At 70.2% G+C, this 46,900-nt stretch carries 39 protein-coding genes and 1 pseudogene; 3 read left to right on the top strand and 37 right to left on the bottom strand.

From position 1 onward, the window contains the following. From AB0O24_RS14580 to AB0O24_RS14705, 26 genes and pseudogenes are all read right to left on the bottom strand, one after another. Positions 1 to 2,739, bottom strand: a pseudogene (locus tag AB0O24_RS14580) (hypothetical protein); the annotation flags it as partial. A gap of 150 nt (positions 2,740 to 2,889) precedes the next feature. Further along, entirely contained in the window at positions 2,890 to 3,477 is a 588-nt protein-coding gene (locus AB0O24_RS14585; RefSeq protein WP_363375837.1) for a Trp biosynthesis-associated membrane protein, read from the bottom strand. Further along, on the bottom strand, positions 3,477 to 3,815 hold the full coding sequence (gene hisI / locus AB0O24_RS14590; protein WP_363375840.1) for a phosphoribosyl-AMP cyclohydrolase: 339 nt from the start codon (positions 3,813 to 3,815) through the stop codon (positions 3,477 to 3,479). Before hisI ends, AB0O24_RS14585 begins: the two co-directional genes overlap by 1 nt. After that, positions 3,812 to 4,576 carry an imidazole glycerol phosphate synthase subunit HisF gene (gene hisF / locus AB0O24_RS14595; protein WP_275799580.1) on the bottom strand — a complete coding sequence of 255 codons (765 nt, stop codon included), beginning with the start codon at positions 4,574 to 4,576 and terminating at the stop codon, positions 3,812 to 3,814. Before hisF ends, hisI begins: the two co-directional genes overlap by 4 nt. Further along, on the bottom strand, positions 4,576 to 5,418 hold the full coding sequence (gene hisG, locus AB0O24_RS14600; protein ID WP_307386472.1) for an ATP phosphoribosyltransferase: 843 nt from the start codon (positions 5,416 to 5,418) through the stop codon (positions 4,576 to 4,578). Before hisG ends, hisF begins: the two co-directional genes overlap by 1 nt. Positions 5,419 to 5,464: 46 nt before the next feature. Continuing rightward, the gene (locus AB0O24_RS14605) at positions 5,465 to 5,728 is read right to left on the bottom strand and encodes a phosphoribosyl-ATP diphosphatase (RefSeq protein WP_043361677.1); all 264 of its coding nucleotides are present in this window, start codon (positions 5,726 to 5,728) and stop codon (positions 5,465 to 5,467) included. Between the two features lie 292 nt (positions 5,729 to 6,020). Further along, the gene (gene rpe, locus AB0O24_RS14610; RefSeq protein ID WP_275799574.1) at positions 6,021 to 6,692 is read right to left on the bottom strand and encodes a ribulose-phosphate 3-epimerase; all 672 of its coding nucleotides are present in this window, start codon (positions 6,690 to 6,692) and stop codon (positions 6,021 to 6,023) included. 36 nt (positions 6,693 to 6,728) lie between these two features. After that, on the bottom strand, positions 6,729 to 8,102 hold the full coding sequence (locus AB0O24_RS14615) for a transcription antitermination factor NusB (RefSeq protein ID WP_275799572.1): 1,374 nt from the start codon (positions 8,100 to 8,102) through the stop codon (positions 6,729 to 6,731). Beyond that, positions 8,099 to 9,016, bottom strand: a complete 918-nt coding sequence (gene fmt / locus AB0O24_RS14620; protein WP_275799570.1) for a methionyl-tRNA formyltransferase — start codon at positions 9,014 to 9,016, stop codon at positions 8,099 to 8,101. Before fmt ends, AB0O24_RS14615 begins: the two co-directional genes overlap by 4 nt. A 47-nt stretch (positions 9,017 to 9,063) precedes the next feature. Beyond that, a complete protein-coding gene (locus tag AB0O24_RS14625) occupies positions 9,064 to 11,046 on the bottom strand; it encodes a primosomal protein N' (protein ID WP_275799568.1) in 1,983 nt (660 codons plus the stop codon). Positions 11,047 to 11,142: 96 nt separating this feature from the next. Beyond that, positions 11,143 to 12,336 (bottom strand): methionine adenosyltransferase, encoded by a 1,194-nt coding sequence (metK, locus tag AB0O24_RS14630; protein ID WP_363375844.1) that lies wholly within the window; start codon positions 12,334 to 12,336, stop codon positions 11,143 to 11,145. 129 nt (positions 12,337 to 12,465) lie between these two features. Beyond that, a complete protein-coding gene (rpoZ, locus tag AB0O24_RS14635; protein ID WP_013586629.1) occupies positions 12,466 to 12,720 on the bottom strand; it encodes a DNA-directed RNA polymerase subunit omega in 255 nt (84 codons plus the stop codon). 208 nt (positions 12,721 to 12,928) lie between these two features. Beyond that, entirely contained in the window at positions 12,929 to 13,834 is a 906-nt protein-coding gene (gene gmk, locus AB0O24_RS14640) for a guanylate kinase (RefSeq protein WP_275801078.1), read from the bottom strand. After that, a complete protein-coding gene (gene pyrF / locus AB0O24_RS14645; RefSeq protein ID WP_275801079.1) occupies positions 13,827 to 14,687 on the bottom strand; it encodes an orotidine-5'-phosphate decarboxylase in 861 nt (286 codons plus the stop codon). Before pyrF ends, gmk begins: the two co-directional genes overlap by 8 nt. Continuing rightward, positions 14,684 to 17,971: a carbamoyl-phosphate synthase large subunit gene (gene carB, locus AB0O24_RS14650; RefSeq protein WP_363375847.1), complete on the bottom strand. Its 3,288-nt coding sequence runs from the start codon at positions 17,969 to 17,971 to the stop codon at positions 14,684 to 14,686. The genes pyrF and carB overlap by 4 nt, the downstream gene beginning before the upstream one ends. Continuing rightward, a complete protein-coding gene (carA, locus tag AB0O24_RS14655) occupies positions 17,964 to 19,148 on the bottom strand; it encodes a glutamine-hydrolyzing carbamoyl-phosphate synthase small subunit (protein ID WP_363375849.1) in 1,185 nt (394 codons plus the stop codon). Before carA ends, carB begins: the two co-directional genes overlap by 8 nt. Then, entirely contained in the window at positions 19,145 to 19,648 is a 504-nt protein-coding gene (locus AB0O24_RS14660; protein ID WP_363375851.1) for a hypothetical protein, read from the bottom strand. Before AB0O24_RS14660 ends, carA begins: the two co-directional genes overlap by 4 nt. Continuing rightward, positions 19,645 to 20,967 carry a dihydroorotase gene (locus tag AB0O24_RS14665; protein WP_363375854.1) on the bottom strand — a complete coding sequence of 441 codons (1,323 nt, stop codon included), beginning with the start codon at positions 20,965 to 20,967 and terminating at the stop codon, positions 19,645 to 19,647. The genes AB0O24_RS14660 and AB0O24_RS14665 overlap by 4 nt, the downstream gene beginning before the upstream one ends. Then, on the bottom strand, positions 20,964 to 21,932 hold the full coding sequence (locus AB0O24_RS14670) for an aspartate carbamoyltransferase catalytic subunit (protein WP_363375856.1): 969 nt from the start codon (positions 21,930 to 21,932) through the stop codon (positions 20,964 to 20,966). The genes AB0O24_RS14665 and AB0O24_RS14670 overlap by 4 nt, the downstream gene beginning before the upstream one ends. Then, positions 21,929 to 22,459 (bottom strand): bifunctional pyr operon transcriptional regulator/uracil phosphoribosyltransferase PyrR, encoded by a 531-nt coding sequence (gene pyrR, locus AB0O24_RS14675; protein ID WP_363375859.1) that lies wholly within the window; start codon positions 22,457 to 22,459, stop codon positions 21,929 to 21,931. Before pyrR ends, AB0O24_RS14670 begins: the two co-directional genes overlap by 4 nt. A 268-nt stretch (positions 22,460 to 22,727) precedes the next feature. Continuing rightward, entirely contained in the window at positions 22,728 to 24,305 is a 1,578-nt protein-coding gene (locus AB0O24_RS14680) for an MBL fold metallo-hydrolase (protein ID WP_363375860.1), read from the bottom strand. A gap of 173 nt (positions 24,306 to 24,478) precedes the next feature. Next, entirely contained in the window at positions 24,479 to 27,430 is a 2,952-nt protein-coding gene (locus AB0O24_RS14685) for a DEAD/DEAH box helicase (RefSeq protein WP_363375863.1), read from the bottom strand. Positions 27,431 to 27,725: 295 nt separating this feature from the next. Beyond that, positions 27,726 to 28,136, bottom strand: coding sequence for a transcription antitermination factor NusB (nusB, locus tag AB0O24_RS14690; protein ID WP_058595714.1), 411 nt, complete (start codon positions 28,134 to 28,136; stop codon positions 27,726 to 27,728). Positions 28,137 to 28,138: 2 nt separating this feature from the next. Next, positions 28,139 to 28,699, bottom strand: a complete 561-nt coding sequence (gene efp / locus AB0O24_RS14695) for an elongation factor P (RefSeq protein ID WP_013586614.1) — start codon at positions 28,697 to 28,699, stop codon at positions 28,139 to 28,141. Positions 28,700 to 28,837: 138 nt separating this feature from the next. Further along, complete coding sequence (aroQ, locus tag AB0O24_RS14700; protein WP_363375865.1) at positions 28,838 to 29,296, bottom strand: type II 3-dehydroquinate dehydratase; 459 nt, start codon at positions 29,294 to 29,296, stop codon at positions 28,838 to 28,840. Between the two features lie 13 nt (positions 29,297 to 29,309). Beyond that, positions 29,310 to 31,121, bottom strand: a complete 1,812-nt coding sequence (locus AB0O24_RS14705; protein WP_363375868.1) for a TIM barrel protein — start codon at positions 31,119 to 31,121, stop codon at positions 29,310 to 29,312. Between the two features lie 50 nt (positions 31,122 to 31,171). Here AB0O24_RS14705 and AB0O24_RS14710 point away from each other — a divergent pair, with 50 nt between their 5' ends. The 3 genes from AB0O24_RS14710 (at position 31,172) to AB0O24_RS14720 (ending at position 34,399) form a co-directional block, all read left to right on the top strand. After that, the gene (locus tag AB0O24_RS14710; RefSeq protein ID WP_363375870.1) at positions 31,172 to 31,804 is read left to right on the top strand and encodes a TetR/AcrR family transcriptional regulator; all 633 of its coding nucleotides are present in this window, start codon (positions 31,172 to 31,174) and stop codon (positions 31,802 to 31,804) included. Positions 31,805 to 32,173: 369 nt separating this feature from the next. Beyond that, on the top strand, positions 32,174 to 33,067 hold the full coding sequence (locus tag AB0O24_RS14715) for a shikimate dehydrogenase (RefSeq protein WP_307386437.1): 894 nt from the start codon (positions 32,174 to 32,176) through the stop codon (positions 33,065 to 33,067). 12 nt (positions 33,068 to 33,079) lie between these two features. Then, the gene (locus AB0O24_RS14720) at positions 33,080 to 34,399 is read left to right on the top strand and encodes an MFS transporter (RefSeq protein ID WP_363375872.1); all 1,320 of its coding nucleotides are present in this window, start codon (positions 33,080 to 33,082) and stop codon (positions 34,397 to 34,399) included. A 242-nt stretch (positions 34,400 to 34,641) separates the two neighbouring features. Here AB0O24_RS14720 and aroB read toward each other — a convergent pair whose 3' ends face one another. The 11 genes from aroB to AB0O24_RS14775 form a co-directional block, all read right to left on the bottom strand. Beyond that, positions 34,642 to 35,718 carry a 3-dehydroquinate synthase gene (aroB, locus tag AB0O24_RS14725; RefSeq protein ID WP_275800514.1) on the bottom strand — a complete coding sequence of 359 codons (1,077 nt, stop codon included), beginning with the start codon at positions 35,716 to 35,718 and terminating at the stop codon, positions 34,642 to 34,644. Continuing rightward, a complete protein-coding gene (locus tag AB0O24_RS14730; protein WP_363375875.1) occupies positions 35,715 to 36,281 on the bottom strand; it encodes a shikimate kinase in 567 nt (188 codons plus the stop codon). Before AB0O24_RS14730 ends, aroB begins: the two co-directional genes overlap by 4 nt. Continuing rightward, positions 36,268 to 37,494, bottom strand: coding sequence for a chorismate synthase (gene aroC, locus AB0O24_RS14735; RefSeq protein ID WP_275800512.1), 1,227 nt, complete (start codon positions 37,492 to 37,494; stop codon positions 36,268 to 36,270). Before aroC ends, AB0O24_RS14730 begins: the two co-directional genes overlap by 14 nt. A gap of 4 nt (positions 37,495 to 37,498) precedes the next feature. Further along, positions 37,499 to 38,335 carry a shikimate dehydrogenase gene (locus AB0O24_RS14740; protein ID WP_275800510.1) on the bottom strand — a complete coding sequence of 279 codons (837 nt, stop codon included), beginning with the start codon at positions 38,333 to 38,335 and terminating at the stop codon, positions 37,499 to 37,501. Further along, positions 38,329 to 40,002: an endolytic transglycosylase MltG gene (gene mltG, locus AB0O24_RS14745; RefSeq protein WP_275800509.1), complete on the bottom strand. Its 1,674-nt coding sequence runs from the start codon at positions 40,000 to 40,002 to the stop codon at positions 38,329 to 38,331. The genes AB0O24_RS14740 and mltG overlap by 7 nt, the downstream gene beginning before the upstream one ends. A 1-nt stretch (position 40,003) precedes the next feature. Beyond that, a complete protein-coding gene (gene ruvX / locus AB0O24_RS14750; protein ID WP_275800506.1) occupies positions 40,004 to 40,477 on the bottom strand; it encodes a Holliday junction resolvase RuvX in 474 nt (157 codons plus the stop codon). Further along, positions 40,474 to 43,143 carry an alanine--tRNA ligase gene (gene alaS / locus AB0O24_RS14755; RefSeq protein WP_275800503.1) on the bottom strand — a complete coding sequence of 890 codons (2,670 nt, stop codon included), beginning with the start codon at positions 43,141 to 43,143 and terminating at the stop codon, positions 40,474 to 40,476. Before alaS ends, ruvX begins: the two co-directional genes overlap by 4 nt. 61 nt (positions 43,144 to 43,204) lie before the next feature. Next, positions 43,205 to 43,477, bottom strand: a complete 273-nt coding sequence (locus tag AB0O24_RS14760) for an ATPase (protein WP_275800501.1) — start codon at positions 43,475 to 43,477, stop codon at positions 43,205 to 43,207. 340 nt (positions 43,478 to 43,817) lie between these two features. Further along, complete coding sequence (gene rpsD, locus AB0O24_RS14765) at positions 43,818 to 44,447, bottom strand: 30S ribosomal protein S4 (RefSeq protein ID WP_058595701.1); 630 nt, start codon at positions 44,445 to 44,447, stop codon at positions 43,818 to 43,820. 155 nt (positions 44,448 to 44,602) lie between these two features. Further along, on the bottom strand, positions 44,603 to 45,349 hold the full coding sequence (locus AB0O24_RS14770) for a DUF1361 domain-containing protein (protein WP_363375880.1): 747 nt from the start codon (positions 45,347 to 45,349) through the stop codon (positions 44,603 to 44,605). A gap of 36 nt (positions 45,350 to 45,385) precedes the next feature. Further along, the gene (locus tag AB0O24_RS14775) at positions 45,386 to 46,786 is read right to left on the bottom strand and encodes a replication-associated recombination protein A (RefSeq protein ID WP_363375881.1); all 1,401 of its coding nucleotides are present in this window, start codon (positions 46,784 to 46,786) and stop codon (positions 45,386 to 45,388) included. Positions 46,787 to 46,900: the final 114 nt, after the last annotated feature.

Genomic DNA, 46,900 nt, shown 5'->3' on the forward strand with positions numbered 1-46,900 from the left:
CTCGAACGGGAACTCGTATCGATTGTCGGCCCCGTAGTAGGGGGTGAACCCGCTGATGCTGTTGCCTGTGACTTTGATGGCGGGTGCGGCGGCGCTGTTGTTGTCGGAGGTGACGTGGATCTTTCCGCGTTGGACGGTGTTGCCGGCCACGGTGACGGCGAACGCGGAGGCGGAGCCGTCGGGGCGGTCGATGGTTATGGAGCCGTCGCGGACGGTGGTGCCGATCACGGTCACAGGCCCACCGATCTGGGAAGCGGAGACTCCGCCATCGATCGTCGATGAGGTCACGCTCGCGGCTGCGGCTTCCCCGGCCGAGACGCCGTAGCTGGCGTACGTCACCATGGCCCAATCGAAGGCGATGCGTGACTTCTGCCCGACGTAGATGCCGTTCCAGTCGCCGGCTTCGGGGGTGGTGGCATTGCCGTCCCTATTGGTGTCGCCGCCGATGCTGTCATCAGCGAGGGAGGTGAATATCACCTGAGCCGCCGCTGTGCCACTTGCCACCAACGAACCCTCAACTGTGAGCGTCGTGTTCTCCGAGAACTTCACGACCGTCCCCGCCGCGACCGTGAGTGTCGAACCGGGAGCCACCGAGACATCCTTCGAGACGACGTACACCGTCGGGAATGTCGGGGCCCAGGTCGTGTCCGCGACGATGTCGCTCGTCACGCGCACGATCACCGTCGACGGGACGAGCTTCTCGGCGCTGGTCTTGCTCGTCGAAGCGTAGTTCGCCTTCATGCCGGTGACCGTGACGGTGAGTTTGGCTCCCGCGTCTGCCTGCGTGATCGCGTAGGTCTTCGATGTCGCGCCAATGATCGCTGCGCCGTTGCGCTTCCACTGGTAGCTGAAGGAGTCGGGGGCTGGGGCCCATGTTCCCGTCGACGCGGTCACGGTCTTGCCGATCTCGACCGTGCCGGAGATGCGCGGTGCCGGTACGGAGGAGAAGACACCGGGAACCACTTGGGTGGAGCTCACCCGTTTCACGGTCGTGTAACCGGCCTTCGACCCCGTGACCGTGAAGCGCAGCTGGGCGCCGCGGTCCTCCGCGGTCACGAGATAGGCGGTCGACGTCGCGCCCGGGATTGCGACGCCATTACGCGTCCATTGGTACGTCAGCTTGCTCGGCTGCGGACCCCACGTCCCCACGACGCCGAACAGAGTCCCCCCTACGCGGGCCAAGCCCGTCACCGCGGGTGTCGGGGCGCTCGTGAAGGAGGCCGCACCCATCGTCGCCGCGGTGCTCGTTGCGGAGGCAGCGGCGTAACCCGTTTTGCGTCCTGTCACGGTGACGGTGATCGCGGAGCTCACGTCGGCTGCAACGACCTTGTATGTCGACGCTGTCGCGCCGGCGATCGGCGTACCGCCACGGTTCCACTGGAACGCATACGAGTCGGGCGTGGGTGCCCACGACCCCGTGGAAGCGGTGAGCACGGAATCGACAGTCGGTGTGCCTGAGAACGTCGGAACAGGAACGGTTGCGAACGTCAACGTCGGCACCGAAGTAGACGAGCTGACGCGGGTCGTCGTCACGTATCCCGGAGCTGACGCCGTCACGCTGACACTCAGCCGGGTCCCGGCATCCGCTGTCCCCACCCGATACGTGGATGCGGTCGCTCCGGCGATCGCCGTTCCGTTGCGCCTCCACTGGTAGGCGAATGTCGCGGGCACGGGTGCCCACGTGCCGGTCACGGCCCGAACGGTCGACCCCACGCTCGCCGTGCCGGTGATCGAGGGGGAGGGAGCGCTGGTGAAGGGAGCCGGAGCCGAGGTCTGCGCGGCGCTGGTCTGGGATGCCGGGGTGTAGCCGGCTTTGCGGGCCGTCACGGTGACCGTGATCTTCTTGCCGCTGTCGGCGGGCGTGATCGTATAGGTCTGGGATGTCGCGCCCGTGATCGCCGCGCCGTCGCGGCTCCACTGGTACGTCAGGGAGTCGGGCACCGGTGCCCACGTGCCCGGCGACGCCGTGAGAGTCGATCCGACGGTCATCTTGCCGCTGTACGTCGGAACGGGAGTCGTCGTGAATGCGCGTGCGGGAATCGCGACAGCCGAACTGGTCCGAGCCGTCGTCGTGTACCCGGGAGCCGACGCCGTCACGGTCAGGGTGATCGATGCTCCCGCATCCGCGGCGACCACGCGGTACGTCGTCGCGGTCGCTCCCGAGATCGCTGCCCCGCCCCGCTTCCACTGATAGGCGAAGGTGCCGGGCGTCGGCGTCCACGTCCCGGTCGCGCCGGTCAGAGTCGAGCCGATTGCGGCCTTCCCGGTGATGGTCGGTGCGGGCGCTGTGCTGAATGAGGCCGTCGTGGCCGTTTTGGCGTCGCTCGTGACCGAGGTGCTGGTGTATCCGGTCTTGATCCCGACGGCCGTGACGGTGATCTTCGTGCCCGCATCTTGGGCGGTCAGTTTGTATGTCGGGGCGGTCGCGCCGGCGATCAGCGTTCCGTTGCGTCGCCACTGGTACGCGAACGAGTCCGGCGTGGGCTTCCACGTTCCCGTGACCGCGGTCAGCTTCGAGCCCACCGTCATCGAGCCGGTGAAGGTGGGCTTCGGTGTCACGGTGAAGGCCGCGGCACTCGTGCGTGCGATCGACGTCGGCGACGGCGTCGGGTCAGCCCAGGCTGCGGGCACGCTCCCCACGCTGAGCGCGACGGCGATGAGCATCGCGGCGGCGGTGCGGAGACTGTTGCGTGCGCCTCGCGTACGCAGGTGGACGTGCGGATAACGGCGCGCGCGCATGCTGACTCCCCCAGATGGCGGGTCCGCGCTCGGGTAGCGCCCCCGCCCGGGGATCAGGCCGCGAAACGCACCGGCCGGGATCCCTAGCGCAAAGCTATCGCGTCCAGCAGAATCACAGCAAGTGCGGAACCAACACTCAGGCCGGGAATGTCAGGCCGTCGGGTCATCCCCGCGCGACAGGTCGTCCCAGGAGTCGATGGCGTCGTGCGGGCGCGAGGCTTCCGCCGCGGAGTCGCCGGTCGTGCGGTACTTCCGGCCCGCGTTCGACCCCCACCGACGCGCGGTCACGAGGGTGAAGACCGCGGCGGCGGCGAGCAGGATCTGGGCCACCAGTGTGACGACGGGCCAGGGGGTCAGCGACAGTCCCGCGACGAGGTCGCCGACGGCATCCACTCCCGAGATCCCCGTGGCGTCGGTCACTGTTGCCGCGGCGGCGGACACGGGTGTCGCGAAGACGATCTGCGCGGCGCCGAGACCTGTCAGCGCGGCGATCGCGAGGCCGATCGCGCCGAAGACGTACCGCACGACGGGGCCTGCGATCGACAACGCGGCACCGAGCGCCAGCGCGGCCAGGCTCAAGGGCGTCAGGACGGGGAGGGCGTCCGAGCCCGGCACGGCGAGGGTCTGCTGCGCGCCGTCGTCGAGGGTGACGTCGATCCAGGTCTGGGTCGATCCGATGACGCCGATCGCCCCGGCGAGGAGCATCGCGACGACGGCGAGCGAGCGGGGACGCCGCATCAGCGCTCCCCCACGACCGGGTGCAGGTCGTCGGCGTCGAAGCAGGTGTGGTCGCCGGTGTGACACGCCGCACCGATCTGGTCGACCTCGATCAGCAGGGTGTCGCCGTCGCAGTCCAGCCTCGCACCTTTGACGATCTGGATGTGACCGGACGTATCGCCCTTGCGCCAGTACTCCTGACGCGAGCGCGACCAGAAGGTCACACGGCCGGTGGTGAGCGTGCGGTTCAGGGCCTCGGCATCCATCCACCCCATCATCAGCACCTCGCGCGAGTCGAACTGCTGGATGACGGCGGGAACCAGGCCGTCGGCGTTGTAGGTGACACGGTCGACGCTCATCGGCGCACCTCGATTCCTTCGGCGGCCATGGCGTCTTTCACCTGTCCGACGGTGAGCTGGCCGGAGTGGAACACGGATGCCGCGAGCACGGCGTCGGCACCGGCTTGCACCGCCGGGGCGAAGTGCTCCAGGGCGCCCGCGCCGCCGGAGGCGATCACCGGGACCGCCGCGATCTGGCGCATGAGACGCACGAGCTCGAGATCGAAGCCCTGCTTCGTGCCGTCGGCGTCGATGGAGTTGACGAGCAGCTCTCCGGCACCGCGCTCGACGGCCTCGCGGGCCCAGTCGAGGGCGTCGAGGGTCGTCTCGGTGCGGCCACCGTGCGTGGTCACGACGAAGCCCGAGGGTGTGGATGCCGCGCGCTTGACGTCGAGCGACAGCACGATGACCTGCGCGCCGAAGCGGTCGGCGATCTCATCGATCAGCGCGGGACGCGCGATCGCGGCGGAGTTGACGCCGATCTTGTCGGCTCCGACGGCGAGAAGCCGGGCCACGTCGTCGGCCGAGCGCACTCCCCCGCCGACCGTCAGCGGGATGAAGACCTGCTCGGCGGTGCGACGGACCACGTCGTAGGTGGTCGAGCGCTCGTCGACCGTCGCGGTGACGTCGAGAAACGTGACCTCGTCGGCGCCCTGGTCGAAGTAGAGCTTCGCGAGCTCGACCGGGTCGCCCATGTCGCGCAGATCGAGGAAGTTCACGCCCTTCACGACGCGGCCTCCCGCGACGTCGAGGCACGGGATGACGCGGCGCGCGAGGGTCATCAGAGCCTCGCGGCGAGGATCTCGGTGACGAGGATCGCGCGCGCCCCGATCGCGTACAGCTCGTCCATGACGCGGTTGACGTCGCGGCGCGGGCTCATCACGCGGACGGCCACCCACTCGGGGTCGCGCAGCGGCGAGATCGTCGGGGACTCCAGACCCGGGGCCACGGCGATGGCCTGGTCGACGAGGTTCGCGGGCAGGTCGTAGTCGACGAGCACGTACTTGCGCGCGGCGAGCACCCCGCGCAAGCGCCGCAGCAGTGTCTCGGTGCCCTCGGCATCGTTCGGTCCGGAGATGAGCACGGCGTCGCTCTCGAGGAGCACCGGCCCGAAGATCTCGAGCCCCGCCTGACGCAGCGTCGTGCCGGTCGAGACGACGTCGGCGACGGCATCCGCCACTCCGAGCTGGACGGCGGATTCGACCGCACCGTCGAGGGGCACGATGTCGACCGCGATACCGCGCTCGTCGAGGAACGCGTCGACGAGGCCCGGGTAGGCGGTCGCGACGCGGAGGCCCTCGAGGTCCTGGACGTCGGTGAAGCGGCCGGGGCGGCCCGCGAAGCGGAAGGTGGAGCCGGCGAAGCCGAGCGATTCGACCTCGCGGGCGCCGGGCATGCGGGCATCGAGCAGCAGGTCGCGACCCGTGATGCCGACGTCGAGCGCGCCGGAGCCGACGTAGGTCGCGATGTCGCGGGGGCGGAGGTAGAAGAACTCGACCTCGTTGACGGGGTCGACGGTGTAGAGGTCTTTCGAGTCGCGTCGTCCGGTGTATCCGGCCTCCGAGAGCATCTCGGCGGCGGTCTCGGCGAGCGACCCCTTGTTCGGCACGGCGATTCGCAGCATGACGGGGGCTTTCGTGGTTCGTGAGCGTGTGGGAGGCGAGAGCGGCTCAGAGATGTCGGTAGACGTCCTCGAGCGTCAGGCCCTTCGCGAGCATGAGCGTCTGCAGGTGGTAGAGCAGCTGCGAGATCTCTTCGGCCGCGGCGGCGTCGGACTCGTACTCGGCGGCCATCCACACCTCGGCGGCCTCTTCGACGATCTTCTTGCCGATGGCGTGCACGCCGGCGTCGAGCTGCGCGACCGTTCCCGACCCCTCGGGTCGCTCGACGGCCTTGGCGCTGAGTTCCGCGAACAGGTCGTCGAAGGTCTTCACGCTTCCAGGGTATCGGGTCGGCGGGGGTGGGGCCGTCCGCGGGCGGTTCGCCGGGGTCGCGGCATCCGTTCGCGTGCCTTCGACGGGCAGAGGCGCGGGTGCGCTCGCGATGGCGCGAGGCTGCCGCGGGCGCGCATAAACGCTGTCTGCGCACAGAAACGCGAGGAGAGCGTGTTTCTGCGTGTGGATTGCGTTTATGGGCGGGTGGCGCGCCTCAGCGGCGGTGGCGCGCGTGAGTGGCGGTGGCGCGCGTCAGTGGGGGCTGGCTCGCCTCACTGGGCGGTGGCGCGCGTCAGTGGCGGTGGCGCGCCGCCGCGGCGCGGAGCGACTCGATCGCCCGGTCGGGGTCGTCGGCGCCGAAGACGGCGGATCCCGCGACGAACGTGTCGGCGCCCGCCTCGGCGGCCTGGGCGATCGTCGACTCGCCGATGCCGCCGTCGACCTGAAGCCACACGCTCGATCCGCGGCGCTTCGCCTCGTCGGCGAGGGCACGCAGCTTCGGCATGGTCTCGGGCATGAACGACTGGCCGCCGAACCCGGGCTCGACGGTCATGACGAGGATCTGGTCGAACTCGTTCAGCGAGTCGAACAGGTTCTCGACGGGAGTGCCGGGCTTCACAGCCACACCCGCCCGCGCGCCGATCGACCGCAGCTGGCGGGCGAGGGCGATCGGGGATGCCGCGGCCTCGAGGTGGAACGTCACCGATGCTGCCCCCAGCTCGGCGTACGCGGGCGCCCACCGATCGGGGTCGTCGATCATGAGGTGCACGTCGAGCGGGACCGGGCTCGTCTCCTGGATGCGCCCCACCATCTGCGGCCCGAACGTGAGGTTCGGCACGAAGTGGTTGTCCATCACGTCGACGTGCACGAAGTCGGCGCCCGCGATGCGCGCGAGCTCGGCCTCCATGTTCACGAAGTCGGCGGCCAGGATGCTCGGATTGATGCGCGGGGCGTCGGTAGGCACCCGACCATTATGTGCGTGCGCCGCCCGGAGATGATGTCAACGCTTGCGGAGGAGCGCGATCGACATCGCGTCCGTTCCGTGCCGGTGAGGCCACAGCTGCGCGCGGAGCGAGCCGTCCGCCTGGTCGGGGAGGTCGATCTCGTGCAGCGCCACCGAACGCACGACGGCCCGGGCGTCGAGTTCTTCAACAGCGTCCCCGAGGGTGCGCTTGACCTCGGCGAGAACGCCCGAGGTCTCGGCGAGGTGGGGCGAGCACGTCACGTACGCCACGACGCCGCCGGGTTTGAGCGCCTCGAACGCGGCCAGGACGAGCTCCTGCTGCAGCGCGGTCAGGTCGGGGACGTCGGACGGGACCTTGCGCCACCGCGCCTCCGGCCGACGTCGGAGCGCACCGATGCCCGTGCACGGCGCGTCGACGAGGATGCGGTCGTACTGCTCGGGACTCCGCGCGGCGCGCTGCCGTCCGTCTTCCTCGCTGACCGGCACGTCGAGGGGAACGGATGCCACGGCCTGCCGCACCAGTCCGGCCCGCGCGGGCGCGATCTCGTTCGCATCGAGCTGCGCCCCGTGCGCGAGGGCCTCCGCCGCGAGCAGGGCGGTCTTCCCGCCGGGGCCCGCGCAGAGGTCGAGCCAGCGTTCGCCGTCCCGCACCGGCAGCGCCCGGCTCAGGGCGAGCGCGGCGAGCTGGGACCCCTCGTCCTGCACGCGGATCCGTCCCTCGCTCGCGCGGATGAGACCCTCGGGGTCTCCCCCGCCGTGCGTCGTGAACGCGGTCGGGGCGAAGCGCGCGGCCGTGGCGTCGTCGGGGGCCTCAGCGAGACCGGGGAGGGCGACCATCGCCACCCGCGGAGCGACATTGTCGGCATCGAGCAGCTCGGCGAGCTCGTCGGCACGACCCTCGGCCGTGAGCGCGCGGCGCAGGGCCCGGACGATCCAGACCGGGTGCGAGGTGGTGACGCCGATGCGCTCGTCGTCGCTGCGCGCGGCCGCGGCGATGCGGTCCATCCACTCGCCCGGGGTATCGCGCGAGACGCGCCGCAGCACGGCGTTGGCGAAGCCGGCGGCGCCCTTCCCTCCCCCGTGACGACGCGCCAGTTCGACCGACTCGTTCACGGCGGCGTGCGAGGCGACACGGGTCGACAGCAGCTGGTGTACGCCGAGGCGCAGGGCGTCGAGCACGGCGGGATCGATGCGTTCGACGCTGCGGTCGGCGGCGAGGGCGATGATCGCGTCGTACGTCCCCCGGCGCCGGAGGGTGCCATAGGTCAGTTCGGTCGCGAGGCCCGCGTCCTTGGCATCCAGGTTCGCCCGCACGATCGCGTGCGGCAGCAACAGGTTGGCGTACGCCTCGTCACCCGAGACCGCCCGGAGAACCTCGTACGCGACGGCGCGCGCTCCCTGCACGCTCATGCGCCCAGCACCGGCTCGCTCGTCCGCAGACCGCGGAACCAGTCGCCCGCCGCCATCGCCCCCTTACCCGCCGGCTGGACGGTGACAAGGCGGAGCGGGCGGGATCCGGTTCCGACGATCACGTTCTTGCCGGATGCCGTGACCCGGCCGGGCGGAAGGGGCGGCTCATCGGTGCTCACGGCGCGCAGCACTTTGAAGCGCGCGCCGTCGAGGGTGGTGTGCGCGCCCGGCTCGGGCGTGACCCCGGCGATCCGATGCAGGAGGACATCGGCATCCTGTGTGAAATCGAGCGCACCATCCTCGAGCGTGAGCTTGGGGGCGAGGGTCGGCTCGCCCTGTTGCGGTGCGCTGACGGCCGTGCCGCCGGCGATGGCGTCGACCACCCGGGCGAGGAGCGGAGCGCCGATTCCGGCGAGGTCGTCGAGCACCTCGGCCGCCGTCGCGTCGCCGGGGATCTCGTAGCGCTCCTCGGCGAAGACATCGCCGGCGTCGAGGGCGGCCACGAGCTGGAACACGCTGGCGCCGGTCACCGTGTCGCCCGCGATGAGAGCGCGCTGCACCGGCGCGGCCCCTCGCCACCGCGGAAGGAGCGAGAAGTGCAGGTTGATCCACCCGTTCGTCGGGGTCGTCAGCAGGGGCTCCCGCACGAGCCCGCCGTACGCGACGATCACTCCCAGGTCCGGCTCGAGCGCGGTGATGCGCTCGGTCGTCTCGGCGTCGAGGCGGTCGGCCTTGATGACGGGGAGGCCGAGGTCGACGGCCGCCTGCGCGACGGGTGACGGTGTCAACACGCGTTTGCGTCCGAGGGGGGCGTCGCCGCGGGTGACGACGGCCGCGATCTCGTGCGGGCCGGATGCCAGGGCTCGCAGTGAGGGAACGGCGACGGCGGGGGTGCCGGCGAAGACGAGGCGCATGGGTCTCCTCAGACTCTCGGGAGCGGACGGACGGGGTCGCACGCCGCTCAGAGGTCGGGCTCGGGGATGTCGAGACGAACTCTGAGCGTACTGCGCTGCTTCGGTCCGCGATCTTTGCGGGAGGTACGAGCGCGGAGGGCGTCGGCGATGACGCCGGCGCGTAACGCCTCGGCCACAGCCTTGCCGTGCGCGTAGTCGAAACGCACCAGCGCGCGAGAGGTCGACACGTCGGGCGATTCGGATGTGTCCACTGGACCCAGGATCGCGAGTGGGTCGAGGTCGGGCACCGTTTCGCGCAGCGACGACAGAAGGGTGTCGACGTTGCGGGCGTGTCCGTCGACGCTCGCGACACGGACGGCGGGAGGCATCCGCAGCGGTACCCGGTCCGCAAGCTCGGCGCGGGCGTACGCGGGCTGCGTCCACGTCGCCAATGCGCGAGCGACCGGGCCGGCCACCCCGACCAGATGGACCGGTGCCCCCGGTGCGGCCAGAGCTGCGGCGTTCGACCACCAGCGGAGGCAGCTCTCGCCGATGCGAAGGGCTTCGTTCTGGAGCATGCGGTCGCCGTCGAGCAGGATGACGGCGCGATAGCCTCCGCGGGCGATCGGTTCGGCTCCGCGGGTGGCGATGACCAGGGCGGGATGGCCGTCGACCTCGGCGACGGGGTGGGCGCCGTCGGCGATGATCACGCGGGTGTTCGGGAACGCGCGCCCCAGTTCGTCGGCGGTGCGCTCGCTGCCGGAGGACGCCATGCGCAGTTTGGTCGAGCGGCAGTGCCCGCACGTCCAGGCATGCGCGCTGCGCCCGCACCACGCGCAGACCGGGACGGCACCGGGCCGAGCGGCTCGCAGGGGCCCTGCACAGTGTTGACAGCGGGCGGGACGACGGCAGTCCGCGCACACCAGGGACGGGGCGTATCCGGGCCGTGCGACCTGCACGAGCACCGGACCGCTCTGCAACGCCTCGCGCGCGGCCGCGAACGCCGACGACGGCACGCGCGCCTGACGCTGCTCCCCCTCACGCGTGGCGCTCAGAACCACGCGCGGGCTGACGCGTCGAGAGGGAGCGATCTCGCGCACGTACCCGACGTCGACAAGACGCTGGACGTCGGTGGTGCGGGTGTGGCCCGCGAAGACGAGGGCCGACCCCTCGAGCTCCTGTCGGACGAGAGCGGCGTCGCGGGCATGGACACCGGGGGCGAGCGGCTCCGACAGCAGGGAGTCGCCGTCGTCCCAGATGGCCACCAGGCCGGTGTCGTGCGCCGGAGCGTAGACGCCGGAACGACGGCCCACGACGATGCACGGCACGGGCGCCAGGGTGCGGAGGTACTGCGCGTAGCGGGCGGGGCCGGACTGATCCGCGTCGTCTCGGACGATGGCATCCGGAGTCACCAGCTCGCTCAGCGCCGCGAGCAGCTGCGCCTGGTCACGGTAGTCGGGTACGACGAGGACGGCACTCTTGCCCCGCGCCAGGGTGTGGACCGCCGCTGCGGCGAGCAGATCGGCCCAGGCGCCGCGCGGGAGCTCGGGGTGCGGGTAGGGCGGTGCGTCGAGAGCGAGGCGCTCGCCGCCGTCGAGGGCGTCGGCGAGGCCGGGGTACGGCTTCATCAGGGCCGCGGACCGCTCGCGCGCGGCGGGGACGACCTCGGGCGTCTGGGGTGGTGGCGCAGCGGCCCAGGCCTTCTCGGCGCGGACCATGCGCTTGGGCACGGCGAGGCGCAGCACGTCGCTCACCGAACCTGCGGCGCGGTCGGCGACGCGCCGGGCGAGCGTATAGAGCCGCTCCGGGAGCACGGGCATCGGTGACACGACGGTTTCGACCGACGACAGCGGGCGCTCCGTGCCGTCGTCCGCGACGACATCGACGACGAAGGCATCCATCATGCGTCCCGCGGAGCGCAACGGCACCTTCACCCGCACTCCCGGGGCGATATCCGCCACGAGGGGGTGTGGCACCGCGTAGTCGAAGAGGCGGTCGAGCTGCGGCACGGGAGACTCGAGCTGCACGCGTGCAACGCGACGTTCACTCACGAGCGCACCCTCTCGGCGCCGCTGACGTCGCTCCCCCGGGATGCGCCGCGCGCCAGGCGGGGCTCCCGCCCCACCTCGCGCCGCCCGCCCGCACGGTCAGAGCCCGGCGGCGGCGCGCAGCTCGTCGACGCGGTCTGTGCGCTCCCAGGTGAAGTCGGGCAGCTCGCGGCCGAAGTGGCCGTACGTCGCCGTCTGCGCGTAGATCGGGCGGAGCAGGTCGAGCTGCTCCACGATCGCCTTCGGACGCAGGTCGAACACATCGCGGATCGCGCGGACGATCACCTCATCGTCCACGTGAGCGGTGCCGAACGACTCCACGTAGAGGCCCACGGGGTTGGCCTTGCCGATCGCGTAGGCGATCTGCACCTCGAGGCGGTCGGCGAGCCCCGCCGCGACGGCGTTCTTCGCGACCCACCGCATGGCGTAGGCGGCCGAACGGTCGACCTTGGACGGGTCTTTGCCGCTGAACGCGCCGCCGCCGTGACGGGAGGCGCCGCCGTAGGTGTCGATGATGATCTTGCGCCCGGTGAGCCCGGCGTCGCCCTTGGGCCCGCCGATGACGAAGGGACCCGCCGGGTTGATGTAGTACTTCACATCGGGCAGCTCGAGCCCCGTCTCGGCGAGCACCGGGTCGATGACCTCGGCCTGGACCTGCGCCCGCAGGTCTTCCTGCGAGATGTCGGGGTGGTGCTGGGTCGAGAGGACGACGGAGTCGACGGTGCGCGGCGTGTGGCCCTCGTAGCCGAGCGTCACCTGGGTCTTGCCGTCGGGGCGAAGGAACGGCAGCGTGCCGTTCTTGCGGACGGATGCCAGGCGCTCGGCGATGCGGTGCGCGGTCCACGCCGCCATCGGCATGAGCTGCGGCGTCTCGTTGGTCGCGAAGCCGAACATGATGCCCTGGTCGCCCGCGCCCTGGAGATCGCGAGGATCGACCGAGCCGCGCTCACGCTGCTCGAAGGCCTTGTTGACGCCCGCGGCGATGTCGGAGGACTGCGCCCCGATCGAAATGGACACGCCGCACGAGTCGCCGTCGAAGCCCGTTTCGCTCGACGTGTAGCCGATGCGGGTGACCACGTCGCGCACGATCGCCGGGATCTCGACGTAAGCGCTCGTCGACACCTCTCCGGCGACGTGGACGAGACCCGTGGTGACGAGCGTCTCGACCGCGACGCGCCCCGTCGGGTCGTCGGTCAGGATCGCATCGAGGATGCTGTCCGAGATCTGGTCGCAGATCTTGTCGGGGTGTCCTTCGGTGACGGACTCGGACGTGAACAGGCGCAGGTCGGTCAAGACGACTCCGTGGGGTGAGCGAGCGGGGTGAGCGAGGGGGAACGGGCACAAGTATGCCCCGGGCGGCGGTGAGCCGCCCGGGGCATCGTCACATCTGTGAACAGATCACGTGTGCGCTGTTGCTGTGGATTACTCCGCAGCGCGCAGACGCAGCTTGTCTTCGTGGATCTCGTGCAGCGCGATGGTGAGCGGCTTGTCTTCGACCGTGGAGTCGACGAGGGGGCCGACGTTGTCGAAGAGGTTTCCCTCGTGCAGGTCGGAGTAGTAGTCGTTGATCTGACGCGCCCGCTTGGATGCGTAGATCACGAGCTGGTACTTCGAGTCAACCTTGTCGAGCAGCGCGTCGATGGGCGGGTCGATGATGCCCTGGTTACGTCCGGCCATGGGGAACCTCCTGGTTCGGCGGGATGGGTGGATGCGGCGCGCGACGCGCCGAAGCATCCTGTCATTCTATCCGACGCCCGCGCAGACCGCGCGAAGCGAGCGCGGTGGCGGCGTTCGGCGCGGCGTTTGGGGCGGGATTATCGGTTTGGGGCGCAGAATTCCGCGCCCCAAGCGAAAAAGCGCGCCCCAAACTGGGGAGCACGTTGCGTCAGCGCCGCGGCGCAGCGAGCGCCACGACCTCGGCGGCCGCGCGGGCGACGTCGTCGTTCACGACGCGGTAGTCGAACTCGTTCTGCGCCGCCAGCTCGACGCGCGCCGTGCGCAGTCGCCGCGCCCGCTCCTCGGCATCCTCGGTCCCTCGTCCGACGAGGCGCTGGACGAGTTCGTCCCAGCTCGGCGGGAGAAGGAAGACGAGCGTCGCGGACGGTTCGGCGGCGCGCACCTGACGCGCCCCCTGCAGATCGATCTCGAGCAGGGCCGTTCCGCCCGCCGCAAGCACGCGCTCGATCGGCTCACGCGGCGTTCCGTAGCGGTGGCGGTTGTGGACGGTCGCCCACTCGAGCAGCGCATCGGTGGCGACCAGACGGTCGAACTCGGCGTCGTCGACGAAGTAGTAGTGCTCGCCCTCGACCTCTCCGGGACGCGGAGCCCGCGTGGTCGCCGAGACGGACAGGTGGATCTCGGGATGGTGGTCTTTGATGTAGGCCGCGACGGTTCCCTTGCCCACGGCGGTGGGACCGGCCAGCACGATCAACCGACTCCGGCCGGCGCGAGGGCCTGGCTCGGGCCACCGGCTGTCGAGGTAGTCCCGGAGCGCGTCGCGCTGACGCGACCCCAGCCCGCCGAGGCGCTTGACCGGAGAGATGCCGAGCGAATCGAGGATCCGGTCGCGCTTGTTCTCGCCGATCGCGGGGATCGCGGTCAGGAACTCTGTCACGCGCATCGCACCCGCAGCCGACGACGGGTCTTCGAGACCGCGGCGTAGCAGCTCCTGCGGGCTGATGACGCGTGTCGACACGTCGCGCTTGAGCGCTGCCCGCTCGCGACGGGCGGCGACCGCACGGCGAGAGGCCGCGGCGCGATCCACCTCGGGCGGACGACGGGACTCAGCCACGGGACACCCCCTGATATAGCGCGGCGCGCTCCTCGATGCGGGCGGCGAGTCGATCAGGTCCCACCGCGATGACGCTGCGGCTCTCGTTCGCGACGACCGCCGACGCGACGTACCCGAACAGCCGGCCCAGGTCGGCCGGCTCAGCGCCCTGTGCGCCGAAGCCGGGGGCGAGGATCGGCATCCCCGCCAGTGCCACGTCGCCCAGGCCGAAGGCCGTCCGGTCGACGGTCGCTCCGACCACGACGCCGATCGAACCGAGGGCACCGGGTGCGCCGATGTTCGCCTCGTTCACGTCGTGCGCGACGCGCGCGGCGACGTGTTCGTGGTCGCCCACGGCGAGGGCGTCGTCGACGATCGCGCTCTGGAGGGCGCGTGCCTCGGGGTTGCTCGTCGCCGTCAGGACGAACGCACCCTTGCCGTGGCGGATCGCCAACGACAGCGTGTCGTGCAGCGAGTCGGCACCCATGTAGGGCGACAGGGTCACGGCATCCGCTTCGAGGGGAGAACCGGGCTCGAGCCACGCGTGGGCGTAGCCCTCCATGGTCGTGCCGATGTCGCCGCGCTTGGCGTCGGCGATGATCAGCAGGCCCGCGTCACGGGCGGCGGCCATCACGTCTTCGAGCGCGGCGAACCCGCGAGAGCCGTAGCGCTCGTAGAACGCCACCTGCGGCTTCACGACCCCGACCCGGCCGCGGGCGGCCTCGACCACCCGCAGGCCGAATTCACGGGCACCGGATGCCGTGGCATCCAGCCCCCACGCCGACAGGAGCGCGGCGTGGGGGTCGATGCCGACGCACAGGGCGCCGTGGGTCGACAGTGCGGCGCTGAGCCGCTGACCGAACGACTCGCTCACAGGCGACCCGCGCGGTCGGTCGCGTACTCCTGGAGACTGCGCACCCCGAAGCCGTCCTTCATGGCACCGAGAGCGCTCACCGCGGCACCGAGCACGGCCATCGTGGTGAACAGCGCCTTGTCGGCGGCGACGGCGGCCGCGCGGATCTCGTATCCGTCGGCGCGGGCCGTACCACCGCTGGGGGTGTTGACGATCATGTCGATCTCCCCCGCGTTGATGAGGTCGACGACATTCTGCTGGTCCGACCCCTGCGTCTCGGAGTACTTCTCCACGACCTGGACCCGGATGCCGTTACGGGCGAGGATCTCGGCCGTGCCCTCGGTGGCCATGAGCGAGAAACCGAGTTCCTGCAGCCGGTGGGCGGGCAGGATCACGGCGCGCTTGTCGGCATCGGCGACCGAGATGAACACGGTCCCCGAGGTCGGCATCCCGCCGTACGCGGCTTCCTGGCTCTTCGCGAACGCGGTCGGGAAATCGCGGTCGATGCCCATGACCTCGCCGGTCGAGCGCATCTCGGGCCCGAGCACGCTGTCGACCGTGCGACCGTCGGCGGTGCGGAACCGCTTGAACGGCAGCACGGCCTCCTTGACGGCGACCGGCGCGTCCAGCGGGACGCGGGAGCCATCCTGCTCGGGCAGCAGCCCCTCGGCGATCAGCTCGGCGATGGTGTTGCCGGCCATGATGCGGCTGGCGGCCTTCGCGAGCGGGATGCCGAGCGCCTTCGACACGAACGGGACCGTGCGGCTCGCGCGGGGGTTCGCCTCGATGACGTAAAGCACGCCCGCCGAGATCGCGAACTGCACGTTGAGCAGGCCGCGGACGCCGACGCCCTTCGCGATCGCGAGCGTCGCCTCGCGGACGCGGTCGACCTCGGTGCGACCGAGTGACACCGGCGGCAGGGTGCAGGACGAGTCACCGGAGTGGATGCCGGCCTCTTCGAGGTGCTCCATGACGCCGCCGATGTACAGGTCGGTGCCGTCGAAGAGGGCGTCGACGTCGAGCTCGATCGCGTCGTCGAGGAAGCGGTCGACAAGGAGCGGCAGGCCGGGGCCGATGATCGCCTGGTCGGCGACGCGCACGAAGTAGTCGCGCAGCGCCTCGGTCGAGTAGACGATCTCCATGCCGCGTCCGCCGAGCACGAAGCTGGGGCGCACGAGCACGGGGTAGCCGATGTCCTCGGCCACCTGCACGGCGCCCTCGACGTCGATCGCCGTGCCGTTGCGCGGGGCGACGAGACCGGCCTCGTCGAGCAGGCGCGAGAACAGCTCTCGCTCCTCGGCGAGGTCGATCGCCTCGGGGCTCGTGCCGAGGATCGTGTAGCCGGCGGCCTCGATACCCTTCGCCAGGCCCAGCGGCGTCTGACCGCCGAGCTGGCAGACGACGCCGAGGATCGTGCCGGACTGCGACTCGGCGTGGAGCACCTCGAGCACGTCCTCGAGCGTCAGCGGCTCGAAGTAGAGGCGGTCGCTGGTGTCGTAGTCGGTCGACACGGTCTCGGGGTTGCAGTTCACCATGACGGTCTCGTACCCGGCGTCCGACAGCGCGAACGAGGCGTGCACGCACGAGTAGTCGAACTCGACGCCCTGACCGATGCGGTTCGGGCCCGAGCCGATGATGACGACCTTCGTGCGGTCGGAGGGGGTGACCTCGGTCTCGGCGTCGTAAGACGAGTAGTGGTACGGCGTCAGGGCCGGGAACTCCCCCGCGCACGTGTCGACGGTCTTGTAGACCGGGCGCACGTCGAGCGCGTAGCGGGTCTCACGCACCTCGGCCTCGTCGAGCCCGCGGATCTGCGCGATCTGCGCGTCGCTGAAACCGTGCTCCTTCGCGATGCGGAGGGTGTCGGCATCCAATTCGTCGGCCTGCGCGATGAACTCGGCGACCTCGTTGATCAGCACCATTTGGTCGATGAACCACGGGTCGATCGCCGTCGCGTCGAACGCCTGCTCGGGCGTCGCGCCCTTGCGCAGCGCCTGCTGCAGCACGACGATGCGGCCGTCGGTCGGGGTCTTCGCGATCTCGAGCAGTTCCTCGACCGAGCGCGACTCCTCGCCCCAGTGGAAGCTCGACCCGCGCTTCTCGAGCGACCGCAGCGCCTTCTGCAGGGCCGTGGTGTAGTTGCGGCCGATCGCCATGGCCTCGCCGACCGACTTCATGGTCGTGGTGAGCGTGGTGTCGGCGGCGGGGAACTTCTCGAAGTTGAAGCGCGGAACCTTCACCACGACGTAGTCGAGCGTGGGCTCGAAGCTCGCCGGGGTCACCTTGGTGATGTCGTTGGGGATCTCATCCAGCCGGTAGCCGATCGCGAGCTTCGCCGCGATCTTGGCGATCGGGAAGCCCGTGGCCTTCGACGCCAGCGCCGACGAGCGCGAGACGCGCGGGTTCATCTCGATGACGATGATGCGACCGGTCTTGGGGTCGACGGCGAACTGGATGTTGCAGCCACCGGTGTCGACGCCCACCGCGCGGATGATGTCGATGCCGATGTCGCGCAGGCGCTGGTACTCGCGGTCGGTCAGGGTGAGCGCGGGCGCCACCGTGATCGAGTCGCCGGTGTGCACGCCGACGGGGTCGACGTTCTCGATCGAGCAGACGACGACCGTGTTGTCGGCGGTGTCGCGCATGAGCTCGAGCTCGTACTCCTTCCACCCGAGGATCGACTCCTCGAGCAGCACCTCGTTGGTCGGCGAGTCGTGCAGGCCCGCGCCGCCGATGCGGCGGAGGTCTTCCTCGTCGTACGCGAAGCCCGAGCCGAGGCCGCCCATGGTGAAGGACGGGCGGACGACCAGCGGGTAGCCGAGCTTCTCGGCGCCGGCGAGGAGCTCGTCCATCGAGTGGCAGATCACGGATGCCGCGACGTCGGCGCCCGCCTCGATCACGAGCTCCTTGAAGATCTGGCGGTCCTCGCCGCGGTTGATCGCGTCGAAGTCGGCGCCGATGAGTTCGACGTCGTACTTCTCGAGGATGCCGCGCTTGTGGAGCTGGATCGCCGCGTTCAGCGCAGTCTGACCACCGAGGGTGGGGAGGACGGCATCCGGCTTCTCTTTCGCGATGATCGACTCGATCACCTCGGGGGTGATCGGCTCGATGTAGGTCGCGTCTGCGAAGTCGGGGTCGGTCATGATCGTCGCCGGGTTGGAGTTCACGAGGATGACGCGCACCCCCTCTTCGCGCAGGACGCGGCAGGCCTGGGTGCCGGAGTAGTCGAACTCGCAGGCCTGACCGATGACGATCGGGCCGGAGCCGATGACGAGGACGGAGGTGATGTCGTCGCGCTTAGGCATTCTTGGTGGTCTCCGTGTTGGTCTGAACGGTGGCGAGAACCATCTCGCGGAAGCGGTCGAACAGGTAGTTGGCGTCGTGCGGACCCGAGGCTGCCTCGGGGTGGTACTGCACGCTGAACGCGGGGATGTCGAGAGCGCGCAGACCCTCCACGACCTGGTCGTTGAGGCCGATGTGGCTCACCTCGACGCGGCCGAAGCCGTTCGGGCTGTCGACGACCTGGTCGAGGGGCGCGTCGACGGCGAAGCCGTGGTTTTGGGACGTGATCTCGACGCGGCCGGTGGTCTTGTCGAGCACGGGCTGGTTGATGCCGCGGTGTCCGAACGGCAGCTTGTACGTGCCGAAGCCGAGGGCGCGACCGAGCAGCTGGTTGCCGAAGCAGATGCCGAAGAACGGCAGGCCGTCGCTCAGGACCTCGCGCAGCAGCTCGACGTGCTGATCGGATGCCGCGGGGTCACCCGGACCGTTCGAGTAGAACGCGGCGACCGGCTCGATCGCGCGGATCTCGTCGATCGTCGCCGACTGTGGGAAGACGTGCACGTCGAAGCCACGGGCGGCGAGATTGTCGATCGTGGACTTCTTCACTCCGAGGTCGAGCACAGCGAGGTTGCCGATGCGCTCGGCCGTGGCCGGGGTCACCTCGACCTCGGTCACCGAGACCTCGGCGGACAGGTTGCGGCCGGCCATCCCGGGGGCCTCGCGGACGCGGCGCAGCTGCTCCTCGGCGTCGAGGCTCGCGGCCTCGCCCGAGAAGACGCCGCCGCGCATGCTGCCCGAGGAGCGGATCCGACGGGTCACGGCGCGGGTGTCGATGCCCGAGATGCCGACGATCCCGTCTTCGACGAGCGCCTCGTCGAGTGAGCGGTTCGCGCGCCAGTTCGACACCATGCGTGAGGGGTCGCGCACGACGTAGCCGGCGACCCAGATGCGTCGCGACTCGGGGTCTTCGTCGTTCACGCCGGTGTTGCCGATGTGCGGGGCGGTCTGCAGCACGATCTGACCCGCGTACGAGGGGTCGGTGATCGTCTCCTGGTAGCCGGTCATGCCCGTGGCGAAGACGACCTCGCCGAGAGTCTCGCCGCGCGCACCGTACGCGCGGCCGGTGTGACGGGTGCCGTCTTCGAGCACGAGGACGGCCGGGTCGCGCGTCAGGCGCGCGGAAGGGATCAGGGCGGTCATGCGTCGCTTCCTGTCGTGGTGATGAGCGGACGGATGGCGTCGGCGAGGGCTTTCGCCGAGGCATCCTGAGGTCGGAGGTAGGTGTCGACGACCGTGTAGGCGTCGATGCGCCAGGCGACGCGGGTCAGGCCGTCGCGCTCGACCACGCGGTCGATGGCGACGGTGGCCTGGCTCGCGTCGATCAGGCGGTCGCGGGTGAGCGCGATGCGAGGCTGGCCCGGGAGGTCGAGGGCGACGCCGGCCGTCGTGACGGTGACGTCGACGCGGGAGCGGAAGCCGAGACCCTTGACCGCGAGACGCTCGAGCGGCTCGTCGTGACGGGTCGTGGCGACGTAGAGCCCCGGGAACACCGCCGTCTCGACGGCGTCCGCGGGCAGCTCCCCCACCGGGGCGGAATAGCGCGCATCGCGCCGCGTTCGTCGCCACCAGGCCCACGCCAGCAGACCCAGCAGGACGACGGCCACGCCGACCATCACGAGCAGAGCACCCTCGCGGCTCACGCGAGAGCCCCCGGCGCGTCGAGCAGCGCGCCGTCGGCAACCGTGGGGATGCCGGAACGCACGGTCCACCGCACCTCTCCCGGCAGCTCCCTGCCGAGGTACGGGGAGTTCTTGCTGCGACCACGAAGGTCGGTCACCGAGAACGCGCGCGAGGGGCGCGGGTCGTACAGGGTGAATGACGCGGGCTGTCCGACGGCGAGGGGTGTGCCGTGGCCATTGAGCCGACCGATGCGCGCCGGGGCCTTCGACATCACCCGGGCGACATCTCCCCAGCCGATCAGGCCCGTGTCGACCATCGCCTGCTGCACGACCCGGAGAGCGCTCTCGAGCCCCACCATCCCGTTGGCGGCGGCGGCCCACTCGCACGCCTTCGCCTCGGCGGGGTGCGGGGCGTGATCGGTCGCGACGATGTCGATCGTGCCGTCGGCGAGACCCTCGCGCACGGCCAGGACGTCTTCTTCGCGGCGCAGCGGCGGGTTGACCTTGTAGCGGGCGTCGTAGTCGCGCACGAGCTCGTCGGTCAGCAGAAGGTGGTGCGGGGTGACCTCCGCGGTGACGTTGACGCCGCGCTTCTTGGCCCAGCGGATGATGTCGACCGAGCCCGCCGTACTCAGGTGGCAGACGTGCAGGCGCGAGCCGACGTGCTCGGCCAGCAGCACGTCGCGGGCGATGATCGACTCCTCGGCGACCGCGGGCCAGCCGGTGAGACCCAGCTCGGCCGAAACGGCGCCCTCGTTCATCTGCGCGCCCTCGGTGAGCCGCGGGTCTTGCGCGTGCTGGGCGATCACGCCGTCGAACGCCTTCACGTACTCGAGCGCTCGCCGCATGATGAGCGGGTCGAAGACGCAGAAACCGTCGTCGCTGAAGACGCGCACCCGGGCGCGCGAGTCGGCCATGGCGCCGAGCTCGGCGAGGCGCTCGCCCTTCTGTCCGACGGTGACGGCACCGATCGGCTGCACGTGCACGTACCCGGCGGCCTCTCCGAGCGCGAACTCCTGCTCGACCACGCCGGCGGTGTCAGCGGTCGGCGAGGTGTTGGGCATCGCGAAGACGGTGGTGAAGCCGCCGGCCGCGGCGGCGCGGGATCCGGTGAGGACGGTCTCGGATGCCTCGAACCCGGGCTCGCGCAGGTGCACGTGCAGGTCGACCAGGCCCGGCAGGGCGATGAGCCCGTCGGCGTCGACGACCGTGGCGCGCGCATGCGACAGGCCGGTGCCCGTCTCGGCGATGACCCCGTCGTGGACGAGGAGGTCGGTGGCATCCTGACCCTCGACGCGAGCGCCGCGAACCAGAAGGGTCTGGGGGGTGGCGTGGCTCATCGAGGGTCCTCTTTCTCGGTGTGGGGCCGTTCGCCCGCGAGCAGCAGGTAAAGCACGGCCATCCGCACGGAGACGCCGTTCGTGACCTGCTCGAGCACCGTCGAGCGAGGCGAATCGGCGGCTTCGGCGGAGATCTCCAGACCCCGGTTCATGGGGCCGGGGTGCATGACAATGCTATCGGGCGGCAGGGCTGCCAGGCGTCGCGCATCGAGGCCGTAGCGGCGTGAATACTCCCGTTCAGTGGGGAAATACGCGGCCGACATGCGCTCGAGCTGGATGCGGAGCATCATCAGCGCGTCGGGTCCCGCCGCGATCGCGTGATCGAGGTCGTAATCGACCTCGATGGGCCAGCCGCTGACGTCCTGCGGAACGAGGGTCGGCGGGGCGACCAGAGTCACGTGCGCCCCGAGCGTGTGCAGCAGCCAGACGTTCGACCGGGCGACGCGCGAGTGCAGCACGTCGCCGACGATCGTGACCCGGATGCCGTCGAGCCCGCGGCCGCGGCTGTCGTCGCCGAACAGACGCTTGCGGATCGTGAAGGCGTCGAGGAGCGCTTGCGTCGGGTGCTCGTGCGTCCCGTCTCCCGCGTTGACGACGCCCGCGGTGATCCAGCCGCTGGTGGCGAGGGTGCGCGGGGCGCCGGAGGCTCCGTGGCGGATGACGACGGCATCCGCCCCCATCGCCTGGAGGGTCTGCGCGGTGTCCTGCAGCGACTCGCCCTTGCTGACGCTCGAGCCCTTCGCCGAGAAGTTGATGACGTCGGCGGAGAGGCGCTTGGCTGCGGCTTCGAACGAGATGCGCGTGCGCGTGGAGTCCTCGAAGAAGAGGTTGACCACGGTCTTGCCGCGCAGCGTCGGGAGCTTCTTGACCTCGCGGCGCTGGGTTTCGGCCATGTCCTCGGCGACGTCGAGGATCTCGATGGCGTCGGCGCGGGAGAGGTGCTGGGTGTCGAGGAGGTGCCTCATGACTCGATCGTCACCTCCTCGACGCCGTCGATCTCGGCGAGGCGCACGTTGACGCGCTCGTCGCGGGAACTGGGAAGGTTCTTCCCCACGAAGTCGGGGCGGATCGGCAGCTCGCGGTGGCCGCGGTCGATGAGCGTCGCGAGGCGCACGGCGGCGGGGCGCCCGATGTCCTGCAGGGCGTCGAGGGCGGCGCGGATGCTGCGACCCGAGAACAGCACGTCGTCGACCAGCACCACGGTCTTGCCGTCGATGCCGCCCGCGGGGATCTCGGTCTTGCGCGGTGCCCGCGTGGGGTTGCGGTGCAGATCGTCGCGGTACATCGTCACGTCGAGCGAGCCGACCGGAACGGGCGCTCCCCCGAAGTCGCTGACCAGCGGGCCGATCCTGTTCGCGAGCGTGACGCCGCGGGTCGGGATGCCGAGGAGGACGAGTCCTTCCGGTCCCTTGTTGGACTCCAGGATCTCGTGCGAGATGCGCGTCAAAGCGCGGGCGATGTCGGCATCGTGCATGACGGTGCGCGTATTCATCCGCTGCTCCCTTCTCCGCCTCACGGGACGGGGTTAAAGGTTGCTGTGGTTCGTCGTCCAGCTTAGCGGGTGGGTGCCCGGGTGTTGCGTGGATCCGGTGCGTGCCGAGTGTTCGGTTCGGCATCCGGATGCAAACGCATAAACGCTGTTCGCGACCATAAACGCGGTGTGCACGTGTTTCTGAGCGCGGAGAGCGTTTATGCGTCGACGGGCCCGCGGCGCCGCCCCATCACCGGAGCGCGACGTGCGGAATACGGATGCCGGGGACTCAGCCCGCGGCGACCTCCGCGGCCTCGGCGGCGCGGCGTTCCCTGCTCGGCGTAGAGCGGATTGGGTGCCCCGTCGTCGTCAGGCACCGACCCGAGGCCAGGTCCCACTTCCAGTCGTGCAGCGAGCACGTCAGCACGCCGTCCTCGATCTTGCCGGTCTTGGTGAGGTCGGCGCGCAGGTGCGGGCAGCGACGCTGCACGGTCCAGCCGTCGATCTCGGCATCCTCGGTCTGGTCGCTCTGCTCGGCGTACCAGTTCTCGACGTACTCGATGCGGTCGCGCGAGAGGCACTTGAGGAAGGTCGTGAGGAACTCGTTGAACTTGCCCGAGCGGCCGACCTCGAACTGCATCGACAGGAAGATCGAGTTCGACCAGTCGATCTCGTGATCGCGGATGTTCGTCGACACGAGGTCGGCGGGGATCGTGTACCAGTAGATGCACTCCTCCCCCGCGTACTCGCGCAGCTTCGCCTTGGGGAAGTCCACGACCATGTCGAGCTCGCCGATGCGGAAGCGCACCATCCCGCCCACGCCGTTGCGGATCGTGCGGGCGCGGCGCAGCAGCGGCTCCCACCACTCCTTCAGAGCCGCGAGCATCTCGGCCGGCGGGATGATCTCGGCACGGGATGCCTCTTCCGCCTGGATCTCGGCCTGACGGCTGTCGCGCTGCTCGGCGAGGTAGTTCCACTTGTCACCGAAGACGCGCTCGATCTCTTCGTCGGTGTACAGCGTCTGGGTGACGGTGACGTCGGAGCCGTGCACCTCGACCTCGGTGCCCGGGAGGAACAGGTAGCCCTTCTGGCCGGGGCGCTGTTCCTTCATGTGCGCGAGGAACTCGCGCTGATCGGTGAAGATCGAATCGTTCTCGAGGCCCGTGCCGTTGTAGCGGAACAGCTCCTCGCGCAGGAACATCGGCGGACCGGCCATGGGGAAGACGTGCTCGGCATCCACCTTCTCGATGTAGTACATCGCGCGCTTGTTCTGCGCGTCGCGCTTGAGCTGCGCGAAGTTCTGCTTGGCATCCTGCGGCAGGTCGTAGACCATGGGCCACCAGATCGCGCCCGAGACCTGGGTGAAGTACGCGTCGGGCTTGCCGAAGTCGAACAGCTTCTCGAGGTCGAGCGGGTGCGAGTCGTTCTGATTGAGGATGGATGCCGTGCCGTCGTCGAGCGAGAGCGACGAGTCGCCGATCGGGCCGTCCGAGGGGGCCCGAAGCGGGGTGACCATGAGCTTCAGGTCACCGAACTGCAGCGGAACACCCGCTTCGGTGCGAACGAGGTTCGTGTAACCGAGGGCGATGAGGTCCTGCTCGAGATCGTCGGTCGGGTACTCGGGAAGGAGCACCTTGACGTCCTTCGGCACGTAACGCTCGAGCATCGCCGGGTCGAAGTGGTCGCGGTGGCGGTGCGAGATGTAGAGGAAGTCCGCCTTGCCGAAGCGCTCCCAGTCGAGAGCGCGGTTGTCGGGGAACGGGAACCACGAGCCGAAGAAGCTCGGACCGATGACGGGGTCGCAGAGGATGCTGCCGCCCGCCGTCTCGATGAACATTCCCGCGTGGCCGAGGCCGGTGATTCTCATGTCGCTCCTGTGTCGTGGACGGAACCTGACGAGTCTACGCGGGGCCGGCTGGAAGGCCGTGGGGAGTCGCGGCGGTTCGAGCGACCAATGGATGCCGCGGACTCGCCGCCGCGGATCGATCGCGGGTCAGCGGTGCGCGCGGCGCCGCATCGCGTCTGTTCGGTGCGCTCGTCTCACGGCCCCAGCAGCCCCCGGATGTCCGACGCGTCGAGGGAAGCGGCGAACGCCTCCCCCTCGTCGATGACCGTGTCGAACAGTGCGGCCTTCCGGCGCTGGAGGGCGAGCACCTTCTCTTCGATCGTGCCGGCCGCGATCAGCCGGTAGACGAACACGCTCTTGTCCTGGCCGATGCGGTGCGCGCGGTCGATCGCCTGCGCCTCGGCCGCGGGGTTCCACCACGGGTCGAGCACGAAAACGTACTCGGCCTCGGTCAAGGTCAGGCCGAAGCCGCCGGCCTTCAGACTGATGAGGAACACGGGCGCCTCCCCCGCGCGGAAGCCCGCGACCACGTCACCGCGCCGGGCGGTGCTCCCGTCGAGGTAAGCGTAGGCGAGGCCCGCGGCATCCAATCTCTCGGCCGCCATGTCGAGGAAGGACGTGAACTGGCTGAAGACGAGCGCGCGGTGCCCCTCCGCGGCGACCTCGACGAGTCGCTCGAGCAGCACGTCGAGCTTCGCCGATCCCAGGTGCGCGTCGCGTTCGTCGACGAGACCGGGGGCGAGCGCGAGCATGCGCAGCAGCGTCAGCGAACGGAACACGATGAAGCGCTGCCGATCGAGGTCGTCGAGCAGCCCGAGCACTTTCTGACGCTCGCGCTGCAGCACGCGGTCGTACACCGCGCGGTGGGCCGGGCCGAGCGGCACGGCGATCTCCTGCTCCTGCTTCGGCGGAAGATCGGACGCCACCACGTCCTTGGTGCGGCGGAGGAGGAACGGCCGCACCCGGCGCCGAAGTCGCTCGAGGGTCTTCTCGCGATGCTCCCCGGCTGCCGCGGCAGAGAGGGCGGTGGGCGCGTCCGACGGCAGCTGCTCGATCGCGCGCGTGTAGTCCTCGCGGAATTGACGGATCGAGGGGAACAACCCCGGTGCCGTCAGCGCGAGGAGGGCCCACAGATCGTCGAGCCCGTTCTCGATCGGAGTGCCGGTGGCCGCGAACACCGCGTCGGTGCGCAGGGCGGCGATCGCGCGATGGATACGCGTCGCCGGATTCTTCACGAACTGCGCCTCGTCGAGCACCACCCCCGACCAGTGCGGCGCGGCGAACTCGTCGGCATCCGTCCGCACGACGCCGTAGGACGCGACGACGATGTCCGCGTCGCCCGAAATCTCGGCGATGGACCTCTCGCGGCGCACCGCGGTCGCCTCGACGACCGCGACCCGCAGGCCGGGGGCGAAACGTGCGGCCTCGTCGCGCCAGGTCGGCAGTACCGACGTCGGCGCGACGACGAGCCACGGTCGCGCGTCGCCGCGGGTGCGGCTGTGGGCGATGACCGCGAGTAGCTGCAGCGTCTTTCCGAGGCCCATGTCGTCGGCCAGGATGCCGCCGAGCCGGTGGGCGTGCAGGAGCGCGAGCCACGACAACCCCTCGCGCTGGTACGGGCGCAACTCCGCTCGGAATCCGGGCGGTGTGGACACTCGCGGTACCTCGGTGACGTCACGGAGCGCTCGCGCCAGCTGCCGCCACTCGACCGCAGCCTCGGACTGGTCGGCGAGGTCTTCGAACTCGGCCCACAGGGCGAGGTGGGTGCGGGGCAGGCGCGGCCCGGTCTCCCACTCGTCGAGCGCCGCGGCCTCCTCGAGCAGCTCTCGAAGCCTCTGCAGAGCCGGGTGCGTGAGCGAGAACCAGGCGCCGTCCGACAGCTTGATGCGCGTGCGCCCCCGTGAGAGGGCGCTGAAGAGCACGCCGAAGGGGATGAGACGGCCGTCGATCGTCACGACGATGCCGAGGTCGAGCCAGTCGCGGTCGAGTGACTCCACCGCGGTGATGCGCAGGGACGGATCCCCCCGCAGCTCGCGGAAGGTCGGCTGCGTGCCCCGAGTGCGCACCCGCACTTCGTCGACCACGTCGAGAGCGGGCAGCACGCGGGAACCGAAGACCGCGGCGTCCGCGTCGCGCAGGAGAGCCTTCGGCATCAGGGGCAGGTCGGACGCCGCCATCCACGCCGTCTCGAACCGCTCGCCGATCTGCGCCTCGGCGCGCGCGTCGCGCTCGACGTTCTCGCTCTGGTCGTCGTACACGGTTCGGAAGCCGCCCGGATACACCCAGTCGAGCCGGTACTGCACGGCGTCGTCGTCGAGGTACGAGACCTCCACGGTCAGCGTCGGGCGCGCCGGCGGCGGGGGCGGCACTCCGGCGCCGACCGAGAGCGGGGCGCGGAGGGCGAGGCGCGGATACATCTCGGCCACGAACTCCGTCGCTTCGGCGGCGACGACGTCGACGACCCTGCCGCCGATCAGCGCGGGGAGCGGCGACGGAAGGTCGACGGCCGCGAGGACGATCGGCACGGGGTCGCGGTCGACCTCGAACGCGAAGACCCCCGATGTGCCCACGGCGCGGGCATGCGCGGCATCCACGGGACGCCCGTCGATCTCGAGATCGGCCGAGACGCGCAGCGCTCCCCCGCCGACCGCGTCGAGCGCCACCCGCGCCGTCGCCGTGCGCGCGAGGCGCACCGTCTGCTGCGCGTGCATCGGGACGATCCGGATGCCGAGCCCCTCGGCCGCGGCCAGGTGCGGCCACAGCAGGGGCGAGTCGACGGCGTCGAGGGCGATCGTGTCGCCGGAGGGAGCGAACGGTCCGGCGGTGCGAAGGGCCTGAGCGAGGGCGTGGAGCTCGGCGAACCACCGCACGTGCGCGGGGTCGAAGCGCGTGGTGGATCGACGCACGGCATCCCACGTGGCATCCGCTCGGATCCACGCCTCGCGCGCGCCTCGCACGAGGGGACGCGCGACGAGCTGCAGATCGTCGCGGCGGCGCGCGAGCATGCGCGGGGTCACCGGCACGACCGCCCGCGCCTCCCACCGCGCGGGGTCGTAGGCCTCGCGCTGGCGCAGCTCGACGCCGAGGGCGAGCGGCTCGTAGGCGGCCGGCTCGCCCCCGGGGAGGAGGTCGCGCCAGGTGGTCACGGGAGCATCCTGCCCGACGCTTCCGACATCGCCGGCCGTGCGAGCGGGCTCGCGGGGGTCCCGGACCACGCATAAACGCGATTCGCGCACAGAAACACGCTGTGCTCGCGTTTCTGTGCGCGAACAGCGTTTATGCGCGACTTGCGGCCGCGCCCGCACGCCGCTGACTCGCGGCCGCGCGCGCACGCCGCTGACTCGCCGCGGTGCGCGCACCCCGCCAACGCGTTCACGCCGAAACGCCGCGACGCGGCCGCCGACGAAACGTCGGGGCCGCGTCGGGACACGTCGCGAGGGCTCAGGACGAACGCGCGATCCGCGCCAGCACGCCGTGCACGAACGAGCCGGAGTCGTCGGTCGAGAACTCCTTGGCCAGCTCCACCGCTTCGTCGATCGCGACGGCCGTCGGCACCTCGTCGTTGTAGAGGATCTCCCACGTGCCGATGCGCAGCAGGGCGCGGTCGACGGCGGGCATGCGCTGCAGCGACCAGTCCTTGGCGAACGTGGTGATCTGCTCGTCGATCGCGTCGCGGTTGTCGATCACGCCGTCGACGATGTCGCGGGCGTACAGCCAGGACGCCTGACGGTCGGGCTCGGAAGAGGCGCGCTTCGCCTCGGCGGCCAGCATGATCGGCAGCTCCTCGCCGCGCACGTCGGCCTGGAAGAGGATGTCGAGGGCGCGCTTGCGCGCCTTTGTGCGGGCGGACAAGGTCAGCTGATGCGGCCGAGGTACTCGCCCGTGCGAGTGTCGACCTTGATCTTCGTGCCGGTCTCGAGGAACAGCGGAACCTGCATCTCGTAGCCGGTCTCGACGGTGGCGGGCTTGGTGCCGGCCGACGAGCGGTCGCCCTGAAGACCCGGCTCGGTGTAGGTGACCTCAAGCACGACGGACGGCGGGAGCTCGATGTAGAGCGGGTTTCCGTTGTTCAGCGCGATCTGCACCTGCTGGTTCTCGAGCAGGAAGTTGGCGGCGTCGCCGACGGTGGCGGCCCCCACGGTGATCTGGTCGTAGTCGGCGACGTCCATGAAGACGAAGCCCTCGCCGTCGTTGTACAGGTACGTGAAGTCGCGGCGGTCGACGTTCTCGATGTCGACCTTGGCGCCGGCGTTGAACGTGCGGTCGACGGTCTTGCCGCTCATGACGTTCTTGAGCTTGGTGCGGACGAACGCGCCACCCTTACCGGGCTTGACGTGCTGGAACTCCACGACGTTCCAGAGCTGACCGTCGATGCTGAGGACGACGCCGTTCTTGATGTCTGCGGTGGATGCCATGAGTGCCGGTGTTCCGTTTCGTGTGAGGGGAGGCGGCGCTCTGGCGCACACCCAGCGGTCCAGTCTACGCGATGCCTTGCTCGGGCGCGGGCGACCGCGCGCGACCAGTCGTCTGCGCGCGGGTCGGCAGCAGCGCGCTCAGCCGTCCGCGCGGCCGCTGATGACGTCGACGAGCAGGTGGACGGCCCGCGCGTACCCCGGGACGCCCTCGCCGATCACGTGCACGGCTGCGACGTCCTCGATGTACGAGAAGTGACGGAAGCTCTCGCGCTCCTTGATGTTCGAGATGTGCACCTCGGCGACGGGGAGGGCGACGGATGCCAGCGCGTCGCGCAGCGCGACGGAGGTGTGCGTGAGTCCCCCGGCGTTGATCACGATGCCGGCGCAGTCGAGCCGCGCGTCGTGGATGGCATCGATGAGCACGCCCTCGTGGTTGCTCTGCAGGGCCCGGACCTCGATGCCGTGGCGCTGGGCGGCTTCGGCAGTGACCCGTTCGACATCAGCGAGGGTCTCGCGCCCGTAAATCTCGGGCTGACGCGTGCCCAGCAGGTTGAGGTTCGGACCGTTGACGAGCAGCAGGCGGCGGGGCGTGGTCATGTCGGGCACGCTATCAGCGCCGTCCCTGCGCGGTGAGGCGCACGGGGGCGGTACCGGCTCCGTAGCCCGCGTAGGCGTCGATGCGCTCGACGAACTCGAAGAACACCTCGCCGATCGTGCGCGTGTAGAAGTGCAGGTATTCGCCCGCGGCATCCTGGTCGTAACCGAGATGGAGCTCGCGCAACTCGTCGACGGCGGCAGCGCTGAGGTCGAATCGTGCGGCGATGTCGTCGTAGTAGTTGGCGGGCATCTCGAGGGGCGCGAAGCCGCGGGACCGCGAGGCGCGAGCGACGGCGCGGACGTCGTCGCAGGCGAAGGCGACATGCTGCGGCAGAGCCGCCCCGGCCCGCTCGGCGGCGAGGATCGGCGGCGCGACGTTGAGCGGGAGACGCACCCCGCCACCCGGCGCGACGAGCACGCGACTGGCGACGAGGCCGCGGGGGCCGGGCACCTCGGTCGCGCTGTCGACGCGGAGGGCGAAGCCCGCGGTGTAGAACAGGGTCGCCTCTTCGATGGCATCCCACGGTTGGCTCAGGCTCACGTGGTCGACGCCCGCGATCGCGGTGTCGCGTCGTGGCTCGCCGTGCTCGAACTCCGCGACCCAGGCGGGCTCTCCCTCGTCGGCGGCCTGCGCCCAGTAGACCTCGGTTCCGTCGGGCGCGACCGCACCGTCGAGGCGCTCCTCGGTCGCGTACGTGCGGCGGTAGGCGCGCGGCACGCCGAGCTCGCTCATGCGCAGATCGACCGCTTCGGCGTCGTCGACCTCGAGCCCGATCGCGGCGAGACGCGGTTCCCACCCGCGAGCGTGCTGCTCGTTGAGGATGACGCGGGCTTCCCCCGCCGTCCACAGGGTCACCGGCTTCGTGCGGTGGCGTCCGCGCGAGGTGAAGCCGAGCTGCGCGAGCAACTCCTCGATCGCCGAGGTGTCTTCGGCCTTGACCTCGATGAAGTCAATTCCGGACGGAGCCGCCGAATCCGGGAGCATTTCCAGGTCGGGCGGCGCGTCCGGCAGGGTCCGCGACACCGCGTCTTCGAGCCAGCGCAGCGAGCGGCGTGCGTGCCGGGCGGTCCGGCGGGCATCGGTCTGCCGGAAAGTGTCGTTAAAGACCTCGAGCGACCAGGGTCCGGTGTATCCGGCCCGGACGATGCGGGCCGTGAAGTCGGCGAGGTTGAAGTCTCCCTCGCCCGGGAACAGGCGGTGGTGCCGGCTCCACGAGAGCACGTCCATGCTGAGGCGCGGAGCATCGGCGAGCTGCACGAAGAAGATCTTCTCGCCGGGGATGTCGGCGATCTCCGCGAGGTCGTGCCCGCGCGAGAGGATGTGGAACGAGTCGAGGCACACCCCGACCGCGGGGTGGTCGGCGCGCTCGACGATGCGCCAGGCGCGGCGGTAGTCGTCGACGAAACGACCCCAGGCGAGGGCTTCGAAAGCGATCCGGATGCCATACCCCGCCGCCAGGTCGCCGAGGCGTCGCAGCTGGTCGGCGGACACGGCGTCATCGTCGACCGTGGCCGTCGCGACGTTGCTGCAGCACAGCACCAGGTCGATGCCGAGACGGTTCATGAGGCGGAACTTCGCCTCGGCGCGTCGCAGCACCGCCGCGAACGCCTCGTCGTCGACGCCCTCGACGTCACGCATCGGCTGATAGAGATCGAGGCTCAGACCCAGACGTCCGGCCAGGGCCGCGATCTCTTCGGGGCTTTCGGGCGCTGCGAGCAGGTCGGGTTCGAAGATCTCCACGCCGTCGAAGCCGGCGTCGGCGCAGGCGTGGAGTTTGTCGGCGAGCGTCCCGCTGATGCAGACGGTCGCGATCGAGGTCCTCATGGCGGCCGAATGTACCATCTGGTACAAACGGGGTCCACTAGTCTGACCGAATGGCCGAGGCACGCAGAGACGCCGAGCGCACCCGCTCCGAGCTGCTCGCTGTCGCGACCGAGGTCTTCGCCGAAGAGGGGTTCTCCGGCGCCCGGGTCGACGACATCGCCGCGCGCACGCGCACGACGAAGCGGATGATCTATTACTACTTCGGCGGAAAGGAAGGGCTCTATCGCGCCGTCCTCGAAGAGGCCTACCGCGGTATCCGCGAGGCGGAGCGCGCGATCGACGTCGATCACGCCGATCCCGTCGATGCCATCCGCGCGCTGGCCGAGCTGACCTTCGACCACCACGTCGGGCACGAGGCGTTCATCCGTCTCGTCGCGATCGAGAACATCCACCGCGGCGAGTTCATCCGGCAGATCGAGGGCCTGCGGACGCTGTCGCAGCCCGCGAAGGGGCTCCTCGACGAGATCCTCGAGCGCGGGCGGGCCGCCGGCGTCTTCCGTTCCGACGTCGACGCGATCGACGTGCACCTCGTCATCAGCTCGTACTGCGTGTTCCAGGTCGCCAACCAGTACACGTTCGGGCACCTCTTCGATGTCGACCTCGCCTCCCCCGAGCGTCGGGTGCACCTCCGCGCCGCTCTCGGCGACGTGGTGGTCGGCTGGCTGACCGCACCCGCGCGCTGATCGCGCGGAGGGGCACGCCGGCCCCCGGACCCTTCAACGAGCTCAGGGGCCTCTCGACACAGGTGGCTGAGCCTGTCGAAGCCACCGGGATGCTCGCGGGGCCCGGACCCTTCGACGAGCTCAGGGGCCTCTCGACACAGGTGGCTGAGCCTGTCGAAGCCACCGGGATGCTCGCGGGGCCCGGACCCTTCGGCGAGCTCAGGGGCCTCGCGACACAGGTGGCTGAGCCTGTCGAAGCCACCGGGGTGCTCGCGGGGCGCCCCGGATCTACGGCATCTGGGATCTCGTCGTTGACACCGCGGCGTGAGCGTGGTTTCCTCTGAACGTACCGGTTAGTACATAACCGCCACACGGACACGAAGGAGTACCGTGATCGACGCGCACCCGTATCTCGTCGGCCTCATCGGCACGGGAGTCCTCCCCTCGCTCACCCCGTCGATGCACATGGCCGAAGCTCGCGCGCTGGGGCTGACCTACGTCTACCGCCCGCTCGACCTCACCGCCCTGGGCATCGACCCCGAGCGCATCGGCGACGTGCTCGCGTGGGCCGAGCGCCTCGGCTACGACGCCGTCAATGTGACGCACCCGTGCAAGCAGAGCGTCCTCGCCCACCTCGACCGGATCGACCCCGTCGCCGCCGCCCTCGGCGCAGTCAACACGGTGCTGTTCACACCCACCGGGCGGGTCGGCTACAACACCGACACGACCGGCTTCGCCGCAGCCTTCACCGACGGGCTCCCGGATGCCGCAACCCGGCACGTCGTCCAGCTCGGCGCGGGTGGCGCAGGGTCCGCCGTCGCCGACGCGCTGCTGCGCCTCGGGACCGCTCGACTGACGATCGTCGACCTCGACTCCGCACGCGCGACCGCGCTCGCCGACGACCTCGGCTCGCGGCATCCGCTCTCCGCCGTCGACACCGCGACGCCGGGTCGCCTCGGCGAGGTGCTCGACGGTGCCGACGGCCTCGTGCACTGCACCCCGGTAGGAATGGCCGAGCACCCGGGGCTCCCCCTCGACGCCGCGCTGCTGCGCCCCGACCTCTGGGTCGCCGACATCGTGTACCGCCCGCTCGACACCGAACTCCTCGTCGCCGCGCGCGAGCGCGGCTGCCGCACGCTCAGCGGCGGACGTATGGCGGTCCACCAGGCCGTCGATGCGTTCGCCCTCATCACGGGGACGCGACCCGACCCCGATCGCATGACCGCCCATTTCCTCGACCTGGTGGCCGCCGACTCGCCCGCCAGCCCCGCCATTCCTCGCTAAGGAGCACACCCCATGACCACCACCGCAACGACGCGGAAGACTCCCGTGAAGGCGGCCACCGCCAGCTTCATGGGAAGTGCCGTGGAGTATTACGACTTCTTCCTGTTCGGCTCGGCCGCCGCGCTCATCTTCCCCACGGTCTTCTTCCCGTCGGGCGACCAAGCGGCACTGGTGATGTCGTTCGCGACCTTCGGGTTCGCCTACATCGCGCGCCCGGTCGGCGCCGTCATCCTCGGTCACTTCGGGGATCGCATCGGCCGCCAGAAGGTGCTGATGTTCACGCTGCTCCTCATGGGCCTGTCGACGTTCGTGATCGGCTGCCTGCCCGGCTTCGCGCAGATCGGCTGGTTCGCACCCATCCTGCTCGTGCTGTGCCGTCTGGCCCAGGGGCTGTCGGCGGCGGGCGAGCAGGCGGGAGCGTCGTCGCTCACTCTCGAGCACGCCCCCGACGGACGCCGTTCCTTCTTCACCTCGTGGACCCTCACGGGAACGCAGGGCGGTCAGATCCTCGCCGCCCTCGTCTTCATCCCCGTCGTCGCGCTCCCCGACGACATCAAGTTCTCATGGGGATGGCGCGTGCCGTTCTGGCTGAGCGCCGTCGTCGTGATCGTGGCCTTCTTCATCCGACGGAGCCTGCACGAGACGCCCGAGTTCGAACAGGCCAAGGAGACCGGACAGATCGCGCGGATGCCGCTGGTTCCCCTGCTGAAGAACCACTGGCGCGACGTGCTCCGCGTGATCTTCTGCGCGTTCATCGCCGCGGTGTCCACGGTCTTCGGCACCCTCGCGATCGCCTACGGCAAAGAGGTCGGGCTCGCCGCGAGCGTCACGCTGTGGCTCGTCGTCGTCGCCAACGTCGTCGCTCTCTTCACGCAGCCGCTGTTCGGCAAGCTCGCCGACCGCATCGGTCGCAAGCCCGTCTTCATCTACGGCGCCCTGTCGTCCGCGGCGTTCATGCCGTTCTACATGCTGTCGATGGGGGCCGGGAACGACCTTCTCACCTTCGGCCTCGCGGTCCTCACGTTCTCGTGCGGGTACGCCGCCGCCAACGCCGTGTGGCCCTCCTTCTACGGCGAGATGTTCAGCACGCGCGTCCGCTTCTCGGGCATGGCGATCGGCACGCAGCTCGGGTTCCTCATGGCCGGGTTCGCGCCGAGCATCGTCGCCGCCCTCGGCGGCGGCGGAGCGGGTGGATGGGTCGTCATCAGCCTCTTCACCGCCGTCATCGCGATCATCGCCTCGGTCAGCGCCCTCACGGCCCGCGAGACGAAGAACGTGCCGACCGCACAGCTCGGCCTCCGCGCCGAGGAGCGTGTGCCCGCGGGGGTCTGACCCTCAGCGTGGAACCGGCCCCGTCTCCTTCGGGAGGCGGGGCCGTTCCCCGTCGCAGAACCGGAGACGCGTCGCGGATCCGGAGCATCCCGGGGGAATCGTCCGGATCCGAGGCGCATCTCCGGATCTGCGACGCATCCCCGTGCCCGGCACGGGCCGCGCGCAAGTGAGGGAAGAGCGGCGGATGCCATGGCATCCGGAATCCACGAACCCGATGTCGAGCGCGCCGGCGGATGCCGAACCTACGCGCCGACCTCCTGGTACGCGGCGAACAGCAGCGACTCATCCGGCGCCTGCAGCACCGTCGGCCGCGCGAGGTCGTCGAGCACGATGAAGCGCAACATGCTGCCGCGGCTCTTCTTGTCGCGCTGCATGGTCGCCTTCAACGTCTGGAACGCCCCGGCGCGATAGGTCGTCGGCAGGCCGAGCGACTCGAGCACCGTGCGGTGGCGCTGCGCGACGTCGTCGGACAGGCGTCCGGCCAGTCGCGACAGCTCCGCTGCGAACACCATTCCGACCGAGATCGCGGCGCCGTGACGCCAGCGGTAGCGCTCGGCGTGTTCGATGGCGTGGCCCAGCGTGTGCCCGTAGTTGAGCACCTCGCGCAGCCCCGCCTCGCGCAGGTCCTCACCGACGACCCGCGCCTTCATGTCGATCGCCAGTTCGATGCAGCGGCGGAACGCGTCGCCGCGCGGATCGACGATCCCCGACGGGTCGGCCTCGATGAGATCGAGGATCTCCGGATGCCAGATGAAACCCGCCTTGACGACTTCGGCGAACCCGGCCGTCGCCTCGTTCTTCGACAGCGTGTCGAGCAGGTCGAGATCGCACACCACGGCGACCGGCGGCCAGAACGCCCCGACGAGGTTCTTCCCCTCCGCGGTGTTGATGCCCGTCTTGCCGCCGACGGCAGCGTCGACCATGCCGAGCACGGTGGTCGGAACCTGCACGAGGGCGACGCCGCGCAGCCAGGTCGCCGCGACGAAACCGGCGAGGTCGGTGACCGCTCCCCCACCGAACCCGATGACGGCGTCGGTCCGCGTGAAGTCGGCCTGCCCCATCACCTGCCAGCAGAACGCCGCGACTTCCACGCGCTTGCCGGCCTCGGCATCCGGGATCTCGGCGAGGAGCACCTGGCGGTCTCCCATCAGCTGCGCGCGCAGCTCTTCCGCCTGCTTCGCGAGCGTCGGCGGGTGCACCACGAGCACCTTCTGCGCGGCCGCCGGCAGCACCTCTCCGAGCGAGGCCAGAAGGCCGCGGCCGATCGTGATGTCGTAGCCGGAGTCGCCGGCGACGCTGATGGTGGTGGTGTCGGTCATGCCGTCTCTCCGGCCGGCACACGGCGTGCCCAGGCCACGATGTCGTCGACGACCCGCGCGAGCGGGCCCGACGAGGTGTCGAATGCGATGTCGGCCGTCTCTTCGTAGACCGGTCGCCGTTCCTCGAAGATCCGCAGCCAGCGCGCGACGGGGTCTTCACCGCCGAGGAGCGGCCGATCGTCTCCGTGGATCCGGGATGCCACGACGTGCGGCGCCACGGTCAGCAGCACGACCCGGTGCTCTCGCAACCGCTCGCGTGTCACGGCGTCGAGGACCGCACCCCCGCCCAGCGCGACCACACCGCCGCGGGTCAGCGCCTCGGCGACGGCTTCACGCTCGAGGGCGCGGAAGTGCGGCTCGCCGTGGGCACGGAACAGTGCCGGGATCGGGCCGTGGTCGCGGACGACGAGCTTGTCGGTGTCGGTGAACGGCGTGCCAAGGGCGCGCGCGACACGGCGCCCGACGCTGGTCTTCCCCGCGCCCATCGGCCCGATCAGGACGACAGCCGAGGTCCCGGCATCCGGGATCGTCGTCGCCTGGTCCACCGGCTCAGGCGGGGTCATGCGCGAGCAGCGCGGCGTCGGACGCGTCGCTCGTGCGCAGCGTCTCGGGGAGGTTCGCGAGGTACGACTCGAGGTTGCGACGCGTCTCGGCGATGTTGTCGCCCCCGAACTTCTCGAGCACGGCGTCGGCGAGCGTCACAGCCACCATCGCTTCGGCGACGACACCGGACGCGGGAACCGCACAGACGTCGGAGCGCTGGTGGTGCGCCGCCGCGGTGTCGCCGGTCGCGACGTCGACGGTGCGCAGCGCCTTCGGGATCGTGGCGATCGGCTTCATGCCGGCGCGCACGCGCAGCACCGTACCGGTCGACATTCCGCCCTCGGTGCCGCCGGCGCGGTCGGACGAACGCGTGATGCCGTCCTCCGTGGCGAAGAGTTCGTCGTGCGCCTGCGAGCCACGGCGCGTGGTGGTGAGGAAGCCGTCGCCGACCTCGACGCCCTTGATCGCCTGGATGCTCATGAGCGCCTGGGCGAGCTTGGCATCCAGTCGACGGTCCCACTGCACGTGCGAGCCGAGCCCCGGGGGCAGACCGTAGGCGAGCACCTCGACGACACCGCCGAGGGTGTCACCCGCCTTCTTGGCGTCATCGATCTCCGCGACCATCGCCTCGCTCGTCGCGGGGTGGAAGCACCGCAGCGGGTCGGCGTCGAGGCGGTCGACGTCGTCGGGCGCGGGGATCGCGGCGTCATCGGGAACACGAACGGGTCCGATCGAGAGCGTGTGGCTGACGAGCCGGATGCCGAGCTCGCCGAGGAACGAGCGGGCGATGGCCCCGAGGGCCACACGCGCGGCGGTCTCGCGAGCAGACGCACGCTCGAGGATCGGCCGGGCCTCGTCGAAGCCGTACTTCTGCATGCCGACGAGGTCGGCGTGACCCGGACGCGGACGCGTCAGCGCCGCACCGCGACCGCGCGACTTGTCCGACAGCTCGACGGGCTCGGGGCTCATGACCTCGGTCCACTTCGGCCACTCGGTGTTGCCGATGCGCAGCGCGATGGGGCTGCCGATCGTGTAGCCCTGCACGATGCCCGTGGACAGCGTCAGCTCGTCTTCCTCGAACTTCATGCGCGAGCCGCGGCCGTAGCCGAGCCGGCGACGCGCGAGTTCTGCGCGGATCTGCGCGGACGAGATGGGAACGCCCGCCGGCATCCCCTCCATGAGGGCGATCAGTTCGGGGCCGTGGGACTCGCCGGCCGTGAGAACGCGAAGCATTCGTCTAGTCTCCCACGAGCGCGATGCGCATCGCGGCCAGCACGGCGTCCTCGCGCTCGAGGGGAACGGCCGGATCGCCGCCGACGAAGATGCGCACCTGCAGCAGCGCCTGGTGCAGCAGCATCGGAAGCCCGTTGATCGCCTCGTTCCCCGCGGCGCGCCACTGCTCGGCGAGGGCGGTCGGCCAGTTGCCGTAGACGACGTCGACGAGCAGCCCGCCGTTCTCGGCGAAGGGACGGATGCCGGGACCCACGTCGACCTTCCCCGGGAGAGCCGCGACGGTCACATCGACGGGCGCTGGCATCCGGGGATCGTCGAACGACGCGCGTGAGATCTCGACACCGACGGACTCCCCCAGGTCCCTCAGGGGGATGACGGCTTCGGGGCGACGGGCCACGACCTCGACGCGCCGCGTGCCGAGCTCAGCGAGAGACATCACCGCGGAAGTCGCCGTGGCGCCTGCTCCGAGAATGCGCGCCACGCCCGGTTCAGCCACGCCCGCCTCGCGCAGGGCGCGCGCCAGGCCTCCGACGTCGGTGTTGAACCCGCGCGGTCCGTCGGACGTGAGGAGGAACGTGTTCACGGCGCCCGTACGCCGCGCGGCGTCGTCGAGCTCGACAGCGGCGCGGAAGGCGACGTTCTTCAACGGCATCGTGAGCGAGAGCCCGCGCCAGGTGCCGTCCAACTCGCCCAGGCGGACGGCAAAATCCGCCTCGGTCACTCGCTGCCGCCCGTACGTCCACGACAGCCCCAGCTCGCGGTACGCCGCCGCGTGCAGCGACGGCGACCGTGAGTGATCGATCGGGTCCCCCCAGACGGCGAGCCGGTCGGCGCTCAGCATCCGCCGTCGGGGTTGTCGCGGCACCACTGCTGGAACTGGTCGACGGCCTTGAGCTGATCGGCGTACGTCGTCGAGAAGACCGTCTCTCCCGTCGCGAGGTTGACGGTCGTGAAGTAGTACCACGGTCCGTCGACGGGGTGCATGGCCGCGTCGATCGCGAGGTCACCCGCGTTGGCGATCGGCCCCACCGGCAGACCCGGGTGGATGTAGGTGTTCCATGGGTTGTCGCTGGTGAGCGCGTTCTCGGACGACGACGAGCTTCCCGCGCCGATCTCTCCGACGCCGTACTGGGCGGTCGAGTCCATCTGCAGAAGGCCGTGCGTCTCGTCGTTGTCGGGCTGGAGGCGATTCTCGATCACGCGCGAGACCTTGTAGAAGTCGTCGGGGTTGCGCGCTTCGCGCTCGATGATCGACGCGATGATGAGAATCCGCTCGCGGTCGCTCTCGGGCACTCCCGCCTGATCGAGCGACTGCACCGTGCGCTGGACCATGCGCGCGATCACGTCCTTCGCGGCGACGCCCTCGTCGAAGTCGTAGGTGGCGGGGAAGATCCATCCTTCGAGCGACGAGGCGGAGACGCCGTACTGCGACGGATCGGCGACGGCCGCGTCGAGGTCGGCGCGCGCGATGCCCGTCTGCTCCGAGATCACGTCGAGCGACTGGGTGAGCGTGAGGCCCTCGCGCAGCTGCACGGAGTTGTCGAGGCGGTTCGCCGGGTCGCGGAGTGCGGCGATGACGGCCTCGGACGTCATCTGCTTCTGCAGCTTGTAGACACCCGGCTGGAAGGTGAAGCCGACCGAATTGTCGACCATGTACTTGTAGAGCGAGTTGGAGGCCTTGGTCACGCCGGCGTCGAACATCTTCGGGGAGACGGACTCGCCGGTGTCCCCCGCCACGATCGTCACGCGGGCCTCGCCGTTGGCGATGCCCGCCCCGTAGTCGAGGGGCTCGCCGGTGCCGAGGAACGCCTGAACCCGGTCGCCGTAGGTGTTCCACAGGGCGAAGCCGCCGCCCACGAGGCCGCCGATGACCACGAGGACGATCCCGAGGGCGATCCACCCGCCGGTGCGGCGACGCTTCTTGGGCTTCCGGGGAGCGGGGGCGCCGATCTGGTCGGTGTGGGCGCGGCCGGTGAAGAGGTCCTCGAGCGAGCCACTCGGTACGGTGCCGTCGTTCGCCGTCCGTCCGGCCGACACTCCGGCAGCCGCTGCGCCGACGAGAGCGGGCTCGCGCTCAGCGGGCGTGGTCGGGATCTGCTGCGTGGGCTGCTCCGCGGCGGCCGCTCGACGAGCCGTCTCGGCGGGGGTTCGAGCGGGGCCGGGCTGTGCCGCGGCGGGGCGCGTGGCGGCGCCGGCCGACGGAGTCGGCGCCGCGTTGTTCGTCGGCGCCGTCGTTCGCGGCCGGGAGGCGGCGGGCGTCGAGGCGACGGATTCCGTGCTCTGCGCCGGAGCGGGCACACCGGTCTGTGCCGCGGTGGGTCCTGTCTGCGCGCGAGCAGCTCGCGCGGCGCGGCGCGACACGGGCGTCTCCGGCTCGGGCGCGGCGGGCGACTCGTCCGTCGACGGCGACCGTCGCCGCGCGCCGTCCGAAGCGGCCGCGCGCGGGTCGGGCAGCCGTCCGTACAGGTCGGCGAGGGGGTCGTTGGCGTTGGGGTCGTTTTCGGGCATGTCAGGCGGGCTCCTGTCCCGGTGTGACGGCGGGTCCGGCCGGGTCACCGGACTGTCGCTCCACGTCGAGCGCCTGCTGCAGCAGCACCACAGCGGCGACTTGGTCCACAATGCTACGAGAATCCCGCTGGGAACGTCCTGCCTCTCTCAGCACACCGTGCGCCGACACGGTGCTCAGACGCTCATCGACCAGCCGGACGGGCATCGGCAATGCGGTGGCGAGAGCCTGCGCAAACCTGCGGGCGTCGGTCGTCGAGGGCGTGTCCTCGCCGCGGAGATTCAGCGGCAGGCCGACGAGCACCTCGAACGCCTCGTACTCCGCGGCGAGGGCGGCGATGCGGCGGACGGGCTCGCCCTTGCGCGGAACCGTCTCGACAGGGACGGCGAGTACTCCGTCCGGGTCGGAGCGGGCGACACCGACACGGGCGCGCCCGACATCGATCCCGAGACGGATGCCGCGCCGAAACGCCGTCACGCGGTGGTCGCCCGCACGTCCGCGACGATGCCCTCGAGCGCCTGCGGCAGAGCCGTGGCATCCGTTCCGCCGCCCTGCGCGACGTCGGGGCGACCGCCCCCGCCGCCGCCGAGAACCCCCGCGGCGGCCTTCGCGAGGGCACCGGCGGCCAGGCCCCGTTCGCGGGCGGCTTCGTTCGTCACGACGACGACCGTGGCGCGCCCGGCCGCGACCGAGGCGAGGGCGACGACGGCCGGGTCGCTCCCGAGACGGTCTCGCACCTGCAGGGCGAGCGAGCGCACATCGTCGGCCGACGCGCCCTCCCCCAGACTCTGTGCGACGACGCGCACGGTGCCGACGGCGACGGCCGCCTCGACCAGCTGGGGCAGACGACCGGTCAGGGCCTGTGCCTCGAACGCGGCGATCTTCTTCTCGGCCGCTTTGAGGCTCGCCGCCAGCTCCGCGATGCGGGTCGTGAGCTGCTCGCGTGGTGTCTTGAGCGACGTCGACAGCTGCGACACGATCGCGCGCTCCGCCGCCAGGTCGCGGAAGGCATCGAGGCCCACGAGCGCCTCCACGCGACGGTTCGAGGCGCCGACCGACTGCTCGCCGACGAGGTTGACCAGGCCGATCTCGGAGCTGCGGGCGACGTGCGTGCCGCCGCAGAGCTCGCGCGACCAGGGACCGCCGATGTCGACCATGCGCACCGTGTCGCCGTACTTCTCGCCGAACAGCGCCATGGCGCCCGCGGCCTTCGCCTCGTCGAGCGACATCACGCGCGTCGTGACCTCGAGGTTGTCGCGGACGGCGTTGTTGGCGATGTCCTCGATCTCGGTGCGGGTCGCGGGCGAGAGCGCCGAGCCCCAGCTGAAGTCGAAGCGCATGTATCCGGCGCGGTTGAGCGAGCCGGTCTGCGTCGCCGTCTTGCCGAGGGTGTCGCGGATCGCCGCGTGCACGAGGTGCGTCGCGGAGTGCGCCTGCTGCGCCGAGTGCCGGTTGAGGGCGTCGACCACGGTGGTGGCGGGCGAACCGACCGACACCTCACCGGTGGTGACCTCGACGGTGTGGCTGATGAGCCCCGGCACGGGGCGCTGCACGTCGAGCACCTCGAGCTCGTACCCCGGCCCCACGATCGTGCCCTTGTCGGCGACCTGGCCGCCCGACTCGGCGTACAGAGCGGTCTCGGCCGTGATGACCTCGGCGATCTGTCCGGCGGAGGCGCGATCCGTTCCCTGACCGTCGACCAGGATGCCGAGCACGGTCGACTCCGTCTGCAGCTCGGTGTATCCGGTGAACACCGTCTCGCCCAGCGCGCGGAACTCGCGGTACGCGCTCTGATCGGCGATCGCGCCCTTGCGAGCACGGGCGTCGGCCTTCGCGCGGGTGCGCTGCTCCTGCATGAGCTGGTCGAAGGCTCCGCGGTCGACGCTCAGGCCCGCCTCTTCGGCGATCTCGAGCGTGAGGTCGATGGGGAAGCCGTACGTGTCGTGCAGCAGGAACGCCTCGGAACCCGACAGCGTCGTGCCCCCGCCGTTCTTCGCTTCGGCCACCGACTGGTCGAGGATGGCGGATCCGGCCGCCAGCGTGCGGAGGAACGTCTGCTCCTCGGCGATCGCGTAGGCCGACAGGCGCGCGTAGTCGGCCTCGACCTCCGGGTACGACTCCTTCATCGCGTCGCGCGACGCGGCGAACAGCTCCGGGAAGGTCGGGCCCTCGACGCCGAGCAGGCGCATCGAACGGATGGCGCGACGCATGATGCGCCGCAGGATGTACCCGCGTCCCTCGTTCGAGGGCGTCACGCCGTCGGCCAGCAGCATGAGCGAGGAACGGACGTGGTCGGCGACGATGCGGAGGCGCACGTCGTCCTCGTGCGACTCGGCACCGTACGACTTGCCCGCGAGCTTTGCGGCGAGATCGAGGACCGGGCGTACCTGGTCGGTCTCGTACATGTTGTCGACGCCCTGCTTGATGAACGCGATGCGCTCCAGGCCCATGCCGGTGTCGATGTTCTTCGCCGGCAGCTCGCCGACGATGTCGAAGTCGTACTTCGACCGCACGTTCGTGATCTCGTACTGCATGAACACGAGGTTCCAGATCTCGACGTAGCGGTCGTCGTCGGTCGCCGGTCCCCCGTCGATGCCGTACGCCGGGCCACGGTCGAAGAAGATCTCGGAGCACGGGCCCGCCGGACCCGGGAGACCGGTCGACCAGTAGTTCGTGTCTTTGCCGAGGCGCTGGATGCGATCCTCGGGCAGCCTGCTGAGCTTCAGCCAGAGGTCGTGAGCCTCGTCGTCCTCTTCGTAGACGGTGACCCAGAGATCCTTCGGGTCGAAGGCGAGGCCGCCCTCGGACTCGGGGGCGGTCAGCAGCTCCCACGCGTAGCGGATCGCGTCTTCCTTGAAGTAGTCGCCGAACGACCAGTTGCCGAGCATCTGGAAGAAGGTGCCGTGGCGGGGCGTCTTGCCGACCTCTTCGATGTCGTTGGTGCGAATGCACTTCTGCACGTCGGCCGCGCGCGGGTACGGCGGCGGAACGACACCGCTCAGGTACGGGATGAAGGGCACCATGCCCGCCACGGTGAACAGCAGGGCCGGGTCGTCGGTGACGAGCGAGGCCGAGGGGACGATCGTGTGGTTCTTCTTCTCGAAGAAGTCGAGGAAGCGCTGGGCGATCTCGGCGGTTTTCATGGCGAATCTTTCGATGGGCGTGCGGACCCTCCCCCGGCGCCGGGGGCGGGATGCCGGAAGGTCAGTCGGACGAGGAAGCCGAGCGCGCCGCGTCGGCGGCGGTACCGAGGGACGTGCTCGCGGAGGCGGCGACGCCCTTGACGTCGTCGACGATCTCCGACAGGCGGATCTCCTGCTCGTGGTAGGCGTCGCTCATGCGATCGGTGAACTCGCTGATGCGGGAATCGAGCTGCGCGAACAGCTCCTGACCGCGGGGGTCCTTGTTCACCAGGTGAGCGGCGACGAAACCGCCGACGATGCCGAAGGCGAACCAGACGAGGCTTTTCACGATCACCACTTCTTCCTCGATACAGCGCCGCGGTCGCGGCATCCTTCATCGTAGGCGACGGTCGTCGTGCGCCGCTTCAGAGAGATCTTCTGCGGATGTTCCTCTCGCGTTCGTTTGCCGCAGATGGTCGGCGGCTCGACCTCGCACCGACAATCTCGGGCAAACGAACAGACGCTTTCGCCGTTCGTTTGCCGCAGACGGTCGCCGGCGCCAGCCAAGACCGGCCATCTCGGGCAAACGAATGCTGCGCACGCACGACGAGGAAACCACCAAAGGCGGCGGGAGCGCGAGCTGTAACGACGAAGGGCGCCGGGAGAACCCGACGCCCTTCGTGTGCTCGCTGGGATCAGCGGGCGGCGTAGTACTCGACGACGAGCTGCACGTCACACGTGACGGGCACCTCGGCGCGCTTGGGGCGACGCAGGAGCTTCGCCTGGAGCGTCGACAGGTCGACCTCGAGGTAACCGGGAACGGGGGGCAGCACCTCGGCGTGCCCACCGGCGGCGGCGACCTGGAAGGGCTCGAGGCCCTCGCTCTTCGGCTTGACGTGGATCTGCTGACCCGGCTTCACGCGGAACGACGGGCGGTCCACGAGCTGGCCGTCGACCAGGATGTGGCGGTGCACGACGAGCTGGCGAGCCTGCGCGGTGGTGCGGGCGAAGCCCGAACGCACGACGAGGGCGTCCAGACGCATCTCGAGCAGCTCGACCAGGTTCTCACCGGTCAGGCCGTCGGTGCGGCGTGCCTCGTTGAACGCGATGCGCAGCTGCTTCTCGCGGATGCCGTACTGCTCGCGCAGACGCTGCTTCTCGCGCAGACGGACGGCGTAGTCGCTGTCAGCCTTGCGCTTGGTGCGACCGTGCTCACCCGGAGCGTAGGGACGCTTCTCGAGGTAGCGGGCGGCCTTGGGGGTGAGTGCGACGCCGAGGGCGCGCGACAGACGCACCTTGCGGCGGTCCTGAGACTTCGTGGTCACGAAGTTCTCCTTCCGATGACGTGGCCGCGCCTTTCGCGGCTCACGGACGTATCGCCTCTCTTCGCCCTATCCGGACTGCACGCCGGGGCACGCCGGAAGGTCGGTGAAGAAGAGAGGGGATGCCCGAGAACCCGGTCTCGAACCGGTCAATGATATCAGAGGCCGACCGCGACCAAAGAGGACCAGGCGAAGAGGAAGAGCGGGACGTACAGCATCGCCACCAGCACGGCGTGCGTGGCGACGAATCCGACTGCCTCGAGCATTTTGCCCCGCTCCCGCAGGTGCGACCGGAGCTTGTGCGCCACGGCTTTCGGATGCCGCACATCCCAGCTGTTGAAGCGCAGGTACCGGCCGAGGTACACCCCCACGGCTCCGAGCAGGATGACGATGCCGGCGAAGACCCAGCTCTCGACGGTGATCCGGTCCCCGCTCTGCTGGCCGATGATGACGAACATCTGAAGGGGGGCCAGGCTGAGGATCGCGTTCGCGATCCCCGACAACGTCAGCGCGAGTGTCTGGACGATGTCGTACCAGAGCGGCACCGGGGTGTTCTCGACGCGATGGCTGAAGTTCAGTTCGGTAATCAGGTAGACCGAATTGGGGAACAGCAGCAGCCACGCGCCCGTGGGCACAGCGAGCGCCATGACCGCCAGCACACCTTCGAGCAGGGAGGCGTTGTCGAGCGCATGGCTGCGGTACTCCACGAACAGCAGGAAGCCGACGCCGGCGACCAGCGACAGCGGAACCGGCACGAACGACAAGCCCACGTTCAGCAGCATCGGACGGTACAGGCGTACGCGATAGACGGCCGCGCGAAGGAGCACGAGCACGACCGCATAAAGGTTGAGGGCCAGGACGGCGGCAGCGGCGAGGAGCACGATCACGGGCACACACTGTGGCACGGGTAGGGATCCGAACCCGCCCGAACGCCCCGGAATTCACCCGCCGTCGAGAATGCGGCGGATCTTCTCGAGCCGCGCCGACACGTCACGCTCGGCCCCGTGGTTGGTGGGCTCGTAGTAGCGCCGGCCACGCAGCTCGTCGGGGAGGTACTGCTGACTCACGATGCCGATCTCGCTGTCGTGCGCGTACTTGTATCCCTTGCCGTGACCGAGTCGCTTCGCCCCGGGATAATGCGCGTCGCGCAGGTGCATCGGGACGCGCCCGAAGCCGCCCGCGCGCACGTCGGCGATGGCGGCGTTGATCGCGTTGTACGCGGCGTTCGACTTCGCCGTGGTCGCGAGGTACACGGTCGCCTCGGCGAGCGGGATCCGGCCCTCGGGCATGCCGATGAACGCGACGGCGTCGGCGGCGGCCACGGCGATCTGCAGCGCCTGCGGGTCGGCCATGCCGATGTCTTCGGCGGCCGAGATCACGAGCCGTCGAGCGATGAATCGGGGGTCCTCCCCGGCCTCGATCATCCGCGCGAGGTAGTGGATCGCCGCGTCCGGGTCCGATCCGCGTACCGACTTGATGAAGGCGCTGATGACGTCATAGTGCTCGTCGCCCTGGCGGTCGTAGCGCAACAGGGCTCGGTCGACGGCCTGCGCGATGTGATCGGCGGTGATGACGGGCGGGTCGGCGACCTCGGACGTGGCGGCGGGCGCAACGGCATCCGGATCGTCGTCGTCGTTCTCCGCCGTCTCCGCGAGCCCGGCGTCGTCACCCGCCACGGAGGCTGCCGCCTCGAGAGCCGTGAGGGCGCGCCGCGCGTCTCCTGAAGCGAGTCTCACGAGCGCTGCGCGCGCCTCGTCGTCGAGCACGACGCGACCGGCGAGCCCACGCGGATCCGTCACCGCGCGATCGACGAGCGCCCCGAGGTCATCGTCGCCGAGGGGTCGGAGGGTCAGGAGGAGCGACCGCGACAGCAGGGGCGAGATCACCGAGAACGAGGGGTTCTCGGTGGTGGCCGCGATCAAGACGACCCAACCGTTCTCGACCCCGGGCAGGAGCGCGTCCTGCTGGGCCTTCGTGAAGCGGTGGATCTCGTCGAGGAAGAGGATCGTCGACTGTCCGTACAAGTCGCGTTGGGTCAGGGCCTCTTGCATGACCTCGCGGACGTCTTTCACGCCGGCGGTGATCGCCGACAGCTCGACGAAGCGTCGTCCCGAGGACCGCGCGATGGCCTGAGCGAGGGTGGTCTTCCCCGTTCCGGGCGGTCCCCAGAGGATCACCGAGACGGCGGACCCGGATGCCGAGGAGTCGGTGCTGGCGAGGGTGACGAGGGGCGAGCCCGGACGGAGGAGGTGGCCCTGGCCCGCGACCTCATCGAGACTCGTCGGCCGCATGCGGACAGCGAGCGGGGTCTGGCCCTGGAAGAGGGCGGAGGAAGCGGGCACCGATCCAGGCTAGCCGGGGCCTCCGACGTTGAGACTGATAGTGCTTCGTTCGGGTCTGACTCAGCCACCGACTGACTTTGTGTCTTTGTAATGATCGGTCGGCTCGGGCGAGGT

The organism is Microbacterium sp. NPDC086615, assembly GCF_040686055.1.
Lineage (GTDB): Bacteria > Actinomycetota > Actinomycetes > Actinomycetales > Microbacteriaceae > Microbacterium.

Bases quoted from the DNA above. Each gene is read 5' to 3' on its own strand.
- AB0O24_RS14585 (WP_363375837.1), bottom strand. From the start codon at position 3,477: ATGCGGCGTCCCCGCTCGCTCGCCGTCGTCGCGATGCTCCTCGCCGGG.
- hisI (WP_363375840.1), bottom strand. From the start codon at position 3,815: ATGAGCGTCGACCGTGTCACCTACAACGCCGACGGCCTGGTTCCCGCC.
- hisF (WP_275799580.1), bottom strand. From the start codon at position 4,576: ATGACCCTCGCGCGCCGCGTCATCCCGTGCCTCGACGTCGCGGGAGGC.
- hisG (WP_307386472.1), bottom strand. From the start codon at position 5,418: ATGCTGCGAATCGCCGTGCCGAACAAGGGGTCGCTCGCCGAGACCGCC.
- AB0O24_RS14615 (WP_275799572.1), bottom strand. From the start codon at position 8,102: ATGAGCGTGCAGGGAGCGCGCGCCGTCGCGTACGAGGTTCTCCGGGCG.
- fmt (WP_275799570.1), bottom strand. From the start codon at position 9,016: ATGCGCCTCGTCTTCGCCGGCACCCCCGCCGTCGCCGTTCCCTCACTG.
- rpoZ (WP_013586629.1), bottom strand. From the start codon at position 12,720: ATGGCCGGACGTAACCAGGGCATCATCGACCCGCCCATCGACGCGCTG.
- carB (WP_363375847.1), bottom strand. From the start codon at position 17,971: ATGCCTAAGCGCGACGACATCACCTCCGTCCTCGTCATCGGCTCCGGC.
- carA (WP_363375849.1), bottom strand. From the start codon at position 19,148: ATGACCGCCCTGATCCCTTCCGCGCGCCTGACGCGCGACCCGGCCGTC.
- AB0O24_RS14665 (WP_363375854.1), bottom strand. From the start codon at position 20,967: ATGAGCCACGCCACCCCCCAGACCCTTCTGGTTCGCGGCGCTCGCGTC.
- AB0O24_RS14670 (WP_363375856.1), bottom strand. From the start codon at position 21,932: ATGAGGCACCTCCTCGACACCCAGCACCTCTCCCGCGCCGACGCCATC.
- pyrR (WP_363375859.1), bottom strand. From the start codon at position 22,459: ATGAATACGCGCACCGTCATGCACGATGCCGACATCGCCCGCGCTTTG.
- AB0O24_RS14680 (WP_363375860.1), bottom strand. From the start codon at position 24,305: ATGAGAATCACCGGCCTCGGCCACGCGGGAATGTTCATCGAGACGGCG.
- efp (WP_013586614.1), bottom strand. From the start codon at position 28,699: ATGGCATCCACCGCAGACATCAAGAACGGCGTCGTCCTCAGCATCGAC.
- aroQ (WP_363375865.1), bottom strand. From the start codon at position 29,296: ATGACCACGCCCCGCCGCCTGCTGCTCGTCAACGGTCCGAACCTCAAC.
- AB0O24_RS14705 (WP_363375868.1), bottom strand. From the start codon at position 31,121: ATGAGGACCTCGATCGCGACCGTCTGCATCAGCGGGACGCTCGCCGAC.
- AB0O24_RS14710 (WP_363375870.1), top strand. From the start codon at position 31,172: ATGGCCGAGGCACGCAGAGACGCCGAGCGCACCCGCTCCGAGCTGCTC.
- AB0O24_RS14720 (WP_363375872.1), top strand. From the start codon at position 33,080: ATGACCACCACCGCAACGACGCGGAAGACTCCCGTGAAGGCGGCCACC.
- aroB (WP_275800514.1), bottom strand. From the start codon at position 35,718: ATGACCGACACCACCACCATCAGCGTCGCCGGCGACTCCGGCTACGAC.
- AB0O24_RS14730 (WP_363375875.1), bottom strand. From the start codon at position 36,281: ATGACCCCGCCTGAGCCGGTGGACCAGGCGACGACGATCCCGGATGCC.
- aroC (WP_275800512.1), bottom strand. From the start codon at position 37,494: ATGCTTCGCGTTCTCACGGCCGGCGAGTCCCACGGCCCCGAACTGATC.
- AB0O24_RS14740 (WP_275800510.1), bottom strand. From the start codon at position 38,335: ATGCTGAGCGCCGACCGGCTCGCCGTCTGGGGGGACCCGATCGATCAC.
- mltG (WP_275800509.1), bottom strand. From the start codon at position 40,002: ATGCCCGAAAACGACCCCAACGCCAACGACCCCCTCGCCGACCTGTAC.
- alaS (WP_275800503.1), bottom strand. From the start codon at position 43,143: ATGAAAACCGCCGAGATCGCCCAGCGCTTCCTCGACTTCTTCGAGAAG.